At 67.3% G+C, this 43,504-nt stretch carries 33 protein-coding genes, 1 tRNA gene and 1 riboswitch; of the genes, 16 read left to right on the plus strand and 18 right to left on the minus strand.

Annotated features, from left to right (window positions below; genetic code table 11):
• Positions 1–304 precede the first annotated feature (304 nt).
• The 10 genes from KF833_21245 (at position 305) to thiC (ending at position 12,664) form a co-directional block, all read left to right on the plus strand.
• Positions 305–769 (plus strand): GNAT family N-acetyltransferase, encoded by a 465-nt coding sequence (locus tag KF833_21245; GenBank protein ID MBX3747841.1) that lies wholly within the window; start codon positions 305–307, stop codon positions 767–769.
• A gap of 419 nt (positions 770–1,188) precedes the next feature.
• Complete coding sequence (locus KF833_21250) at positions 1,189–1,884, plus strand: hypothetical protein (protein ID MBX3747842.1); 696 nt, start codon at positions 1,189–1,191, stop codon at positions 1,882–1,884.
• Entirely contained in the window at positions 1,881–3,611 is a 1,731-nt protein-coding gene (locus KF833_21255; protein ID MBX3747843.1) for a dihydroxy-acid dehydratase, read from the plus strand. The genes KF833_21250 and KF833_21255 overlap by 4 nt, the downstream gene beginning before the upstream one ends.
• Before the next feature lie 13 nt (positions 3,612–3,624).
• Positions 3,625–4,545, plus strand: coding sequence for a dihydrodipicolinate synthase family protein (locus KF833_21260; protein ID MBX3747844.1), 921 nt, complete (start codon positions 3,625–3,627; stop codon positions 4,543–4,545).
• 311 nt (positions 4,546–4,856) lie between these two features.
• A complete protein-coding gene (locus tag KF833_21265) occupies positions 4,857–6,440 on the plus strand; it encodes a peptide chain release factor 3 (protein MBX3747845.1) in 1,584 nt (527 codons plus the stop codon).
• A gap of 95 nt (positions 6,441–6,535) precedes the next feature.
• Positions 6,536–6,853, plus strand: coding sequence for a hypothetical protein (locus KF833_21270; GenBank protein ID MBX3747846.1), 318 nt, complete (start codon positions 6,536–6,538; stop codon positions 6,851–6,853).
• A gap of 62 nt (positions 6,854–6,915) precedes the next feature.
• Positions 6,916–8,382, plus strand: coding sequence for a deoxyribodipyrimidine photo-lyase (locus tag KF833_21275; protein ID MBX3747847.1), 1,467 nt, complete (start codon positions 6,916–6,918; stop codon positions 8,380–8,382).
• 119 nt (positions 8,383–8,501) lie between these two features.
• Positions 8,502–9,293: an arsenite methyltransferase gene (locus KF833_21280; GenBank protein ID MBX3747848.1), complete on the plus strand. Its 792-nt coding sequence runs from the start codon at positions 8,502–8,504 to the stop codon at positions 9,291–9,293.
• A gap of 42 nt (positions 9,294–9,335) precedes the next feature.
• Complete coding sequence (locus KF833_21285; protein ID MBX3747849.1) at positions 9,336–10,481, plus strand: histidine kinase; 1,146 nt, start codon at positions 9,336–9,338, stop codon at positions 10,479–10,481.
• A gap of 22 nt (positions 10,482–10,503) precedes the next feature.
• Positions 10,504–10,613, plus strand: a riboswitch (TPP riboswitch).
• A gap of 119 nt (positions 10,614–10,732) precedes the next feature.
• Positions 10,733–12,664, plus strand: coding sequence for a phosphomethylpyrimidine synthase ThiC (thiC, locus tag KF833_21290; GenBank protein MBX3747850.1), 1,932 nt, complete (start codon positions 10,733–10,735; stop codon positions 12,662–12,664).
• Here thiC and KF833_21295 read toward each other — a convergent pair.
• Both KF833_21295 and KF833_21300 read right to left on the minus strand, forming a co-directional pair.
• Positions 12,654–13,217, minus strand: coding sequence for a DJ-1/PfpI family protein (locus tag KF833_21295; protein MBX3747851.1), 564 nt, complete (start codon positions 13,215–13,217; stop codon positions 12,654–12,656). The two genes, thiC and KF833_21295, sit on opposite strands and share 11 nt — an antisense overlap.
• 44 nt (positions 13,218–13,261) lie before the next feature.
• Positions 13,262–18,478: a S8 family serine peptidase gene (locus KF833_21300; protein MBX3747852.1), complete on the minus strand. Its 5,217-nt coding sequence runs from the start codon at positions 18,476–18,478 to the stop codon at positions 13,262–13,264.
• Positions 18,479–18,773: 295 nt separating this feature from the next.
• Between KF833_21300 and KF833_21305 the strand changes: the two genes are divergently transcribed.
• Positions 18,774–20,174 carry a Gfo/Idh/MocA family oxidoreductase gene (locus KF833_21305; protein MBX3747853.1) on the plus strand — a complete coding sequence of 467 codons (1,401 nt, stop codon included), beginning with the start codon at positions 18,774–18,776 and terminating at the stop codon, positions 20,172–20,174.
• A gap of 177 nt (positions 20,175–20,351) precedes the next feature.
• Here the strand turns inward: KF833_21305 and KF833_21310 are convergent, their stop codons facing one another.
• The 4 genes from KF833_21310 to KF833_21325 all read right to left on the minus strand — a co-directional run bounded on the left by KF833_21310 (position 20,352) and on the right by KF833_21325 (position 21,958).
• Positions 20,352–20,801: a VOC family protein gene (locus tag KF833_21310; GenBank protein ID MBX3747854.1), complete on the minus strand. Its 450-nt coding sequence runs from the start codon at positions 20,799–20,801 to the stop codon at positions 20,352–20,354.
• Between the two features lie 21 nt (positions 20,802–20,822).
• Entirely contained in the window at positions 20,823–21,233 is a 411-nt protein-coding gene (locus KF833_21315; GenBank protein ID MBX3747855.1) for a hypothetical protein, read from the minus strand.
• Positions 21,234–21,481: 248 nt separating this feature from the next.
• Positions 21,482–21,859: a VOC family protein gene (locus tag KF833_21320; GenBank protein ID MBX3747856.1), complete on the minus strand. Its 378-nt coding sequence runs from the start codon at positions 21,857–21,859 to the stop codon at positions 21,482–21,484.
• Between the two features lie 11 nt (positions 21,860–21,870).
• Positions 21,871–21,958 (minus strand) — tRNA-Leu (locus KF833_21325).
• Positions 21,959–22,500: 542 nt separating this feature from the next.
• Between KF833_21325 and KF833_21330 the strand changes: the two genes are divergently transcribed.
• A complete protein-coding gene (locus tag KF833_21330; protein MBX3747857.1) occupies positions 22,501–24,534 on the plus strand; it encodes a nitrate- and nitrite sensing domain-containing protein in 2,034 nt (677 codons plus the stop codon).
• Positions 24,535–24,668: 134 nt separating this feature from the next.
• Here KF833_21330 and KF833_21335 read toward each other — a convergent pair whose 3' ends face one another.
• The 5 genes from KF833_21335 to KF833_21355 all read right to left on the minus strand — a co-directional run bounded on the left by KF833_21335 (position 24,669) and on the right by KF833_21355 (position 29,237).
• Positions 24,669–25,589 carry a sulfurtransferase gene (locus KF833_21335; protein ID MBX3747858.1) on the minus strand — a complete coding sequence of 307 codons (921 nt, stop codon included), beginning with the start codon at positions 25,587–25,589 and terminating at the stop codon, positions 24,669–24,671.
• A 17-nt stretch (positions 25,590–25,606) separates the two neighbouring features.
• Positions 25,607–26,389 carry an ATP-binding cassette domain-containing protein gene (locus KF833_21340; GenBank protein MBX3747859.1) on the minus strand — a complete coding sequence of 261 codons (783 nt, stop codon included), beginning with the start codon at positions 26,387–26,389 and terminating at the stop codon, positions 25,607–25,609.
• Positions 26,382–27,233, minus strand: a complete 852-nt coding sequence (locus KF833_21345; protein ID MBX3747860.1) for an ABC transporter permease subunit — start codon at positions 27,231–27,233, stop codon at positions 26,382–26,384. The genes KF833_21340 and KF833_21345 overlap by 8 nt, the downstream gene beginning before the upstream one ends.
• Entirely contained in the window at positions 27,217–28,095 is an 879-nt protein-coding gene (pstC, locus tag KF833_21350; protein MBX3747861.1) for a phosphate ABC transporter permease subunit PstC, read from the minus strand. The genes KF833_21345 and pstC overlap by 17 nt, the downstream gene beginning before the upstream one ends.
• Before the next feature lie 308 nt (positions 28,096–28,403).
• Positions 28,404–29,237 carry a phosphate ABC transporter substrate-binding protein gene (locus KF833_21355; GenBank protein MBX3747862.1) on the minus strand — a complete coding sequence of 278 codons (834 nt, stop codon included), beginning with the start codon at positions 29,235–29,237 and terminating at the stop codon, positions 28,404–28,406.
• 177 nt (positions 29,238–29,414) lie between these two features.
• Here KF833_21355 and KF833_21360 point away from each other — a divergent pair, with 177 nt between their 5' ends.
• Complete coding sequence (locus KF833_21360; protein ID MBX3747863.1) at positions 29,415–29,576, plus strand: type II toxin-antitoxin system Phd/YefM family antitoxin; 162 nt, start codon at positions 29,415–29,417, stop codon at positions 29,574–29,576.
• A gap of 400 nt (positions 29,577–29,976) precedes the next feature.
• Complete coding sequence (locus KF833_21365; protein MBX3747864.1) at positions 29,977–31,581, plus strand: hypothetical protein; 1,605 nt, start codon at positions 29,977–29,979, stop codon at positions 31,579–31,581.
• Between the two features lie 7 nt (positions 31,582–31,588).
• On the opposite strand, the gene pgl is transcribed toward KF833_21365, so the two are convergent.
• Complete coding sequence (pgl, locus tag KF833_21370) at positions 31,589–32,350, minus strand: 6-phosphogluconolactonase (protein MBX3747865.1); 762 nt, start codon at positions 32,348–32,350, stop codon at positions 31,589–31,591.
• Between the two features lie 35 nt (positions 32,351–32,385).
• On the minus strand, positions 32,386–33,933 hold the full coding sequence (gene zwf / locus KF833_21375; GenBank protein ID MBX3747866.1) for a glucose-6-phosphate dehydrogenase: 1,548 nt from the start codon (positions 33,931–33,933) through the stop codon (positions 32,386–32,388).
• 331 nt (positions 33,934–34,264) lie between these two features.
• On the opposite strand from zwf, the gene KF833_21380 reads away from it, so the two are divergent.
• Positions 34,265–35,044, plus strand: coding sequence for a carbon-nitrogen family hydrolase (locus KF833_21380; GenBank protein MBX3747867.1), 780 nt, complete (start codon positions 34,265–34,267; stop codon positions 35,042–35,044).
• A gap of 290 nt (positions 35,045–35,334) precedes the next feature.
• Here the strand turns inward: KF833_21380 and bioA are convergent, their stop codons facing one another.
• The 4 genes from bioA to KF833_21400 form a co-directional block, all read right to left on the minus strand.
• Entirely contained in the window at positions 35,335–36,828 is a 1,494-nt protein-coding gene (gene bioA, locus KF833_21385) for an adenosylmethionine--8-amino-7-oxononanoate transaminase (protein ID MBX3747868.1), read from the minus strand.
• A 12-nt stretch (positions 36,829–36,840) separates the two neighbouring features.
• Complete coding sequence (locus KF833_21390) at positions 36,841–38,052, minus strand: 8-amino-7-oxononanoate synthase (protein MBX3747869.1); 1,212 nt, start codon at positions 38,050–38,052, stop codon at positions 36,841–36,843.
• Positions 38,053–38,212: 160 nt separating this feature from the next.
• Entirely contained in the window at positions 38,213–40,930 is a 2,718-nt protein-coding gene (locus tag KF833_21395; GenBank protein ID MBX3747870.1) for an MMPL family transporter, read from the minus strand.
• A gap of 17 nt (positions 40,931–40,947) precedes the next feature.
• Positions 40,948–41,682: a YebC/PmpR family DNA-binding transcriptional regulator gene (locus tag KF833_21400; GenBank protein MBX3747871.1), complete on the minus strand. Its 735-nt coding sequence runs from the start codon at positions 41,680–41,682 to the stop codon at positions 40,948–40,950.
• A 117-nt stretch (positions 41,683–41,799) separates the two neighbouring features.
• Here KF833_21400 and KF833_21405 point away from each other — a divergent pair, with 117 nt between their 5' ends.
• Complete coding sequence (locus tag KF833_21405) at positions 41,800–42,036, plus strand: hypothetical protein (protein MBX3747872.1); 237 nt, start codon at positions 41,800–41,802, stop codon at positions 42,034–42,036.
• A 151-nt stretch (positions 42,037–42,187) separates the two neighbouring features.
• On the opposite strand, the gene KF833_21410 is transcribed toward KF833_21405, so the two are convergent.
• Entirely contained in the window at positions 42,188–43,132 is a 945-nt protein-coding gene (locus tag KF833_21410; GenBank protein MBX3747873.1) for a sugar phosphate isomerase/epimerase, read from the minus strand.
• Positions 43,133–43,504: the final 372 nt, after the last annotated feature.

A 43,504-nucleotide genomic window follows, 5' to 3' on the forward strand; every position in this document is an offset into this window, starting at 1 on the left:
GCCGGCGACGCGGGACATGCAGTGATAGACCGCAGGGAGGGAAGGATCGGACTTGATGCGCGGGGTTCTCATGGGGTGGTGGTGGATGACGCGGGAAGATTGTGTAAGCGGGGTGTGTGTTGGGTCAATTTAAAATGCCTGGCTCTTAGATCAGCATTTGAAGGGTACTGGGCTGGGTTGAGGGTCAATCTAAAATGACCGGCGTTTTAAACAGAAAATGTCAGTTTTATTGAGCCGGTCCCATTGTTGAAGTTGACCATTCTAGAATCGCCGGAGGCATGGCGGCCTGAAATAGTCAGGGATGGTGACTTTGGGCTACTTGGCGGACTCCAGGCAATTCCTGCCGGAATTGGCGCGATGGCATCACGAGGAGTGGGGATGGCTGCATCCGGGAGACACCGTGGAAGCGCGGGCTGTGCGTCTGGAGGGGGAATGCGGGCGGGGAGCGATTCCGACGGTGCTGGTGGCGATGGAGGGGCAGAAGTTGCTCGGTTCCTCGATGCTGGTGGCGCAGGACATGGAGTCGCGTCCGCAATGGTCGCCGTGGCTGGCCAGCGTGTTCGTGGCGCCGGATCGCCGGGGTGAGGGGATCGGGACGGCGCTGGTCCGGCGGGCCATGGAGGAGGCGGCACGGATGAAGGTCGGACGGCTCTATCTCTATACGCCCAGCGCGGAGCGGTTTTACACCCGCCTGGGATGGTCGTTGATCGAGAGGACGCCGTACCACGGCGCGGAGGTGGCGGTGATGCAGTTCGAGTTTCCAGGGTGAGGTGTGGGTCTGGCGGTGTCCTTGCCGGGAATCCCTGCCAGGCCGCAGGCTTGAAGCAGGGTCGGGGGCGCTGGCTGGATCTTTTCGGGCAAGACTCTGCAAGGAGATGGCGGGTCGTTTTGAACGGAGGATTGATGCGGGAACGGCGGTCTTCAGGCGGGTTGCGAATGCAACGGCCGATGTTTGCCACGCCGTGCATCCCGAAGTTGTGGGGAGATGTGCGAGTTTCGCGATGCGTCGTCTCGGAGGGCCGAGTTCCACGAGGCCGCAGCGGAGTGGGGCAATGGGTTGAGGACTCGCGGAGCTCGTCCCTCCGATTCGCTGCCTCCTCACCCACAACTCCGGGATGCACCGTTTGCCACGGGGATTCCCGGTTCCCACTGGTCTTGGGGGAGCGGGTTCTGACAGGATGTTGTCCCGTGGACGTTGCCAATGGAATGGCGCAGCCTGCGTCGTCGCGATGGAGGGCGGCGTGGCCCGATGCCGTGGCGTTCGTGATGGGGCTTGGGGTGGCGGGGGTATTCGGGTGGCGGACGGGCGATCTGGTGTGGAGTCTGTGGCTGTCGAGCCTGGTGGTGGGGTATGCGATGATCGTCCGGGGGATCGTGGTGCCGGCCATGGCGACGATGGGGGCTTCGGGACGGGGTGAGGGATCGGCTGGGAAGGGGGTTGCGACGGTCTTCGGGGGGCTTTTCCTGCTGGGATTCTTCACGGTCCACTTCGGCGGGTTTCACCTGGTGCACTCGGTCTTTCTGAATGCGTTTTTTCCGGTGGGGGGCGCGTCCTCGAGCGGGCCGGGGATTCCGCCCTACGGGGAGGTGCTGTTGCGGTACTGGTGGTTTCTGCCGGCGGCGATGGTGGCGGAGCGGCGCGTGCTGTGGGGATCTTCGGCGGTTGGAGCGGGCGATGCGGAGGGACGCGCCGGTGGAGAAAAGTCGTGGGGGGATGGTGAGGCGATGGCGGCGCCTTACAAGAATGTGGTGCGACTGCACCTGTTGATCTTCTTTTTCGCGTTCGCCCACTTTGTGAAGCTGGAAAGTTTCCTGGTGTTCGCGGTGGTGTACGCGGTGTACTTCTTTCCGTGGGGACTTCTGAAAGGGGCGCGGGGGCGATGAGTCCGGCGGTGCGCACTCCGGAGTCCTTGCGGAGCCACCGGTGGTTCGGGCCGGACGATCTGCGTTCCTTCGGGCACCGGTCGCGGGCGCTGCAGATGGGGTACGACCGGGCCGAGTTCACGGGCCGCCCGATCATCGCGATCCTGAATACCTGGAGCGAACTGAACACGTGCCACACGCACCTGCGGGAACGGGCGGCCGAGGTGAAGCGGGGGGTGCTGGAGGCGGGCGGGTTTCCGGTCGAGGTTCCGGTGATGTCGCTGGGCGAGATGTTGATGAAGCCCACCACGATGTTCTACCGGAACCTGCTGGCCATGGAGGTCGAGGAGGTGCTGCGGTGTCATCCGGTGGACGGGGCGGTGCTGATGGGCGGGTGTGACAAGACGGTGCCAGCACTGTTGATGGGGGCGTTCAGCATGGATCTGCCGTGTCTCTTCCTGCCGGCCGGGCCGATGCTGAAGGGGCGCTGGCGGGACCAGACGCTCGGGAGCGGGAGTGACGCATGGAAGTACTGGGCGGAACGGTGCGCGGGGCGGTTGCCGGACGGGGCGTGGGAGGAGATCGAGGAGGGGATTGCACGGTCGCCGGGCACGTGCATGACGATGGGCACGGCGTCCACGATGGCGTCGTTGACGGAGGCGATGGGTCTGACGCTGCCCGGGGCGGCGACGGTGCCGGCGGTGCATTCGGCGCATGCGCGGATGGCGGTGGCCTGCGGACGGCGGATTGTTTCGATGGTGTGGGAGGATCTCCGCCCTTCGCGATGGGTGGGGCGCGGAACGTTCGAGAACGCGGTGGTCACGCTGATGGCGACGGGGGGATCCACAAATGCGGTGGTGCATTTGCTGGCGATGGCCCGGAGGGCCGGGGTGGTGCTGGAAATGGAGACGTTCGACCGGATTTCGCGGCAGGTGCCGGTATTGCTGGATCTGCGTCCGGCGGGGCGCTTCCTGATGGAGGATTTCCACGATGCGGGGGGGGTGCGTGCGCTGCTGCGTGAGGTTCGGGACGCCTTGGACACCGGGGTGGGAATGTCGGACGGGCGCACGCTGGGGGCCTGGCTCGACGAGGGGGAGTGTCTCGATCCGGAGGTCATCCGGCCGCGGGCGCGCCCGGTCTGGCCCGAAGGGGGTGTGGCGGTGCTGCGGGGGAATCTGGCGCCGAGGGGTTGTGTGATGAAGCACGCCGCCGCCGAGCCGCGCCTGCATTCGCACGCGGGTCCGGCGCTGGTGTTCGAGGATTACGCGGATTTGAAGCGGCGGATTGACCGGGACGATCTGCCGGTCACGGCGGATTCGGTGCTGGTGCTGAGGAACGCCGGGCCGGTGGGCGGTCCGGGGATGCCGGAGTGGGGGATGCTTCCCATTCCGCGGAAGCTGCTGCGGCAGGGGGTGCGGGATGTGCTCCGGTTGTCGGACGCCCGGATGAGTGGCACGGCATACGGCGCGTGCATTCTCCACATTGCCCCGGAATCGGCGGTGGGCGGGCCACTTGGGCTGGTGCGGGATGGCGATCTGATTGAGGTGTCGGTCTCGGAGCGTCGATTGCACTGGCACGTCTCCGAGGCGGAGGTGGAGGTGCGGCGAAGGGCGTGGCGTGCGCCGCCGCCGCGGTTTGCCCGGGGGTACGGTTGGTTGTCGGCCCGCGAGATCGGGCAGGCGGATGAGGGATGCGATTTCCGGTTCCTGGACGGGAACGCGCCCACGGCGGAGCCCGAGATTCACTAGCCATGATCCAGCCATGAAACGCACCCCTGTTTTGCCCGACGACCTGCGCGGGGTCATTGCCGTGCCGCCGCTTCCGCGCCGCGACGATCCGGCGCGTCATCCGGACTTCGAGGCGGCGCGGGCGTTGCTCGACGGGATTGCCGGGGCGGGCATCCGCAGGTTCATGTTCGGGGGCAATGCGTTCTTCTACCACGTCACGTTGCGCGAGTATTTGGAGGCGTTGGAGTGGATGACGACGTTGCCGGACGACTGGTGGATGTTGCCGTCGGCGGGACCCGGGTATGGCCGGCTTCGGGACCAGGCGGAGTTGTTGCGGTCGCGGGGTTTTCCGGCGGTGATGCTGTTGCCGTGCTCGGACCCTCGGGATGCGGGGGGATGGGAGCGCGGTATCCGGGAATTCGTTTCGGCGTCGGGGACACCGGTCATTGTGTACCTGAAGTCGGAGGACACGCTGGGGGTGGATCGTGCGGCGGGGTTGGAGGCGCTGGGGAGGCTGTGCGGCGACGGGTTGTGCGTGGGGATCAAGTACGCGGTGGTGCGGGAGGATCCGGGGGAGGATGCGTACCTGGCCGGGCTGTTGGACCGGGTGGATCGCGGGCGGGTGGTCAGCGGGATTGGGGAACGACCGGCGGTGGTGCATCTGCGGGACTGGGGGCTGCCGGGGTTCACGACGGGCAGCGGATGCGTGGCGCCGGAGCGGGCGGTGGCGTTGTATGAGGCGTGCGTGGCGGGGCGGTGGGAGGAGGCGGAGGGGATCCGGGAGCGGTTTCTGCCGCTGGAGGACTGCCGGGACGCCTGGAATCCGGCGAAGGTGCTGCACCACGCGGTGGAACTGGCGGGTCGGGTGCGGACGGGTCCGGTGACACCGTTTCTATCGGCGCTTGAGGGGGACCGGCTGGAGCGGGTGCGGGAGGCGCTGGTGCGGTTGGTGTGATGGGCGGGCAGGGCCGGGAGAGGTGCGGTGATGGGACGGGACGGTGCATCCCCGGGTTGTGGGTGAGGAGGCAGCGAATCAGAGCGTTCAATCCAAATCACCACCCCCTTTGCGGCCTCGTGGAACTCGGCCCTCCGATGCCACGCCTGGCGAAGCTCGCACCTCTCCCCACCCTTCCGGGCTGCACAGGGGACCGGACGGGGTTGGTGACGGAGCTTCCCCTGGAAGGCGGGAGTCGGTCATGGTGACGGGCCCGGGGGGCGACGCGAGGAGCGGACGGACGCGGGGTTGGAGAGGAACCTATGGAAGGCATGGCAGCACAGATTGCCCGGCGACGGACGTTTGCGATCATCTCGCATCCGGACGCGGGGAAGACGACGTTGACGGAGAAGTTTCTGCTCTATGGCGGGGCGGTGCATCTGGCGGGGTCGGTGACGGCGCGGCGGAACCAGCGGGCGACGACGTCGGACTGGATGGAACTGGAGCGGAAGCGGGGGATTTCGGTGAGTTCGACGGTGTTGCAGTTCGAGTACCGGGGGTACTGCGTGAACCTGCTGGACACGCCGGGTCACCGGGATTTTTCGGAGGACACGTACCGGGTGCTGACGGCGGTGGATGCGGCGGTGATGGTGATTGACGCGGGGAAGGGGATCGAGACGCAGACGCGGAAGTTGTTCGAGGTGTGCCGGCAGCGGGGGATACCGATTTTCACCTTCATGAACAAGATGGACCGGCCGGCGCGGGAGCCGCTGGCGCTGGTGGACGAGCTGGAGAGCGTGCTGGGGATCCAGGCGTATCCGGTCAACTGGCCGCTGGGGGACGGGGCGGAATTCCGCGGGGTGTATGACCGGCAGGGACGGCTGGTGCATTTTTTCGAGCGGGTGCCCGGGGGCGGTTACCGGGCCCCGGTGTCGGTGCTGGACCTGTCGGACGGGCAGGTGCGGGAGCGGCTGTCGGAGTCGGTGTATGCGAAGACGGTGGACGAGCTGGCGATGATGGAGGGGGCGGGGGCGGCGTTCGAGCGGGAGCGGGTGCTGGCGGGGGCGTTGACGCCGGTGTTTTTCGGGAGCGCGGTGAACAACTTCGGGGTGCAACTGCTGCTCGATGCGTTCCTGGACATGGCGCCTGCGCCGATGGCGCGTTCGGTGGGGGGACGGCGGATTGCGCCGGAGGCGGGGGGGTTCTCGGGGTTCATCTTCAAGATCCAGGCCAACATGGATCCGCGTCATCGGGACCGGCTGGCCTTTGTGCGGGTATGTTCGGGACGATTCGAGCGGGACATGACGGTGATTCACACGCGGACGGGGCGGCGTCTGCGGTTGTCGAGTTCGCACAAGCTGTTTGCGCGGGAGCGGGAGACGATGGACGAGGCGTATCCCGGGGATGTGGTGGGGTTGGTGGGGCACGACGATTTCCGGATCGGGGACACGCTGGCGGAGGAGGCGACGCTGGTGTTCGACGAGATTCCGCGATTCACGCCGGAGTGTTTTGCGTGGCTGCACAGTCCGACGACCGCGCAGTTCAAGCGATTCCGGGAGGGGTTGGAGCAACTGTTGCAGGAGGGGGTGGTGCAGTCGTTTCTGCTGGATGCGACGACGCAGCGGGTGCCGCTGCTGGGGGCGGTGGGGCCGTTGCAGTTCGAGGTGGTGCAGTACCGGTTGCAGACCGAGTACGGGGCGGAGTCGCGGATGGAGGCGGCGCCGTGGAACACGATTCGCTGGGTGGTTCGTGGCGACCCGGATCCGGTGGCGGTGGAAGGCCTGCTGCCGACGGGGTCGCGGATGGGGCGGGACTCGACAGGCCGGATGGTGTTGTTGTTTCCGAACGAGTGGTCGTGCGAGTACTTCACGGGGCGGCAGCCGGAGATCGGGTTGAGCGCCCAGCCGCCGCGGTGAGGGACGGGTGCGAGCAATCCTGTGAACAACGGTGGACAACCCGGGCTGGCCCCGGGCGTTGGGCGGGTCAGGATGAGGGATCGTCAAGGTCTGCCATGTCCACATCCGCCAACGCGTCGTCGGTCACCCAGATGGAGCTAGCCTTCGAATCGGCACGCCGGGCCGGGGACGAGCTGAGCCGGTGGCGGCAGGAGCGGTTGACGGCGCTGAACGCGCTGGCGCGGGAACTGGGTCTGCCGCTGGGGAAGGATGTGGAGGTGCGGTTGAAGGACGGGACCACCATGCGGGGAGTGCTGGAATTGGCGGATGACGTGTTGTGGGTGGAAGCGCGGCGGGACTTCCGGATGGCGCTGCGGATTCAGCGCTGCACGTTTCTTCCCGGGGACATCGAAGCGTGCGTCCGGATGGACTGAGCCGTAGCGGTGCTTTCCTCTTTACTGCCTGGGTACGGATAGGGGGAAGTTCGGTGCCGCATATGCCCGAGGCGCGCCCTTCCTGTCTGGTCTGGTTTCGGTTGGATCTCCGGTTGACGGACAACCCGGCTCTGGCGCTGGCCGCGGCGACGGGCGGCGCGGTGGTGCCGGTGTTCCTCTGGTCGCCGGAGGAGGAGGGGCGCTGGGCTGCGGGTGCGGCGTCGCGCTGGTGGCTGCATCATTCGCTGACGAGGCTGGATGAAGCGCTGCGGGCGAAGGGGTCGCGGCTGGTGGTGCGGCGGGGGCCGGCGCTGGACGTGTTGCGGGCGCTGGTGCGGGAGACGGGGGCGGGCTCGGTTTTCTGGAACCGGCGGTACGAACCGGCGACGATCGAGCGGGATCGACAGGTCAAGGAGGCGTTGGGGGCTGAAGGGTTGCGGGTGGAAAGCGCCAACGGGGCGCTGCTGCACGAGCCGTGGACTGTCCGCAACCGGGCGGGGAAACCGTTCCAGGTCTTCACTCCGTACTGGCGGGAGTGTCTGGGGCGATCGGACCCGGACATGCCGGTGGGCGCTCCCGGGCATCTGCCGGCACCGCGGACCTGGCCGGCATCGGAAGGGATCGAGGCGCTGGGGTTGCTGCCGGGGATTCCCTGGGATCAGGGGCTGCGGGAGGCGTGGCGGCCGGGGGAGGCGGGTGCGGTTGAGCGGTTGGCCCGGTTCTGTGCGGGAGCGGTGCTGGGCTATGGGGAGGAGCGGAACCGTCCGGACCGGGAAGGCACGTCGCGGCTGTCGCCTCATTTGCACTTTGGGGAGATCGGGCCACGGCAGGTGTGGCATGCGGTGCGTCGGGCGGCGGGGAATGCGGGGGTGGTGGAAGCGGTGTGGCGGCGCTGGCAGTTCCTGGCGGAGGTGGGTTGGCGGGAATTCGCGCATCACCTGCTCTTCCACTTTCCCCACACCGTGGAGCGTCCGTTGCGGGAACCGTTCGAGCGGTTTCCGTGGCGGGAGGACGCGGCTTCGTTGGAGTGCTGGCAGCGGGGTCGGACGGGCTACCCGCTGGTGGATGCGGGGATGCGGGAGTTGTGGGCGACGGGCTGGATGCACAACCGGGTGCGGATGGTGGCGGGGTCGTTCCTGGTGAAGAACCTGCTGATTTCCTGGCGGGCCGGGGCGGAGTGGTTCTGGGACACCTTGGTGGACGCCGATCTGGCCGACAACACGCTTGGCTGGCAGTGGGTGGCCGGGTGCGGTGCGGATGCGGCCCCGTATTTCCGGGTGTTCAACCCGGTGGCCCAGGGACGGAAGTTCGACCCGGATGGCGGGTACGTGCGGCAGTGGATCCCCGAGTTGCGAAGGGTGCCGACGGAATGGGTGCATGCGCCGTGGGAGGCGCCGCCGCTGGTGCTGAGGTCGGCCGGGGTGCGGTTGGGCACCGACTATCCGGAGCCGAGGGTCAGTGCGACGGCGTCGCGACTCGCGGCGCTCGACGCGCTGGCGAGTCTCAAGGCGGGGAGAATCGGGGGTTGACGCGGTGGGCATGGGGGTGTTGGATATTTCGCATTGGAGCGAAATATAAAAGACCAGGAGGCAATGCTGTGAAGACGATTGAAGATCAGGAGAAGGATGGGAGCCAGGGGGGGAAGGCGTTGCGGGAGGACGGGATCCGGCAACAGGTGAGGGAGCGGTACGGGGAGATTGCGCGGCTGGAGCAGCGTGGGTGCGGGGGGGCGCCCTCGTGTTGTTCGAAGGAGGGGGGCACGGACGCGGTGACACTGGGGTATGCGGCGGAGGATGTGGCCGGGGTACCGGAGGGATCCGAGCTTGGCCTGGGCTGTGGGAATCCGACGGTTATTGCGTCGATCCGGGCCGGGGAGACGGTGGTGGATCTGGGGAGCGGGGCGGGGTTCGACTGTTTTCTGGCGGCGCGGCGGGTGGGGTGTGGGGGGCGGGTGATCGGGGTGGACATGACGCCGGACATGATCAGCAAGGCGCGGGCGAACGCGGGGCGGGGCGGGTACGACAACGTGGAATTCCGGCTGGGGGAGATCGAGGCCTTGCCGGTGGCGGACGGGGTGGCGGATCTGATCCTGTCGAACTGCGTGGTGAACCTGTCTCCGGACAAGGCGCGGGTGTGCCGGGAGGCGTACCGGGTGTTGAAGCCTGGGGGGCGACTGGCGATCTCGGACATTGTGGCGTTGCAGCCGATACCGGAGGCCTTGAAGGGGGACATGGAGGCGTACTCCGGGTGCGTGGCGGGGGCGGTGCTTCGTGGAGAACTGGAGGCCATGCTGACCGCCGCCGGGTTTGAGGGGGTGCGGATTGAGGTGAAGGAAGGGAGCCGGGCGTTCATCGACGAGTGGCTGCCCGGGCGGAATGCGGGGGCGTATGTGGCGTCGGCGGACATCACCGCTTGCAAGCCGGGCGTCCGGGGTGCGTGATCGGGGGATGGGAAACGGCTCTGCCGGATGGGTGACTGGCGCATGATGTTGTCCCGCGAACAGGTGGGACGGCTGGCGCGTGGGGCGGTGATTGCCTTTGTGGTGTGGACGTTGCTGGCGTTGTTGTTTGCGGGGCAGTACTACGCCTCGAGTGCGATGCAGGGGCGTCCGGTGCCATGGACCCATGCTCTGGGGTACGCGATGGCGGACTGGTATGTGTTCGCGCTGCTGGCGCCGCCGGTGGCGTGGTTGGGGCGGCAGGTGCGACTGGAGTGGCCGTTGCGGTGGCGTCCGGTGGCGGTGCATCTCAGCGCGTGCGGGGCGTTCATGCTGGCGTATCTGCTGGTACGGGCGTGGGTGGCGTTGTGGCAGGTACGGCTGGACGGCCGGGCGGAGACCTTTTTCGAAGTGTTCGAGACCGTGCTGGTGAAGACGTTGCCGCACAGCCTGCTGGTGTATTGGGCGGTGGTGGGGAGCCAGCATGTGGTGGCGTACCAGTTACGGGCGCGGGAACGGGCGCAGCGGGCGATCGAGCTGGAGCAGCGGCTGACGGCGGCGCGGTTGCAGGCGTTGCAGATGCAGTTGAACCCGCATTTTCTGTTCAACACGCTCAACGCGATTTCCTCGCTGATGCATCAGGACGTCGAGGCGGCGGACCGGATGCTGATCCGGTTGAGCGAGCTGCTGCGGCGGGCGTTGGACAGCCGGGACAGGCAGGAGGTGACGTTGGGGGAGGAACTGGCGTTTCTGGACCGCTATCTCGAGATCGAGCAGGCGCGGTTCGGGACACGGTTGGTGCTGGAACGATCGGTGGATCCGGAGCTGCTGACGGCGATGGTTCCGAATCTTTTTCTGCAGCCGCTGGTGGAGAACGCGATCAAGCACGGTATTGAACGGCAGCGGCGCCAGGGGATGGTGCGGGTGGAGGCGGGGCGGGAGGGGGAGTGGCTGGTCATCGTGGTGCGGGACAACGGGCCGGGGCTGAAGTCCGGGGAGAAGAAGGTGCGCGGCCATGGGATCGGGTTGTCGAACACGCGGCGCCGCCTCGAGCAGTTGTACGGGGTGCGGCAGGCCCTGGTGATCCGGGATGCGAGCGGCGGGGGGACGGAGGTTCGGGTGCAGATGCCGTGGCGGGCGTCCGGGGTGGAGTCCGGTGCTGCTGCGGGGGGGCGGGGAGGGACGGCTTGACGGAGGGGGGCGAAGGGGCAGACTCGGCGGACCGGGGAGCCGTTGGTTGACGGCTGAGAGTTCCGCCGCAGCGGGAGACCCGTTGAACCTGATCCGGCTGATACCGGCGGAGGGAGGCGGCCGCGACGGACGCGGGGCGCACTTTCCAAGGGGGTGGCTGAAGCAGGTTCCTGATGGTTCCGGCGGGGTCGATGAACGATGGCCGTCGGATTTGGACACCACGCACTGTCTTAGCCTGCACGCTCATTGCCATGATTGCCCGACCCGAATCCCTCGAGCCCCGTTCCTCGAACCCCTGGCCGAAGAGCACCCGCGTGTATGTGTCGGGAACGCATCATCCGGAGGTGCGTGTGCCGATGCGGGAGATTGCTCAGGCGCCGACGCGGACACCGGGCGGGGGCGTTGAGGCCAACGCGCCGGTGCGGGTGTATGACACGAGCGGGCCCTGGGGGGATCCGGCGTTCGAGGGGGACGTGAGGGCGGGGTTGCCGGCGCTGCGACGGGGCTGGATTGAGGGCCGTGGGGATGTTGAGGAGTACGCGGGGCGGGTGGTGCGACCGCAGGACGACGGGTATCTCAGCGAGGCGCATGCGCGCCAGCGGGAGGGGGCGCGACCGGGGAACGGGGAGGGTCTGGTGGCGGGGCGGGCGCCGGCGTCATCGGGGAGGCGTCCGTTGCGGGCGTCGGCGGGGCATCCGGTGACCCAGCTTTGGTATGCGCGGCAGGGGATCGTGACGCCGGAGATGGAGTTCGTGGCGATCCGGGAGAATCAGGGTCGGGCGCTGCTGGCGGAGGCGCGGGAAGGCGGGGGGAACCGGCCCGGGGATGGCGGGTACCGGCCGGAGGTGCTGCGGCGGTTTCCGCAGCGGATTCCGGCGGTGATCACGCCCGAGTTCGTGCGGGACGAAGTGGCGGCCGGGCGGGCGATCATCCCCTCGAACATCAATCATCCGGAATCCGAGCCGATGATCATCGGGCGGAACTTCCTGGTGAAGATCAACGCCAACATCGGGAACAGCGCGGTGGCGTCGAGCATCGAGGAGGAGGTGGAGAAGATGCGCTGGGCGACCCGGTGGGGGGCGGACACGGTGATGGATCTTTCGACGGGGCGCGACATCCACGCGACGCGGGAGTGGATCATGCGGAACGCGCCGGTGCCGATCGGGACGGTGCCGATCTACCAGGCGTTGGAGAAGGTGGGGGGGAGGGCGGAGGAACTGAGCTGGGAGGTGTTCCGGGACACGTTGATCGAGCAGGCGGAGCAGGGGGTGGATTACTTCACCATCCACGCCGGGGTGTTGCTGCAGTACGTGCCGCTGACGGCCCGGCGGCTGACCGGGATTGTGAGCCGGGGCGGGAGCATTCTGGCGAAGTGGTGTCTGGCCCATCACCGGGAGAACTTCCTTTACAGCCACTGGGACGAGATCTGCGAGATCATGGCGGCGTACGACGTGGCGTTCAGCATCGGGGACGGGTTGCGGCCGGGCTGTCTGGCCGATGCGAACGACGAGGCGCAATTTGCGGAACTGGCGACGCAGGGGGAGTTGACGAAGCGCGCCTGGGCGCACGGGGTGCAGGTGATGAACGAGGGACCCGGGCATGTGCCGATGCACCTGATCGAGGAGAACATGCACCGCCAGCTCGAATGGTGTCACGAGGCCCCGTTTTACACGCTGGGACCGCTGACGACGGACATCGCCCCCGGGTACGATCATCTGACCAGCGCGATCGGGGCGGCGATGATCGGATGGTACGGAACAGCGATGCTCTGTTACGTCACGCCGAAGGAGCACCTTGGGCTGCCCAACAAGGAGGATGTGAAGAACGGCGTCATCGCCTACAAGATCGCCGCGCATGCGGCGGACCTGGCCAAGGGGCATCCCGGGGCGCGGTACCGGGACGATGCGGTGAGCAAGGCGCGGTTCGAGTTCCGGTGGGAGGACCAGTTCAACCTGAGTCTGGATCCGGAGACCGCGCGGTCCTTCCACGACGAGACCCTGCCGCAGGAAGGGGCGAAGACGGCGCATTTCTGCAGCATGTGCGGCCCGCATTTCTGTTCGATGAAGATCACCGAGGATGTGCGGCGGTATGCGGCGGAGCAGGGGATTGGGGAGGGGGAGGCAATCGAGAAGGGACTGGCGGAGAAGGCGCGCGAGTTCCGCGAGGGCGGCGCTACGGTTTGAGCATGATGGCGCGGGCGACGGCGTCGGCGATGTCGGGTCCGAAGAGGCGGCGGACGAGGGCGAGACCGAATTCGAGGGCGGTGCCGGCTCCGCGCGAGGTGATGATCGGGCCGTCCTCGACGACGGGTTGATCGGTTGGCGGACCGGGGAGTTCGGCCAGAACGGACGCGTGGGCGGTGAACCGGCGTCCCTGGAGGAGTCCGGCATCGGCGAGGACGGTGGGGGCGGCGCAGATGGCGGCCACGGGGCGACCGGCTTCGACCTGGGCGCGGGCGAGGCGGGCGGCACGGCCATCGGTGCGAAGGGTCTGGACCCCGGGGCCTCCGGGGATCACGAGGAGATCGAACGGCTGGTCGATGACATCGGCGAGGGCGGTGTCGGCGTGGAGGGTCATCTGGCAGCGCCCGGTGACCGCGGGTTCCCCGGTGACCGAGGCGACGACCACGCGGGCTCCGGCGCGGCGCAGGAGGTCGATGGGAGTGACGGTTTCGATTTCCTCGAAGCCGGGAACGAGCAGGACCAGGACGCTGGGGGTGGATGGGAGGGATGCCATGGGGATGGGAAGGGGAGGATGCGAATGTGGGGTGCGGCGTGGGTTCAGGGGTGGGCTTCGATGCGGAAGAGGTAGGGAAGGTCCGTGGCGGGGTTGGGGACGATGGCCGTGGTGGCGGTGCCGGTGCCGCGGATCCAGTCGGTGACGGGAGTCCAGGCGAGGGCATCGGGGCTTCCCTGGACGCGGTAGCCGACGCCCGCGGCGGAATCCCAGCGGAGGAGGACGTCGCCGGTGACGGTGGCCTGGGGGGGATGGAGGCGAAGGCGCGAGGTGGCGTTGGTGGGGTTGGTGCCGGCCAGGAACTCGGCGAGGTCGCTGAAGCCGTCGAGGTCGCGGTCGTCCTCGGGGCGGTGTCCGGGGGCGATTTCGCCGAAGAAGTGTTGTTCCCAGAGATCGCTGATGCCGTTGGAATTGATATCGGGGAAGGTGTAGTGGCCGGCGACGAGGAGGGTGGAGCCCTCGGAGAGGAGGTGGGATTGGGCGAGGGGTGTTTCGTAGTAGGGAACGCTGCCGAACTCGAAGAGGTATTCGCCGGGCGGCGCGTTGGTGAGGGTGACGAGGCGGCCGCGTTCGATGCGGTTGATGGGGCCGCGGAGGGTGACGGCGGCCTGGTGGAGGTTGTTGGAGAGGATGAGGGTGGCGGGGACGTAACTGGAGACGGTGACGGCGATGTCATCGACGAGCCAGCCGGGGTGGGGGACGGAGTCGATGGCGAGAAGGCCGTAGGCCCAGCCGAGACGGACGATGTGACCGAGGAAGGGGCTGAGGTCCACCTCGACCTGTTCCCAGCCGTCGGAGGCGGTGCTGTACTGGCGGAGGGGGGTCCAGATGGCGCCGTTGTTGGTGGTGGCGTAGAGGCCGCCGACCTCGAGGATGTCGCCGAAGTCCGAGCGGGGGTAGAAGTCGTAATTGTGGGTGAAGCGGAGGGTGGCGCGATTGCCGCCGGTGAGGAGGATGGCGGGACTGATGAGGGAGGTGTCGGCGAGTTCGTTGGGGAGGCCGCGGAGGTTGGTGCCCCAGCAGTGGAGGCCGGACCAGGCGCTGGTGGCGAGTTCGTTGTTGGGGCGGCCGAGTTCCCAGGTGGAGGTGATGAAGATGGAGAGGACCTCGGCACCGAGGTCGGAGCTGGCGACCGTCCATTCGCCTCCGCCGGCGTCGAGATTGTCGATGAAGGGCGGGGTGAGGGGTTTGCGGGTGCGGAAGCGATGGAACTGGCCCTGTTTGTTGTCGGTGCGGACATTGCCGGCTGGGTCGCGACAGACGATCTCGAAGGTGTAGTCGCGGTCCGGTTCGAGGCCGACGAGCCGGAGTTCGTGGACGAACGTGTAATCGGGGTGGTAGGCGGTCAGGTTGGAAGGGAAGGCGACATCGCGGTAGCGGACGAGGCCGTCGGTGGGTTCCGAAGTGGTCCAGCGGACGATGGCCTCGGTGTAGTCGGGTTCGATCTCGATGTCGGCGATCTCCGGCGGTTCGGTGTCGATGGTGGCCCGGACGGTGAGGGTCTGTTGGGGGCGGGCATCGCGGTAGGAGACCTCGAGGCGGTCGCCATTGCGGGCCCGGAGGAGTCCGGCGGCGGGCGGGGTGGTTTCGGGAACGAGCCGGAAGGTGCCGCGGAAGAGGCCCGGCCGCGGGGTGGCGAGGAGTTCGAGGGTGTGCGGGACGGATTCGAGCGGGGTTTGGGCGGAGACTTCGAGGGATGTCTGGCCGGCGAGGTCGGGATCGGAGACCTCGACCGTGACGAGGGCGGGCAGGGTGTATTGTTCGCGGTCGAGTTCGAGGACGGCGCGGTCCACGACGCCCGGGGCGAGGAAGCTGAGGACGCGGTAAAGGATGCCGGCGCGGGTGTTGGGCGCGTCGCCGAAGTCGGGGATGGCCTCGAGGGGGAAGGAGAAGAAGACCACACGGCCGGAGGCGGAATCGGTGCCGGTGGCGGTGGCGGGGTGACGGACGCCGACGGTGCGGCCGGTCCAGGCATCGAAGAGGATGGGGGTGGCGTTGGTGGTGGCGCGGAAGGTGTCGGAGAGGTCCGAAGGGATGATGATGAGGTCGGGGAACTCGGAGAAATCGAGTTCGGTTTCGATCTCGCTGGTCATGGAGAGGTTGTCGTTGCCGTAGATGCCGTCGATGCCGGGATCGACGTCGTAGGATTCGACCCGGAGGACCTGGCGCCGGAAGTTGTCCATGCCGGCCTCGTCGAGGCGGCTGAGGAGTTCCATGGAGGAGACGAAGAGGCCGCCGCCGGCATCGACGTATTCGCGGAGGGCGCGGATGCCGGAGACGGTGAGGGCGGGGAAGAACTCGCTGAGGCGCCACATCACGATGGAGTAGCCGCGCAGATCCTCGAAGTCCGGGGTGCGTTCCTCGTTGGCGACGTCCCACACCTCGTAGTCGAGGCCGAGGTCATCGAGCGCGGAGGTGTAGGCGAAGAGGGGGAGGTTGAAGAAGGTGAAGGTGGGGTCGTACTGGTCGATGACGAGGATGCGGGCGGAGGCGGCGAGGCTCGTTTCAAAGGGAATGCCGGCGGCGTCGGCGAGACCCTCGTTGCCGGCGGCGTCGCGGGACCGGACGCGGTAGTACACGGATTGTTCCGGGGCGAAGCCGTCGAGGACCACGCGATGGGAGGTGACGAAGGCGCGGTTGGTGACGAAGGAACCGAGGGCGGGGGTGGCGCCGAACTCGACGATGGCGTTGGCGGGTTCGTCGGTTTCCCAGGTGATGTTGAGGCGTCCGAAGCGGGTGGCGTCGGCGACGCCGGTCAGGTTGGGCGGGAGGAGGTCGGCGAGGGCGTCTGAGGTGCGGCGGGCTTCGGGGGAGGCGTCGAGGTAGATGGCCTCGATGGTGTCGCCGTGGGCGATCTGGAGGCGGCCATCGGGGATGGCGGGGCCGGTGGCGGTGGCGACGGCTCCGGTGAAGAGGCCGGCATTGCCGGAGGCGAGGAGGAGGACGGCTTCGCCGAGGGGTTCGGTGTCGCTGACCACGCGGACCTCGACGGACGAGTCTCCGCGGAGGTCGGCGTCGATGAGGCGGAGCTGGAGGGTGTCGGGGACGGTGTAGGCGGGGCGGTGGAGGGCGATGATGCCATGACCCGGGAGGGGCAGATCCCCGGTGATCACCAGGGCGAAATCCTGGAGGGGTTCGGCGTTGGCGCGGCGGAAGACGTCCTCGACGACCCGGGAACCGCGGATACGGACGATGTATTCGCCGGCCATGGGGTTGGCGAGATGGACGCCTTCGACGTTGTTGATGGAGTCGGCGGCGAAGGCGTTGGGGATGGATTCGCCGGCGTCGAAGGCATTGCCTCGGAACCACGTTCCGTCGGGGGCCTCGACTTCGAGGTCGAGGTCGTTGACGAGGGCCTGGAGGGCGGCGGGAAGGGCCGGGACATCCGTGTAGGTGAGGGTGATCTTGAGGGGGACACGGGGGTTGCCGACGAGGATGCGACGTTCGAAGACCTGACCGTTGGTGAGGGCGACGGACTGGTCGATGAAGTCGAAGTGGCGCGAGGAACCGATGAGGTTGGTGAGGGTCACGCGGCCCCAGCCTTCGTCCATGTTGGGAATGGAGCGGGTGCCCCAGCCGTCGTCGAGGTCCACGGAGGAATTGATGAGGGCGGCTTTGACGAGGGCTGGTGAGGGGGTGAGACCGTTGCGGGTTTCGCGCCAGTACTGGACGAAGACGGCGGCGGCGCCGGAGACGTGGGGACCGGACTGGCTGGTGCCGCCCTGGAACTGGTAGTTGGGGGAGATCGGGGCCCAGGCGTTTTCGCCGGTGGCGGCGCCGGACTGGAGCGAGGCGATCCAGGTGCCGGGGGCGACGACGTCGGGCTTGATGCGGCCATCCTCGCAGGGTCCGCGGCTGGAGAAGTCGGCCATGGCCTCGGGGCCGTCTTCGAAGATGTAGAAGCCGTAGCGGTCGTTCTGGGAGGCGCCGGTGGCGATGACGTTCTTGGCGACGGCGGGGGTGCCGATGGTCTGGGTGCCGGGACCGGAATTGCCGGCGGAGAACTCGAGGATGAAGGGTTGATCCCCGGCGGCGAGGGCATCGGCGTCGCGGACCAGGGCGTCGAACTCGGCCGCGGTGAGGTCGTAGCGGCCGTAGGTGGTGTCGCCCCAACTGTTGGAGCCGATGTCGGCGCCGGCCCGGACGGCATCGCGGGTGAGGGTTTCGAAGGAGGGCGGGGGTTCGTAGTTGCCGATGCCATCGAACATGCGCTGGGCGACGATGCGGGCGCCCGGGGCGACACCGAGACCGTAGAGATTGCCGTAGGCGTCGGTCTCGCCGGTGGCGCCGCTTCCGGCGATGATGCCGGCAACGTGGGTGCCGTGCCCGTGCTCGTCGGAGGCGTCCTCGAGCGAGCCATAGAAGAAGAAGGCATCGGCGCGTCCGGCGAGGTCGGGATGGATCAGGTCGGGGTCGCCGAGGTCGAGTCCGCTGTCGGGCACGGCCACCACGACGCCGGAGCCGTCGAAGCCGAGCTGCTGGGTGAGGGTGAGGTGTTGGGAATTGGGCAGGCTGTGCTGACGGGGACGCGGGGAGGCATTGGGGGCGAAGCCGAAGTCGTCGTCCCAGTCGCCCGGGAACGGGAAGTCATCGCCGGGTTCGCCGGTTTCGTAGGAACCGCCGCCGACGATCTTGGAGGAGATGGCGTCGAAGAGGCGCATTCTGGGGGCGGGTTCGATCCAGAGGACGACCGGGGAGCGGGCGATCAGGGCGAGTTGGGTGGGGGAGACGCGGCCCTGGAGGATGCGTCCGAAGGTGGAAGCGGATTCGCGTTCGAGGCGCTGGAGTTGTTTGCGGAGGGCGATGAGTTCAGCGGGTGGAACGTCGGGGGCGACGGCGAGGCGGATGTCGAGGTCGGAACCGAGGGCGGCCCAGCGGCGGAGGATGGCGGCCACCTTGTGGTCCGGGCGGTATTCGCCGATCCAGCGGACGCCGGGGAGGGCGCGGAGTTCGTGGAGGGGCGCCTGGTGGAGGCGGGCGATGAAGGCGTCGTCGGGGATGTACCGGAGCAGGTGGGCGCCGCGGTCGGCGAGTTCGGCACGGAGCGCCTGGGACGGGGGGCGATCGAACTGGATGAGGAAGAGACCGGAGGCCGGGGCTTCGGCACGTTGCGGGGCGAGGGGGCGCGCCTGGGGCGGGGTGACGATGGTTTCGTTGCGCAGCCGGATCGCCTTGGTCTCGGCGGCAAGGGTGTCGGTGACGGCCGCAAGAACGGTCAGGACAATCAGGGCGACGAGGCGCAGGGAGGAGACTGGAACCACGCGGCACGGTAGTCGCGTCGGGACCAACCGACAAGGTGATGGAAACCCGGGATTCGGAAGGATGAGGGCGGTGCCTCCTGGAGTTGTGGGTTGAGGCGCGAACTTCGCGAAGCGTTGCTTCGGAAGGCTGAGTTCCACGAGGCCGCAAGGGGGTGGCGCGTTGGGTTGGGGGCTCGCGGAGCTCGTCCCTCCGATTCGCTGCCTCCTCACCCACAACTTCGGGATGCACCGGGATGACGGCGGGGGGCGACTTCCGGGATTGCCGGCGGAGGGGGAGGCTCGGCAGGATCGGGGCATGCAATCTCCCGTCCCTGATCGGGCGCCGCGTTCGACCGAGTCGTCCCGTCGCAGTTTTCTGAAGACCACCGGCGCTGCGGTGGGGGTGTCGGCCCTGGCCGGCGTGAAGCTTCCCTACGTTCATGCGGCGGACAGCAGCACGGTGCGGGTGGCGTTGATCGGGTGCGGGGGACGGGGCACGGGGGCGGCCAATGACGCGTTGAATGTGAAGGGCGGTCCGATGGAGCTGACGGCGATGGCGGATGTGTTCGAGAACCGGCTGAACAACTCGTACCAGGCGTTGAGGCGGGCGCACGAGAGCAAGGTGGCGGTGCCGCGGGACCACATGTTCATCGGCCTGGACGCCTACAAGCAGGCCATCGACACCTTGAAGCCGGGGGACGTGGCGATCTTCACGACGCCGCCGGCCTACCGCTGGGTGCACTTCCAGTACGCCATTCAGAAGGGCGTGAATGTGTTCATGGAGAAGCCCGTGACCGTGGACGGGCCGACTTCGCGCAGGATGTTGCAGCTCGGGGAGGAGGCGTCGCGGAAGAACCTGAAGGTGGGCGTGGGCCTGATGGTCCGGCACTGCCGGGGGCGCCAGCAATTGAAGCAGCGGCTGGACGACGGGGAGATCGGGGACCTGATCACGCTCCGGGCCTACCGGATGCACGGTCCGGTCGGGTACGCCTTCTCGGGGCCGAAGCCGGACGACCTGTCGCACATGATGTACCAGATCCAGCGGTTCCACAGTTTCCTGTGGGCCAGCGGCGGGTTGTACAGCGACTTCTACATCCACCAGGTGGACGAGTGCTGCTGGATGAAGGGGTCATGGCCGGTGCGGGCGCAGGCCAACGGCGGGCGGCATTACCGGGGGGACGCCATCGACCAGAACTTCGACAATTACACGGTGGAATACACCTTCGCTGACGGGTCGAAGTTCTTCTTCTATGGGCGGACGATGTCCGGGTGCCGGGACGACTTCAGCAGCTATGCGCATGGGGCGAAGGGATCGGCCGTGATCTCGGGAGGGAGCCACTCGCCGGGTCGGGTGCGCACCTTCCGGACGCAGAACATCACCATGGCGCGGAACAATCCGGACCTGATCTGGGCCTTCCCGCAGCCGGAGCCGAACCCGTACCAGCTCGAGTGGGACGACCTCATGGAGGCGATCCGGAACGACCAGCCGTACAACGAGGTGGCGCGCGGAGTGGAGGCGAGTCTGGTGTCGTCGATGGGGCGCATGGCGGCCCACACGGGTCAGGAAGTGACCTACGACCAGATCCTCAACTCAACCCACGAGTTCGCGCCCGACCTCGACAAGCTGACCGCGGACTCCCCGGCGCCGCTGCTCCCAGGCGAGGACGGGAATTATCCGATTCCGGAACCCGGCCGGAAGCGGGACCGCGAGTACTGAGTCCGGTCCCGTTCATCCCGGAGTTGTGGGTGAGGAGGCAGCGAATCGGAGGGACGAGCTCTGCGAGTCCTCAATCCATCGCTCCACACCGTTGCGGCCTCGTGGAACTCGGCCCTCCGAAGCGCCGCTTGGCGGAGTTCGCACCCCGCCCATAACGCAGGGATGCACCGAGTCCGGTCAGGTCTTATCCGGAGGGTGCTGGGCGGCCGGCAGGGTGTTGATCATCCAGCCGACGCCGAAGCGGTCGGTGAGCATGCCGAAGCGCGGGGACCAGAAGGTCTTCCCGAGGGGCATGGTGACCTGACCGCCTTCGGCGAGGGCGGCGAAGGCGCGGTCCGCGTCGGCTTCGGAGGCGACGGCCAGGGACAGCGAGAAGCCTGAGAAGGAGGCGCTCTCGGGTCCGCAACCGTCCGAGGCCATGACGAGGCTTCCGCCGATGTGGAATGAGGCGTGCATGACCTTGTCTTCCCATCCCGGAGGGGTGGTGCCGGGGGGCGGGGCTTCCGGGCTTTCGCGGAAGCGCATCAGCATTTCCACTCGGGCACCGAGGGCCTTCTTGTAGAACTCGACGGCCTCCTCGCAGCGGCCGTTGAAGAACAGGTAGGGTTGGATGAGGGGCAGGTTCATGGGATGGGTGAGGAACGGAGTTCAGGCGTGGGCAAGGGAGGCGTGTTGGGAGCGGACGCCGATTTCATCGGCGATGGGGCATTGCGGAGCGACGGGGCGGACTTCAACGCGGATGCCGTGGGGAAGGCCCGGGCAGTCCTTGGCGATGGCCACCGCCTCGTCCAGGGTCGCGACGTTGAGCAGGAAGTATCCGCCGATGGATTCCTTCGACTCGGCGAAGGGACCGTCGGAGACGACCCGGTTCCGGCCGGCGACGATCTTGCCGACAGGTTCGAGGGGATTGCCGGCGAGGGCGATGCCTTCGTCCTTCAGGCGGTTGAACCAGGTCATCCACTGGTCGAAGACCTGCTGCATTTGTTCGGGCGAAAGGCCCTGGTACCAGTCGGTGCCGCGGAAGATCAGCATGTGGCCGTGATGGGATGGGGTGCTCATGGGAGGTCGGTTCGATTTCTATTTGGGAGGCAACATGAATTGCCCCGGTTCGACAAGGCAACGAATGGCCGGCAGCCGTTGGGACAATAAAGTGCAGGGTTTCCCAGTGGGCGGATTGTGGGTCTGCGTAATGCCAGTAAACGGTGCATGGCTCCTGGACCGTGGAGCCTTCGCATAAAGGGGGGGGTGGCTGCTTGGGGGAACGGTGGCCCGGTCCGGGGCGGATGAGTCGCGGCGCAGCGGGGCGCTCAGGCGTGACCCGCATTGCGCTTGTGGATGCAGAGGGCATTGCCATCGGGATCGAGAACGAAGGCCATGCGACAGACGGGGGTGGCGAAAGGTTCCATGTGGAAGGGGACGCCGTGGCGGCGCAGGTGGGCGATGGCGGCGTCGAAGTCGTCCACTTCGAGGCCCACACTGCAACCGGAGGAGGTCGGGTTCCACTCGGGTGCGCCGGCGCCGAGGGAGAGGGTGCCACCGGCGATGTCGTACTCGGTCCATTGCATGCCTCCCGGTTCTCCGACGGACGAAGAGGGGGACAGCCCGAGGATCTCCTCGTAGAAGCGCCGGGCGCGGGCCATGTCGGTGACCGGGTAGCAGGAGAAGGCGATTTCGGTGATTTTCATGGAGGGGGGGATGGTGCCGATGGCGGGACTTGAACCCGCACGGCCGTTTCCGGCCAGGGGATTTTAAGTCCCCTGTGTCTGCCATTTCACCACATCGGCGTCGTTGAGTTGCCGTGGGTCGAACGTCATCGTGTTCCGATTGCCTGCGTAGGGCGCAGGGCATCCGGCGGAACGAAACACGTGGCCACGCGTTGCGGCCTTCACGGCGGGGGGCACGCTACCTCCCGGCCTTCGATGGCCGCAAGCAGCGGGTGCGCGGGCTGTGGAACGCCGCGGTTCGGCAGGTGGACTTCAACCCGGCCCTGCAATCCCTCGGTCGCTGGCGCCTCGACTCTGAACCGGAATCCGGCAATCCGGACGGGCCTTTCGACTTCGCCGCAGCCGGACCACGGCGACGTATCGCCGCACCGGTTCTTCCGGCTCATGGAGGAGCCCTGACCCGTTCCGCTGAATCGAGGGGGCCGGGGCACTGGGATCGAAAGGAGGCTCAAGGGAGCCGGGTTCATGCCGATGATAAGCCTCGGTTTTTGGCCCGAGGCCCCATGTGACGGGCGCTCTGGCAACGGAACGTGGGGTGGTGGGTGTACAATCCAACCTGGTAGCGAGCGATGATCATGAAGGTTCAAACATTGAGAGCGAAATTGATACTTTTGCTGGCGTTGCCAGTGCTGGGACTCGCGTTCTTCGGCGGGCGTGGGGCGTGGGAGAAGTGGCAGACCGAGCGGAGTTACGCGCGGTTGGAGGTGCAATCGGGCGTCCTGCAGCAGGTCGGGGACCTGGTTCACGAACTCCAGAAGGAGCGGGGACGATCGGCGGTGTTCGTCGGGAGCCGGGGGGCCCGGTTCGCCGAGGAGCTGATCACGCAGCGCCGGGCGAGCGATGTGGAGTTGAGCACGTTTCAGCAGCGCGCCGAGGCGGTGTCAGGACTGAACCTCGGGCGGGTGTTCGACGAGGGTCTGACGGCGGGTCGGGAGGCGCTGGGCCGGCTGGCGGGCCGGCGTGGGGAGATTTCGGCGTTTCGGATCACCGGGGCGGAGTCCACACGGTATTTCACGGAAACCATTGCGACACTGCTGGACCTGGCCATGGCGGTGGCCCTTTCGGTGGAGGACCCGCAGGTGGCGCGGGGGATGTTCGCCTATGTCGATTTTCTGAAGGGAAAGGAGCAGACCGGGATTGAGCGGGCGGTGATGGCCACGGTGTTCAGCGAGGACCGGTTTACCGGGGACGCGTTTGCGCGGATCAGCCGGATTCTGGCGGTGCAGGAGACGTACCTGACCCAGGCACTGAGCTTTTCGACCGGGGAACAGCGGCAGTTCTACGCCGACACCATGCGGGCCCCGATCGTCGAGACGGTGTCGGCGATGCGGGAGGGCGCGTTGGCGAAGGCGCAGGAGGGGGGCTTCGGCGTGACCCCGCACGTGTGGTACGACGCCATCACGGAAAAGATCGACCTGATGAAGGGGATCGAGAACCGGTTGGCTGCGGACTATCGAAATCAAGGCGTGGTGCTGCGGAGGCAAGCCCGCAACGCCTTCCTGATGTTTGCTGCGGCGACGCTGGCGATCGTGGGCCTGACCGTGGCGCTGGGCGTGGCGATCATCCGGTCCATTACGGCGCCGCTGCGGCGGGTGATCGTGGAACTGACCACCGGATCGGACCAGGTGACGGCCGCGTCCGCCCAGGTGGCGACGGCGAGCCAGTCCCTGGCGGAGGGGGCCAGCGAGCAGGCGGCATCGCTCGAGGAGACCGGGGCTTCGCTGGAGGAGATGTCGAGCATGACCCGGCGGACGGCGGATCACGCCAGGGGCGCGCAGACGTTGTCGAACGAGACGCGGCTGGCGGCGGAGACGGGGGCGCAGGACATGACCGAGATGAGCGGGGCGATGGATGCCATCAAGGTTTCGAGCGACAACATTGCGAAGATCATCAAGACCATCGACGAGATCGCCTTCCAGACCAACATCCTCGCCCTGAATGCGGCGGTGGAGGCGGCGCGGGCGGGGGATGCGGGACAGGGATTCGCGGTGGTCGCGGACGAAGTGCGGACGCTCGCGCAACGGAGCGCGCAGGCGGCAAAGGAGACCGCCCAGCGCATCGAGGACTCGATCGAGAAGAGCGAGCGGGGCGTGCGGATCAGCAGCAAGGTGGCCGACGGATTCCAGGAGATCGTGCGCAAGGCGCGGCAGGTGGACGAATTGATCGGGCAGATTGCCGGCGCCTCCCAGGAGCAGAACCAGGGCATCGCCCAGGTCAGCACGGCGGTCAGTCAGATGGACCGGGTGACCCAGGCCAATGCGGCCAGCGCGGAGGAGAGCGCCAGCGCCGCGGAGGAACTGAGCGCCCAGGCGGAGACGCTCCGGCAGGCGGTGACGGAATTGAACCGCCTTGTCGGAATTCACGGCGGAGGAGCGCCGGCCGGAACATCGGAACCGAAAGCACCTTCCCGGGAGGAACATCGAACGATCCATGGGGCCAAACCGCAATCCGCGGCCCGGCCTGGATCGAATCGCATGGCGGCCGGAGCGCCGGCGAATCCGCCGGTGAGACGGGCGTCGATCGCCGCGGCACCTGCCGTTCGCACCGGTGCGACCGCCGCTTCCGCGGCTTTGGTGCCGGGTTCCGGGGCACGGCGTTCGGAGTTGCCGATGGACGGTGACTTCAGGGATTTCTGAGGTCCTGGCGCGTCGGCCGGGACATTGCATGGCCCCTTCGCATCACGTGGTGCGAGGGGGCCATCGGCGTTCCGGGGCATGGTTCGCGGAGGCCCGGTGATGGGCGCCCCGCAATGAGGGCCGGACCTGGTGGTTCAAGGCCCGGTGGCGACGGGGAGGTGCTTCATGGCGGCGTACTCCTTCCAGGAGCCTTCGTAGAGCCTGACGTTCGGATAGCCGGCAAGGTGCTTGAGGTAGAACCGCAGCAGGCTGCCTTCCCGGGAGGTCCCGCAATAGACAAGGATGTCCTTGTCCGGGGTGAGCCCTGCGGCTTCGAGTTCGGGCGCCATCTCGGAGGGCGGTCGGAACTTGTGGGTGTTGGCGTCGGTCATGACGCGGGCCCAGTGGAAATGGATGGCGCCGGGAATGTGGCCTTGGCGGGGCCAGAGGTCGTCCTCGCCGCGGAACTCGAGCGCCGGGCGGGCGTCCACCAGGACGACACCGGGACGATCCTTGAGGGACATCACCTCGTGCACGCTGACGGCGATGCCGCGGTTCATGCGGGCGGGAAGGCGTCCGCGCGGGGTGTCGGGGTAGTCCTGGGTGGTGGCGAAACGGGCGCGGTAGTCGGGCCAGCCGCCGTCGAGGATGCGGATGTCGCGGACGCCGAACTTTTCGAGGACATGGGCGACCATGGAGGCGCTGAGGATTTCGTCGCCGGTGCCGCCTTCGGCGTAGAGCACATGGGTGCGGTTGCGATCGACCCCGGCCCGGACCAGGAGATGGCGGGTCAGGTCGTCGGGGAGATACTGGACCGGCACGCCGCGGTCGGTGCCGCGCAGGGTGTCGAAGTTGATGTGGTGGGCGGTGGGGAGGTGGGCGCGGATGTAGTCCTTGTAGCCGCCGCGGGTGTCGAGGACGAGGGGGCGGGATCCGGGATCGGCGTGGTGAATGAGGGTGTGGACCTCTTGCGGGGAGATGAGGCCGATCTGCGCTGGGGCCCGGGCGGCAAGGAGCAGGGCGGAGATGGATAGCGCCAGCGGAGCGCAGATGGGGATGGATCGGTGTGGGTGCATGGGAGGGGGGATTCGATTCAGTCTTCGGTTGGGTTGGAGTGGAGTTGGAAGGGAACGGGGGTGTCGTCGGGGTCCGGGGGAACGGAGTGGACCAGGGTGAGTTCGCCGGCGCCGTCGCGGGGTTCGAGGAGGGCGATGCGGTCGGCGAGGCGCCGGGCCTGGGGATGGTTGTGGGTGACGAGGAGGATGGCGCGGGTTTGCCGGAGGTGACGGATCAGGGATTCGATGGCGTCGGTCGAGGCGGGATCGAGGGCGCTGGTGGGTTCGTCGAGGAGGAGGACCTCGGGTTCGACCGCGAGGGTGCGGGCGAGGCAGAGGCGCTGTTGCTGTCCGACGGAAAGGTGGAGGGCGGAGTCGTCGAGGCGGTCCTTTACCTCGTTCCAGAGGTGGGCTTCCTGGAGGGCGCGTTCGAGCCAGTAGGCGGCGTCGGCGCGGGAAAGTCGGACGAGATGGCGGCGTCCGAAGAGGACATTGCGGCGGATTGTGGTCGGGAAGACGACGGGTTGCTGGAAGATCATGCCCAGGCGGGCCCTGAGGTGGTTGACGTCGAGGGATGGGTCCCGGACCGGGCGGCCACGCCAGAGGATTTCCCCCTCGACTTGGAGGGTCGGGGTGAGGTCGATGAGGCGGTTGAGGCAGCGGAGGAGGGTGCTTTTGCCGGCGCCGGAAGGACCGAGGATGGCCAGGATTTCCCGTTCGCCGAGGCGCACTTGAATGTCGCGAAGGACGACGCGATCGCCGGCCCGGACGTGAAGTCTGCGCGTTTCGATCACCGCAGGGGCGGGGGTGGGGTCAGTCATGACGGGCCTCCTCATGGGCCCGGAGCCGGGCGGGAAGGGTGACGAGGCTGAGGCTGGCGACGATGGCCAGAAGGACGAGAGCCGCGGTCCAGACGCGGGCGGCGGCATCGGGATTGTAGGTGTCCTGGGCCAGGACGAAGATGTGGTAGGGCAGGGTGAGAACCGGGTTGTCGCGGATGCCGTTGGGGAGTGTGGCTCCGGCGAAGACGGTGGCTGTGAACAGGATGGGGGCCGTCTCGCCGGCGGCGCGGGCGAGTCCGAGGAGGGAACCGGTGAGGAGACCGCCGATGCATTGCGGGAGGATGACCGAGCGGACCACTTGGGAGGGGCGGAGTCCGAGTGCGGCGGCGGAATCGATCCTGGCCTGGGGCAGGGCCTGGATGCGGGTGGCAAGGGAGACGGCCACGGTGGGGAGCATCATGAGACCGAGGAGGAGGCCTCCGATCAGCCAGGATTTTCCCCAGCCGAGGAAGTGGACGAACACCAGGAGTCCGAAGAGACCGAAGAGGATCGAAGGCACGGCATTGAGCAGTGAGAGGAAGGTGGTAAGGCGGCGGCGGGCGGATTCACGGCGCAGATAGACCGCCTGGGTGAGGGCGAGGCCGGTGGCGATGGGCGTGCAGACGGCGAGGGCGGTGACGAGGAGAATGAGCGTGCCGAGAATGTTGTGCCGGACGCCACCGGCGGCGCCGGCCCGCTGCATGGGTTCGGAAAGGAAGGACCAGGAGAATGCGGGGAGACCGCGGGTGACGATGGCAAGGATGAGAAAGGCGAGGATGCCAAGGGCGATGAAGGCGCATAGGGCGGTGCCCCAGGTGAGGGTGCGGTCAAGGGCGCGGCGCATGGTGGGAGGAGGGCCGCAGGAGGCGGGTGGCGAGGAGGGTGAGGACGGTGACGAGCAGGAGGGTGATGAGGCCAAGGCCCATCATGGCGGCCCAGTGGAGCGGGTCGCCGTAGGCAAGATGGACCTCGGCGCCGACCAGTTTGCTGCCGAGCGTCTGTCCTGCTTCGGTGAGGGGACGAAGGGAGAGGAGGGAGGCCGGCCATTGGTTGTCCTGGCGGCCGACGACGAGGAAGACCGCGATGCCCTCGCCGAAGGCGCGGCCGAGCGCGAGCAGCACGGCGGCGACGATGCCACGGCGGGCCTCGGGAAGGCAGACCCGCAGGATGGTTTCGGCACGGGTGAGGCCGAGGGCCCGGGCGGCGCGGCGGTGGGCGGCGGGGACCGCACGCAGGGCGTCGTCCGCCAGGGTGGCGAAGGTCGGGAGGATCATCACCGCGAGAAGGATCCCTGCGGTGAGGAGGGTGTCCCCGCTGAGGGGGTCGAACGGGGCGAGGAGACGGACGACCCATTCCCGCAGGAAGAGGATCCCGAGCAGGCCATAGACGACCGAGGGGATTCCGGCGAGGAGTTCGAGGGCTGCCTTGAGGGGCATCCGGGAGCGGGAAGGGGCGATTTCGGCCAGGAAGAGGGCGGTTCCAAGACCGATGGGGACGGCCAGCGCCAAGGCGACGGCCGAGACGGCGAGGGTGCCGTAGATCATGGCGGCCGCGCCGAATTCCTGCTGCCGATGGAACCAGCGGGCGTCGGTGAGATAGCCCCAACCGGAATGGCGCAGGACGGGGACCGTTTCCCAAAGGAACAGGCCGAGCAGGGCGAGCGCGAAGCCGACGGCCAGAAGGGTGCAGGCGAGGCTGGCCGACATGGTCCAGCTCCATCGGGGACGGGGATGCCGTGGGGCGAGGGGAATCACAAGGCGGATGCGGACGGAGCGGTGACGTTGGAGGGGCGGGTTCTGGGAACGCGGCGTTGTGGGATCGGAGGGCCGAGTTCCACGAGGCCGCAGGGGAATGAAGCGATGGGATGAGGACTCGCGGAGCTCGTCCCTCCGAAGGTGAAGCTGGGTTGTGAAATCGGAGGGCCGAGTTCCACGAGGCTGCGGGGGAATGGAGCGATGGGATGAGGACTCGCGGAGCTTGTCCCTCCGGAGGGTTGGGAGGGGCGGCGCATGGGTCAGGGAGCGGGCGGGGGCGCCGGTTGATAACCGTGTCGGCGGACGATGGCCTGGCCGCGGTCGCTGAGGAGCAGATCGACGAGTTCGCGGGCGGCGCCTGACGGCTCGCCATCGGTGAGGAGGTAGAGGGAGCGGCTGAGCGGGTAGCGGCCGGCAGTGAGATCCGCGGGTGTAGGATGCACGACGGTGTCGGGTTCGAGGCGGAGGCCGAGGGCGAAGGTTGTGGCGTTGTCGGTCCAGGAGGCGGAGAGCGGGGCGATGGCGCCGCGGGTGGAGGCGACCTTGGCACGGGCCTCTTCGTTGCCGCCGACCTCGGGGAAACTGACGGGAGGCGCGTGGCGGGCATCGCCGTAAAGCCAGTGCACGAAGATCTCCCAGGTGCCGCGGCCGGGTTCCTTGTTGAAGAAGGCGATGCGGCGGTCGGGGCCTCCCAAGAGGTCCCAGTTGCGAAAGGTGCCCTCGTAGATGCCGCGCGCCTGATCGCGGGTCAGGCTTCGAACGCCGCCGTCCCAGACGTCGCGCGAGACCACCAGGGCGACGGCATCCACGCCGATCACCGTTTCATGGAAGCGCACCTGCGGGAACCGGGTGCGATCGGTGTCGGTGAGCGGTTTGGAAGACATGCCGACATGCGCACGTCCGTCACCGAGCAGGGCGATCCCGCCGGCGCTCCCGCCCTGGGTGTCGATGACGATGCGCAGGCCGCGTTCCCGGCGGAGGATCTCGGCCGCCTCGGCGACGGGCAGATTGACTGTGGTGGAACCGTTGACGCGGAGCACTTCAGATCCAAGTCCACGGGGAGTCGGAAGGAAGGTCAGCAGGAGCGTCAGCAGGAGGCATGGGCTGGCGACCGGGCAGAGGCGAGGAAGCGCGGCTGCTGAAGGCCATGGGCAAAACACATGCCAAGAAGCGCATGTCACCAGGCCAGTGGCAACAGGAAAGTCCGAGGGTTGAATCCGGGTCCGAGCGGTCGAATTGACGGTGTGGATCGACCTGTACGATATGGCGTCATGGATAAAGCCAATGCGACCTACACGCGAAATCACTTGAGCGAGATACTGGCCCGCGTTCGGGAGGGAGAGACGATTCTGATCATGGATCGGCAGCAGCCAGTTGCCCGGCTGGAACCGGTTGAGGCTGGATCGGTGGAGGGGTTGCTTTGGCAGGGGTGATCTGCGTGCGCCGGGGATTGCTTCGCCCGGCGCGGCATCGGCTCGACCCGAAGGCGCTTGTGGCCATGCCCTGGCCGGAAGCCAGGGACGGAGGAGATATCGTGGGGTCGCTTTTGGCGGATCGTGAGTGAGGGGCAAGATAAGGGCCAGACTACATAAAGTCTTATTTGTTGACTCGGATAGCGGCTCAAGAAGTCCAATTTCGAGATAAAATAGTAGGTCAGGCGCTATACTGTTGACGTTAATTTAATTGTTGACTCGGCTAAAATAATTAATGCGTCAGGCGCAATACCGTTGACGATAATAGTAAGGCAGGCGTTGTACTGTTGACGGAACGGAATGCTTTCGGTCCGGTGATTCCCGATTGGCCGGGGGGGTGGATGGGCGCACGCTGCCGGGCATGATCGCGTGCATCCGAAGGCATCGGTGGCTGGTCCGGGGGGGGAGCTTTTTCGTGCTGGTGGCGATCGGGGTGTTTCTCTGGGTGCGGTGGCGGATGCAGGGTCCGTTTCGGGAGTACCGGGTGGACACAGCGTTTGTGTCCGGGGGGCCGGAGACACGGAGTGAAGGATTCGAGGTGGGGGTGGCGATGCGGGACATCACCCCGGATCTGGACCAGTACGATTCGTGGGTGGACGTGGACGGGAACAGCCGGTTCGAGCCGGAGAAGGGGGACACTTGGGAGGATCGGAACGGGAACGGGAGGTTTGATTTCGTCTGGCTGGGCGGGTTCCACATCAACCGTCCGGCGCAGGGGGTGAACGATCCGTTGTGGGTGCGGGCGCTGGCGTTCCGGCATCGGGGGACCGTGGTGGCGCTGGTCTCGATCGACGTGGTGGGCCTGACGCACGAGCGGTTCATCAAGACCCGGCTGGAGCTGGCGGAACGATTGCCGGAGTTGCGTTACGTGGCCTTCACGGCGACGCACACTCATAACAGTCCGGACACCATGGGGATATGGAGTCATCGTCCGTTTCCATCGCGCTTCGACGAAGGGTATGTGGAGCGGGTGATGGGCGAGGCGCGGGAGGCGGTGATCGAGGCGGTGGCGGGTCTGGAGCCGGTGGAGGTGACGGTGGCGGTCGGGGATTTGGAGCCGGAAGGGTTCGTGCGGGATTCACGGGAGCCGCTGGTGTACGACCGGGTGCTGGGGGTGGCTCGGTTTGCCAGGCTGGATGGCGGGGAAACGGTGGCGACGGCGGTGTCGTGGGGCAACCATCCCGAGGCGATGGGCAGCAAGAACCCGCTGATCAGCTCGGATTTTCCGCATTATCTGCGGGAGGCGATGGAGAACGGACTGGAGGGGGAGCATGGCATGGAAGGATTCGGGGGGACCTGCGTGTTCCTGCAAGGGCCGGTGGGGGGATTAATGACGCCGCTGGGGTTGGAGGTGCCGGACCGGAACGGGCAGGATGTGCACCGACAGGATGGGGTGGGGAAGACGCGGGCTTTGGGGGAGAATGTAGCATTGCGGGCGGCGGCGCTGCTGCGGGGTCCGGCGGCGCGGCGGATGGAGGACCACCGGATTGGCGTGGCGGCGCGGACGATTTTCATTCCCATCGAGGGGACCTTCCGGATCCCGATCATGCTGGGCCTGATTCATCCGGGGTGGTACGGCGGCAAGGCGCGGACCGAGGTGGCGGCGATGCGATTGGGAGAAATTGAGGTGTTGTGCATTCCGGGTGAGATCTACCCGGAGATTGTGGATGGCGGGGTGGAGTCTCCGGAAGGGGGCGACTACCCCGGGGAGCCGGTGGAGGTGCCGCCACTACGGCCGCAGATGCGTGGGGCGATGAACTGGGTGCTGAATCTGGCCAATGACGAGGTGGGCTACATCATTCCGCGGACCCAATGGGACACGCGGGCGCCCTACACGTATGGGCGCGACGAGGCGCCGTATGGGGAGGTCAACTCGGGGGGTTCCGAGGTGGCCCCGATCGTGCATCGGGAATCGCTGTCGGTGCTGGCGCGGCTCCATGAACACCTGGGAGGCGCAGTGCGGTAGGGGGGAGTCAGGGGCGATGCGTTGCCGGCGGGGCGTGGGTGATCACCACGGTGGGTTTGCCGATCCGGCCGTGGAGGACGCGGGCGAGGGGAGATTCGAGGCGACCGGCGAGGCTGTCGCGGACGACGGCTGCCTTGCCATCGCCGGTGGCGAGGACGATGACGCGGCGGGCGTTCCACAGCATGGGGTAGCCGAGGGTGAGCCGCTGAGGGGGCGGCTTGGGTCCGACGACCGAATGGAAGGGCAGCGTGGAGACCAGGTCACTGGGGAGATTGTCGGGGAAGAGGGAGGCGACGTGGCCGTCTTCGCCGACGCCGAGGAGGACGCAATCGAGGACTTCGCGTTGGGGACCGCGGCGCTCGGCCCACTGGGCCCAATCGGCGTTGGCGCGGATGACGGCCTGGTCTGGCGGGAGTTCCCCGAGGAGGCGGTGGATGCGGGCGGGAGCGACGGCGAGGCGGTCGAGGAGGGAGGTTTTGGCGACGCGGTAGTTGCTTTCGGGATGGTCGGGACGGACGCACCGTTCGTCGGCCCAGAAGAAGTCGGCCTCGGCGAAGGGGGTGTTGCGGAGTTCGGCCTGGCGGGCGAGTTCGGAGCCGAGGATGGGGGCGATGCGTCCGCCGGAGAGGGCGAGGGCGAAGTCGCGTTCGCCGTCGAGGACGAAGGCATCGAGGAGGGTGCGGGCGGCTTCGGAGGCGGCATGGCGGTCATCGCGGCAGGCGATGATCCAGACATCCGGATTGGGCGGGAGTGCGTCGCCGGGTTTCATGGAGAGTCGGGTGGAAGGGGCGGTGCGGGCCGGGTTCAGGCGGGAGGTTGGGGATGGCGCCAGGCGTGGCCGTAGCGGGCGAGGAGTTCATCGGCGGCCGGGGGACCCCAGGATTGGGCGGGATAGAAGTGGCCGGGTTCGAGGGGACGATCGCGCCAGCCGTCGCGGATGGCATCGACGAAGGCCCAGGCGGTTTCGAGTTCGTCGCGGCGGATGAAGAGCGTGGCGTCACCGGCCATGGCTTCGAGGAGGAGACGTTCGTAGGCCTCGGGGGTGTAGGCACCGAACTCGGCGTCATAGCTGAAGTGCATCCGGACGGGGCGGATCTGCATGGAGGTCCCGGGGACCTTGCCGTTGAAGCGGAGGGTGATGCCCTCGTCGGGCTGGAGGCGGAGGGTGAGGGAATTGGCGTCGAGACGGGGTCCGCACTGGGCGGCGAAGAGGACGTGCGGGGTGGGGCGGAACTGGACGCGGATTTCGCTGGCGCTGAGGGGCAGGTTCTTGCCGGTGCGCAGGTAGAAAGGGACGCCGGACCAGCGCCAGTTATCGATGAGAACGCGGAGGGCGACGTAAGTTTCGACGGCGGAGTCCGGGGCAACTTTGAGCTCCTCGCGATAGGCGGGGAGGGTTTGGCCGGCGGATTCGCCGGCGGCGTACTGGCCGCGGACGACGTGGTTGCGGACCTGGTCGGGATCCCAGACGCGGAGGGCGCGGAGCAGCTTGACCTTTTCGTCGCGGATGGATTCGGCGTCGAGGGAGACGGGCGGTTCCATGGCGGTCAGCGCGAGGACCTGGAGAAGGTGGTTTTGGACCATGTCCCGCAGGGCACCGGCTTCCTCGTAGTAGCCGCCGCGGGAACCGACGCCGGGTTTTTCGCTGACGGTGATCTGGACGTGCTCGATGGAATCGCGGGACCAGAGGCGTTCGAAGATGGCGTTGGAGAACCGGAACATGAGGAGGTTCTGGACGGTTTCCTTGCCGAGGTAATGGTCAATGCGGAAGAGCTGGGACTCGTGGGCGTGACGGGTGAGCTGGGCGTTGAGATCGCGGGCCGAGGAGAGGTCGGTGCCGAAGGGTTTCTCAATGACCACGCGACGCCAGCCAGAGGCCGATTCGGAACGGTCGATCAGGGCGCTGGCGGAGAGGCGTTCGACGACATCGGCGAACTGGGTGGGGGAGGTGGCGAGGTAGAAGAGGACATTGTGCGCGAGGGCCGGATCGCCAAAGCCCTTGAGGAGGTTGCGCAGCCGGACGTAGGCGGGGAGTTCGTGGAACTCGCCCTGGCAGTAGTGGAGGTTGGCGGCGAAGTCGGCCCATACCGCGTCCTCGACGGGACGGGTCCGGGAAAAGCGATCGAGGGCCGCACGCAGTTCGTCGCGCCATTCCGCATCCGTCTTGGGGCGGCGGGCGAAGCCCACGATGCGAAACGGCATGGGCATCTGCCGGCCGAGGAAGAGGTGGTAGAGGGCAGGGACCAGTTTGCGGGCGGTGAGGTCGCCGCTGGCGCCGAAGATGACAATGGTGCAGGGCTCCAACTGGCGGCGGCCGCTGTCGAGACGGCACACCAACAACTCGTCCAGCATCGACGGATCGCTCACGGGCGGCGAGCGTGCCTCAAGGCGGCGGGGCGAGGCAACCGTGGGTGAGTTTCGTGGGTGAGTTTCGGGGTGGCTAGTCGGTGCATCCCGGCGTTGTGGGTGAGGAGGCAGCGGATCGGAGGGACGAGCTCCGCGACTCCTCAATCCATTGCACCACTCCGCTGCGGCCTCGTGGAACTCGGCCCTCCGAGGCGACGCTTCGCGAAATTCGCACCTGTCCCCACAACTTCGGGATGCACGGGTGGCTCGTTGGGGAGGGGCGGGTGCTGGAGGTTGAAGGCTTGCAGTTCGGGAGGGGATGGAGAGGGTGCGGGGGATGAGCGGACTGAAAGTGTTGGGGGTGCAGTGGGATCTCGCGTGGGAGAGCCCGGAGGCGAACCGGGCGCGGGTGGAGCGGTTGCTGGAAGGGCGGCGGCCCGAACCGGAGACTCTGGTGGTTCTGCCGGAGATGTTTTCGACCGGGTTCAGCATGAACGCGGAGGGCATTTCGGAGGAGCCCGGGGGGGAGACCGAGCGATGGGCCTGGGACCGGGCGCGGGCTTGGGGCGTATGGTTGGTGGCGGGGTGGGCCCGGCGCGATGCGCAGGGGGTGGCGGGCAATGAGGCGGTGGTGGTGAGTCCGGCTGGGCGGACGGTGGCGACATATCGGAAGCGGCGTCCTTTCTCGCCGGGAGACGAACCCCGCCACTACCCAGCGGGCGGGGAGGCGGTGGTGTTCGAGTGGCGTGGGCTGGGGGTGGCGCCATTCATCTGTTACGATCTGCGCTTCCCCGAGGTTTTCGGAGCGGTGGTGGATCGGCGTCCGGAACTGCTCACGGTCATCGCGAGCTGGCCGGAGCGAAGGATCGAGCACTGGATGACGCTGCTGCGGGCCCGGGCGATCGAGCACCAGGCGTACGTGGTGGGGGTCAACCGGACCGGGGAGGATCCGGCGCATCGGTATCCGGGCCACTCGGTGGTGGTGGATCCCTGGGGGGAGGTGGTGGTGGATGCCGGCAGCGTGGAGGGTGTGATTGAGGCGACGTTGGATTTGGGGCGGCTGCGGGAGTACCGGGAGAAACTTCCATTCCTGGAGGATCGGCGGGTGGCGGCTTGAGGTCGAAGGTGGACGGAGGGACAGGGCTGCAAAAATATTAGGTCAGGCGTTAAGTTGCGGACGGCGCGATCCTGCCGGCCTCCCTTGAAATCCCATTTGGCCACTGCGTGGGGGGATGGGGTCAACAGTAATATGCCGGTCTCTTTGTTGATTCAGTCAACAATTGGGTGTCGGTCGTATTATTATTACGGGGATGACCAAGTCACGGGGGGCAACAAAATAATAATAATGGAGTCAACAATTGGGTGTTGGTCGCATTATCCCGATTCGCGATTTGCCCTCAGTTTCGTTCATTGAGCGGTCCGTGTGCGGCTCGAAATCGGCGCTTCGTCATTCCCGGGAACCACCTCGTCGATGGCCTCGATGAGGGCGTGGATCATGCGACGGAGTTGGGTGGGGGTGGTGCAGTAGGGCGGCATGACGACGACGACATCGCCGATGGGCCGGGTGAGGACGCCGCGTTGGCGCATGGCCTGGCAGACGCGCAGTCCAACCCGTTCGTGCGGGTGGAAGGGGGTGCGGGTGGGCCAGTCGCGGACCAGTTCGACGGCGGCGACCAGGCCGACCTGGCGGACGTCGCCGACGGAAGGAAGGTGCCAGAGGGGAGGCAGGAGGCGGGTCAGGGCGGTCTCGAGGTTGGCGCGCTGGCGGAGGCCGTCAGGATGCTGGAGGAGGTGGAGGCTCTCCAGGGCGACGGCAGCGCCGAGGGGGTTGCCGGTGAAGCTGTGTCCGTGGAAGAAGGTCTTGAATTCCGAGTACTCACCAAGGAAAGCCTCGAAGACCGGGCCCGTGGTCAGGGTGGCGGCCAGGGGGAGGTAGCCGCCGGAGAGGCCTTTGGCGAGGCACAGGAAGTCAGGCTGCACGGATTCGCGATGACAGGCGAAGAGGTGGGGTTGCGGGGAGCGGGGGGGGCGGGTGGCGGCGGTGGTGCGGCCGAAGGCGGTGAAGACCTCGTCGGCAATGAGGAGGGCGCCGTGGCCGCGTACGACCTGGGCGGCACGGGCCAGCCAGCCGTCGGGTTGCGGAATCATGCCGGCGGCGCCCTGGAGGAGGGGTTCGAAGGCGAAGGCGGCATAGGGGCGGTTCTGGCGGGTGGCGCGGTGACAGGCCTGCTCGATGCGGGAGACGCATTCCCACTGGCAGACGCGGTAGGTGCGGGCGTCGGCGCGTTCGGGCCGGGCCCGGTTATAGGGGCAGCGGTAACAGTACGGGGCCATGACGGCGTCCGTGCGGTAAAGCATGCCTCCGAAGGCGGCGTGGAAGCGGTCGATGTGGCCAAGGGCCACGGCTCCGAGGGTGTCGCCGTGGTAGGCGCCCTGCAGGGACAGGAATCGGGGTCGGCGATGGCCGCGGGTGCGCCGGGCGAATTCCCAGGCCTGCTTGAGTGCGACTTCGAGGGCGGTGGAGCCGTCGTCGGAGTAGAACACCCGTTCGAGGATGGGATTTGGGACGGGGGCGGCGGGGGATCGGAGCCGGGCGGGGTTGGCGACACGGACCAATTCCGCGGCGAGGAGGGAGGCGGGTTCGTTGGCGAGTCCGAGGGCAGAGCAATGGGCGATACGGGCGAGTTGACGGCGGAGGGCGCGGTCGAGGGCGGGGTGGCGATGCCCGTGGAGGTTGGTCCAGATCGAGGCGTTGGCGTCGAGGTAGGTGCGGCCGTGGGCGTCGCGAAGGGTGGCGCCGCGGCCGGAAACAATGACCAGGGGTTCCTCGCTGAGCCAGTCCCGCATCTGGGTGAACGGGTGCCAGACATGCTTCAAGTCGAGCTGGGCAAGGGGATGCATGGGAGCGGGGGATTATCGCGGCCGGATTCCGGTGCGATCGAGGGCGCGACGGAGGGCGGCCAGCAGGGTGGCGACCTCCTCCGGGCCGTGCAGGGCGCCGGCGGTTAGGCGCAGGCGCGCCTGTCCGCGGGCCACGGTGGGGTAGCGGATGGCGGGAACAAGGCAGCCTTCCTCGCGCAGAGCCCGGGAGAGTCGGACTGCCCCGGCTTCGTCGCCTACGGTCAACGGGAGGATGGGGGTACGGGGCGGCGGGAGGGTCCAACCGTCGGCCGCCAGCCCGGCGTGGAGGGCGTCGATGCAGCGGGTCAGGCAGGCGGCCAGGCGGGGGCCTTCCGTGGAAGCGACAATCTCCAGAGCGGCGGTGGCGGCGGCGGCGGCGGCGGGAGGTGGGGCGGTGGAGAAGAGCAGGCTGCGGGCGCGACTGACGAGGTATTCGCGAAGGATGGCAGGACCGGCGACGTATCCGCCGGCGGCGCCCAGGGCTTTGCCGAGGGTGCCCATGGGGATGTCGATGCGATGGGACAGGCCGAGAGCGTCGGCCCATCCGCGGAGGCCGGGGCCGGCCGTGCCGGTGGCATGGGCCTCATCCAGGAGCAGCCAGGCGTCGAATTCGTCCTTGATCCCGACGAGGTCCGGCAACGGCGCGACATCGCCATCCATGGAGAAGACGCTTTCGGTGAGGATGAGGACCTGGGCGGGGCGACCGCCGGGAGCGGGAGGCAGGGACCGGGTCCACTGGAGAATGCGCCGGAGGTCGTCGGGATCGTTGTGTCGGAACACACGCAACCGGGCACCGCTGAGGCGGGCGGCATCGACGAGGCAGGCGTGGGCGAGGCGGTCAAGGACGACACAATCGCCGGGCCCGACGAGGGCGGGAACGACACCGAGGGCGGTGGCATAGCCGCTGGAGAAGGCGAGGGCGGATTCGGATTGTTTGAAGGCGGCCAAGGCGTCTTCCAGATGATGATGCGGTGCGAGGGATCCGCAGATCAGGCGTGAGGCGGTGGAGCCGGCCCCGAAGCGGCGGGTGGCATCGAGGGCGGCGGCTTGAAGGCGTGGATGACGGGCGAGGCCGAGGTAATCGTTGGAGGCGAACGAGAGGAGGGAGCGGCCGTCGATCACGAGGCGGGGTCCGACAGACGGTTCGACCGGCTGAAGGGAGCGCCGGAGATGGCGGCGATCGAGGTCGGCCAGGCGGTCACGGAGGGAATCGGCGAGGGGCACGGTCGGGCGTTATGGTTAACCTCGGGGATGAAAAGGTGGGGCGTTGGGATGTTGGTTCATGGGTGACAGTAAAGCCATTGACGGGTTCGGGGATAGGGCTTACGGGAAGCGGCAGAGGCGGTAACGCCTTGGGTTCCTCCCGCCCAGCGGCACTGGTGCATTAGTGTCGCTGGGTTTCTTTTTTGGCGGCCGGGTGGGGGCCCGGGCGGAGGAGGACGAGGAGGGCGGGGAGGGAGATGAGTCCGGCGAGCATGGCGGCGACGACTCCGAAGGACATGACGAAGCCGAGGCTGACGATGCCCTGGTGGCGGGCCAGCATGAGGCTGGCGAAGCCGGCGACGGTGGTGAGGCCCGAGACGAGGACGGCTTTGCCGGTGCTGCGGGCGAGGATGGCGGGGTTCTGTTCCTCGGCGAAGCGGGTGAGGATGTGGACGCCGTAGGTGACGCCGATACCGACGACGAGGGGGAGGGTCATGATGTTGGCGGGATTGAAGGGGACACCGAAGAGGCCCATGAGGCCGGTGAGCCAGATGGCGGAGCAAAGGACGGGGACGTGGGCGAGGAGGACGGCGGAGAGGGATCGGAACTGGAGGAAGACGAGGACGGCCATGGCGGCGAGGGCGAAGAGGGCGGCTTCCTGGTAACTCTGCTTGAGGAGGTTGGTGTATTCGAAGAGCTGGACGGGCGTGCCGGTGACTTCGGGGAAGGATTCGCGGAGTTCGCCGATGAAGGCGGCCTGGTTGGACCGGACCCAGATGTCGAGGGTGGGATAGACCTGGAGCATGAACTTGCCCGACTGACCCACAAACCGGTGGCGGATGGGGGCGGGGAGGTCTTCGATGCGGAGGGGGGCGGAGGCGTCCTGGTTGCGGAGGGTTTCGAAGGTGGAGCGGAGGTCGTCGAAGAAGGCGGTTTCGAAGGCGGCGAGTTTGGCGGCGGTGCGTTGACGGTCGCCATGGGAGATGGCCGTGCGCAGGTGGCCGAGTTCGGCGCGCAGGGATCGGAGTTGGTGAAGGAGGTGGGTCTGGTCGGGTTCCTCTTCGAGGGCCTGGGCGGCCTGACCGAGGTAGGCCTGGAGAAAGGTGAGGGTCTGACCGAGTTCGGTGAGATTGGGCGGCAGGCCGGACGGGATTGGGAAGCGGAGCGGGGCGAGGTCTTCCCGGAGGGCGGCGATGAGGGCGAGCTTGGCGTCCTGGTCCCGGGCGATCAGGGGGGCGATGGAATCGATCTCAGCGACAGTGAGGAGGTTGGTCAGGGCGGATTCGATGTGAACGGCGTGGGGGGCATTGGAGGCGACGACCGCGGCGAACAGGACGGAGCGCGGGGTCGAGTTCATGAGCTTCTTTTCGAAGACGACCGCGGGGAGGCCCCGGCTCTGGAGGTTGCGCAGGTCGTAGTCGAAGCGGACGCGGGGGAGCTGGGTGAGGCAGAGCAGGCTGACGCCGAGACCGATGAAGGTGACGAGGCGTGGACGCCGGATCCAGCCGAGTTCGAGGCGTTCGCGCAGGGAGGGTTCGGCGTCGCCGCGACCGCGATCGATGACGTTCTGGCGTCCCTTCAGGAGCAGGACGGGCAGCATGGTCATCATGGGGATCAGGCAGACGAGCAGGCCGCCGCCGGTGATGATGCCCATTTCGCGCACGCCGGCGAAGTCGGTGAGGGCCATGGCGAAGAAGGCGCCGGCGGTGGTGAGGGCGCCTGAGAAGATTCCCTGACCGGTGTTGATCATCGCCTTGCGGAGGGCGAGCTGGCGGAGGACGCCATGGCGGAGTTCCTCCTCGTAGCGGGTGATGAGGTGGACGCCGAAGTCGATGGCCATGCCGACCAGCATGGGGGCGAAGGTGATGGTGAGGATGTTGAGGCGTCCGACGGTGAGGGTGGTGTAGCCCATGCTGTAGCACAGCCCGACGAGCAGGCAGAGCATGGCTTTGAGGGGGCGGCCTGTCTCGTGGTAGCCGTAGATGAAGACCAGACCGATGAGCACCAGCGCGACGAGGGTGGCGCGGATTGTGTCGGCCTGGGCCTGGCGCATTTCGTCCTGTTCGAGCACCGACCCGCCGGTGATGTCGGCGTTGACACCGGGGACTTCGAGGCGTGTTTCGTGGACCAGTTCGCGCAGGCGGCGGATGGCGGCGCCGGTGAGGTCCTCGTGGGCGGGCCGGAGGGAGAGGAGGTAGATGCGCCCGTCATCAAAGGTCAGGTAGGAGCGGCGTTCGGCCTCGGGTCCGCCTCCGAAGAGGGCAGTGACTCCGGGGGAGGGCGGGGTGCCGGGGCGCGACAGGCTTTCACGGGCCTGCGTGACGATCCGTTCGAGGGCGGGGAGTGCGCCGAGGAGCGATTCGTTGTCGCCGTCCGGCGTCCGTTGGGCGGAACGGAACTGCCGGTTGATGACCTGGAAGAGGGAATGGAGGTTGGTGGCGCCGGAGAGGCGCTGAAGGAAGGGGCGGTAGTCGCCGAGAGTCTGGCGGAGTTCGATCAGTTGGGGTTCGTCGAGAAAGAGGAGGGCCTTGGGCCCGAGCATGGGAAGGTCGCCGCGAAAGAACACATCGGTGAAGAGCCCGGGTTCCGCCTCGACGCGGGCGCCGAGGCGTTCGATGAACTGACGGTTCTTTTCCGGGGTTTCGCTTTCGACCAGGGCGACGATGTCGTCCTCGACGGCGAACTCGCGTTTGAACTCGAGGTAGATGCGGTGGTAGCGGAGTTCCTCGCTAACGAGATCGCTGCGGCTGGTCGAGAACTCGAGGTTGTGGACGGTGTAGAAGACGCAAAGGGCAGCCAGGGCGACCTGGGGCCACAGGAACCAACTCGGGTGATGGAGGACGAGATGGGCTACCCGCTGAAGGGTTCTCACGCTGAAGGTTGAACCGGGGGCATCCATGGCTGGCGGAGCCCGGATCAGACGGTTGCCGGAAGGTCGGCGTTGGCGTGGACGGCCTTCACATCATCGTGGTCTTCGAGGAGGTCGAGGAGGCGGGCTGCCGCGGCGGCATGGGCTGCGTCTTCCACGGTGGCATGGACGAGGGGCAGGAATGCGATTTCGGCTGAGGCGCTGGGGAAGCCGGCTGTTTCGAGGGTCTTGACGACCGTTTCGAGCCGGGCGGGATCGGTCAGGATTTCGAAGCCTTCCTGGTCGGCCCGGAAATCGTCGGCGCCGGCTTCGACGGCGACTTCCATGAGGCGGTCTTCGTTGACCGTGTCCCGGGCGATGAAGATCTGACCCCGACGCTGGAAGAGGCGGGTGACGGAACCGGCGGTGGCGATGGACCCGCCGTTCTTGGTGAGGAGGCTGCGGATTTCCGCGGCGGTACGGTTGCGATTGTCGGTACTGATTTCGGCGAGGATGGCGACGCCGCCCGGGCCGAAGATCTCGTAGGTCAGGTCCTCGTAGTGGGCTGCATCGTCGCCGCCGACGCCGCGGCGAATGGCCCGATCGGTGTTGTCGGAGGGCATGTTGGCGGCGCGGGCCTTGAGGAGGACCATGCGGAGGCGCGGGTTCATCTCCGGGTCCCCGCCGCCCAACCGGGCCGCCACGGTGAGTTCACGGCTCAGTTTGGCGAAGATGCGCGCGCGTTTGGCGTCGATGGCGCCTTTGAAGTGTTTGACCTTTGCCCATTTGCTATGACCAGCCATAAGCGGAGCGGGGACGAGTGTGCCGCACCGAAGGGAGGCGGTGCAACGACGGGTGTTGGAACGAAGATGGCTTGCTTCGCAGGCAGCGGTCGGGGCATGGAAGAGGTCGGTGACGACATGAGCATGGTGTTCCTAGCACTTTTCGGGATCTTTCTACCCACCTTCGAAATGCTGGTGATCTGCGTGTTCGCGGCCAGCCTCCCGGTGGCGTTCATCTTCTGGCTGCGGCGCTGGCTCGACAATGTGCGGGATGAAGACCCGGAAGACGTTGAGCGGTTGCAGAGCGAGGCGGACAAGGATCACGTTGCTCACCATGGGCATGGGCATTCCCACGGGGTGCCGCACGGGCACTGATGGGCACGGATTCCAGGTGCGCTGATCCAGGGCCCTGATCCAGGGCCCTGATCCAGGGCCCTGATCCACTGCGGTGGGGGCGGGGATCTGCCGGCATTTTGGCACCGGCCGGGCGGGGCAGGGGCTGGTTCGTGGAGCGTTGGGTGTGGGTTCAGCTCTTGCGTCCCAAGATTCGGTCCAGGGAGTCGGAGGTCTGGTGGATGAGGGCTTCCGGATAGTGCGCGTAGGGGTGGAAGTATTCGAAGGTGAGGAATCCGCGATAGCCGACCTGGTCGAGCGACTCGGTCACAGCGGGCCAGTTGGTGGTGCCGTCCAGGAGGGGCCGAAAGGTCTCGAGGGAGTGGTCGGTGCCTTTCTTGGTGAATTCCTTGAGGTGGATGTTCTTGGTGCGGGCACCGAGGATGGGGATCCAGTGCTCTGGGAACTGGAACAGAGCGATGTTTCCGGTGTCGAAATGGACGCGCACCCGGTCGCTGCCGAAGCTGTCCACGAAGGCGTTCATCTCCATGGGGGTCATGAGGTACCCGTTGAAGAAGATGTTCTCGATGTTGAGCGAGACACGGAGGCGTTCGGCCTGACGGACGAGGTGGCCTACAGCCTCGCGGGCGCGCCGGTCGCAGACATCATTGGGGACGGGTTCATGGTCGTCACGCCACGGGATGTGGACGGCGCCGGGGACGACGAGGACGTCTTCCACGCCGAGGTCGTGGGCGGCTTGGGCGATCTTGCCGGCGAGTTCGAGGCCGCGCTGGCGTTTGGTGACGTCGTTGCTGGTCAGGGGATAGGGCCAGAATAGAAACGAGCAAAGGCCGCTGATCTCGATGCCAATATCGTCTGCCATCCGCCGGATAGCCGTGTATTCGCGGGTGCCGGACTTGGGGGAGAGATCGTTCTCCAGGTCGTAGTTGAGTTCGATGCCCTCAAAGCCGGCGTCCCTGGCCAGTTGCAGGCATTCCCTGAGATTCATACGATCAGGGTAGGGGAAGGCCCAGAGGTTGATCGACTTGCGCATCGGATAGCGGCGTATGGCGCCGCGGCGGGCGTCTGGCGCGGACGGCGTCGCGGCGGCGGTTGCGCGGACGGGTTCGAACGCCATGGCGGAGAGAGCGACCGAGCCAAGGGTGGCCTGGAGCGCGGTGCGGCGGGAGACGGGTTGGGCGGTTGTGCTCAACCGTTTGGAAGGAGTGGTTTCAGTGTTCATGGTCTCCTGTGGGATGAGGCCGACTAGACCAAGGCGGCAGCCCATCGCCAATGGGAAAAGCAGGTGCGCCATCAATCGCGCCAAGGTGGCGTCCGTGCGTGTCCGTGAAGGATCGGCAGGTTGGGAATGAGGTCAGATGATGAAGGGTGCTCGTAGCCGATGCGAGAGGGAACCTCGACGCCATGGGTGCCAGCACGCAGACGGCCCGGACTTGGGTTGCACGGCATGGCTGGCGCATTTGGGGAGGTGCTCGAGTGGGTGCTTTAG

This window comes from Verrucomicrobiia bacterium (assembly GCA_019634625.1).
GTDB lineage: Bacteria > Verrucomicrobiota > Verrucomicrobiia > Limisphaerales > CAIMTB01 > CAIMTB01.

What these genes read in the sequence shown, in the direction of transcription:
- KF833_21255 (MBX3747843.1), top strand. Translation starts at nt 1,881, where the DNA reads ATGAGTCCGGCGGTGCGCACTCCGGAGTCCTTGCGGAGCCACCGGTGG.
- KF833_21260 (MBX3747844.1), top strand. Translation starts at nt 3,625, where the DNA reads ATGAAACGCACCCCTGTTTTGCCCGACGACCTGCGCGGGGTCATTGCC.
- KF833_21265 (MBX3747845.1), top strand. Translation starts at nt 4,857, where the DNA reads ATGGCAGCACAGATTGCCCGGCGACGGACGTTTGCGATCATCTCGCAT.
- KF833_21270 (MBX3747846.1), top strand. Translation starts at nt 6,536, where the DNA reads ATGTCCACATCCGCCAACGCGTCGTCGGTCACCCAGATGGAGCTAGCC.
- KF833_21275 (MBX3747847.1), top strand. Translation starts at nt 6,916, where the DNA reads ATGCCCGAGGCGCGCCCTTCCTGTCTGGTCTGGTTTCGGTTGGATCTC.
- KF833_21285 (MBX3747849.1), top strand. Translation starts at nt 9,336, where the DNA reads ATGATGTTGTCCCGCGAACAGGTGGGACGGCTGGCGCGTGGGGCGGTG.
- thiC (MBX3747850.1), top strand. Translation starts at nt 10,733, where the DNA reads ATGATTGCCCGACCCGAATCCCTCGAGCCCCGTTCCTCGAACCCCTGG.
- KF833_21295 (MBX3747851.1), bottom strand. Translation starts at nt 13,217, where the DNA reads ATGGCATCCCTCCCATCCACCCCCAGCGTCCTGGTCCTGCTCGTTCCC.
- KF833_21305 (MBX3747853.1), top strand. Translation starts at nt 18,774, where the DNA reads ATGCAATCTCCCGTCCCTGATCGGGCGCCGCGTTCGACCGAGTCGTCC.
- KF833_21310 (MBX3747854.1), bottom strand. Translation starts at nt 20,801, where the DNA reads ATGAACCTGCCCCTCATCCAACCCTACCTGTTCTTCAACGGCCGCTGC.
- KF833_21315 (MBX3747855.1), bottom strand. Translation starts at nt 21,233, where the DNA reads ATGAGCACCCCATCCCATCACGGCCACATGCTGATCTTCCGCGGCACC.
- KF833_21320 (MBX3747856.1), bottom strand. Translation starts at nt 21,859, where the DNA reads ATGAAAATCACCGAAATCGCCTTCTCCTGCTACCCGGTCACCGACATG.
- KF833_21335 (MBX3747858.1), bottom strand. Translation starts at nt 25,589, where the DNA reads ATGCACCCACACCGATCCATCCCCATCTGCGCTCCGCTGGCGCTATCC.
- KF833_21340 (MBX3747859.1), bottom strand. Translation starts at nt 26,389, where the DNA reads ATGACTGACCCCACCCCCGCCCCTGCGGTGATCGAAACGCGCAGACTT.
- KF833_21345 (MBX3747860.1), bottom strand. Translation starts at nt 27,233, where the DNA reads ATGCGCCGCGCCCTTGACCGCACCCTCACCTGGGGCACCGCCCTATGC.
- pstC (MBX3747861.1), bottom strand. Translation starts at nt 28,095, where the DNA reads ATGTCGGCCAGCCTCGCCTGCACCCTTCTGGCCGTCGGCTTCGCGCTC.
- KF833_21360 (MBX3747863.1), top strand. Translation starts at nt 29,415, where the DNA reads ATGGATAAAGCCAATGCGACCTACACGCGAAATCACTTGAGCGAGATA.
- KF833_21365 (MBX3747864.1), top strand. Translation starts at nt 29,977, where the DNA reads ATGATCGCGTGCATCCGAAGGCATCGGTGGCTGGTCCGGGGGGGGAGC.
- pgl (MBX3747865.1), bottom strand. Translation starts at nt 32,350, where the DNA reads ATGAAACCCGGCGACGCACTCCCGCCCAATCCGGATGTCTGGATCATC.
- zwf (MBX3747866.1), bottom strand. Translation starts at nt 33,933, where the DNA reads ATGCTGGACGAGTTGTTGGTGTGCCGTCTCGACAGCGGCCGCCGCCAG.
- KF833_21380 (MBX3747867.1), top strand. Translation starts at nt 34,265, where the DNA reads ATGAGCGGACTGAAAGTGTTGGGGGTGCAGTGGGATCTCGCGTGGGAG.
- bioA (MBX3747868.1), bottom strand. Translation starts at nt 36,828, where the DNA reads ATGCATCCCCTTGCCCAGCTCGACTTGAAGCATGTCTGGCACCCGTTC.
- KF833_21395 (MBX3747870.1), bottom strand. Translation starts at nt 40,930, where the DNA reads ATGGATGCCCCCGGTTCAACCTTCAGCGTGAGAACCCTTCAGCGGGTA.
- KF833_21400 (MBX3747871.1), bottom strand. Translation starts at nt 41,682, where the DNA reads ATGGCTGGTCATAGCAAATGGGCAAAGGTCAAACACTTCAAAGGCGCC.
- KF833_21405 (MBX3747872.1), top strand. Translation starts at nt 41,800, where the DNA reads ATGAGCATGGTGTTCCTAGCACTTTTCGGGATCTTTCTACCCACCTTC.
- KF833_21410 (MBX3747873.1), bottom strand. Translation starts at nt 43,132, where the DNA reads ATGGCGTTCGAACCCGTCCGCGCAACCGCCGCCGCGACGCCGTCCGCG.